General features: G+C 73.2%; 53 protein-coding genes, 2 tRNA genes and 2 pseudogenes (2 of these 57 only partly in view). 42 read left to right on the top strand and 15 right to left on the bottom strand.

Annotated features, from left to right (window positions below; translation table 11 throughout):
- From proB to CP968_RS22180, 5 genes are all read left to right on the top strand, one after another.
- Positions 1-286, top strand: partial view of a glutamate 5-kinase gene (gene proB, locus CP968_RS22160; RefSeq protein WP_150519662.1) — the 3' portion only. Its footprint begins 842 nt before the window's first position; the window shows 286 of its 1128 coding nt (coding positions 843-1128); the start codon falls outside the window, past its left edge; it ends in the stop codon at positions 284-286.
- 34 nt (positions 287-320) lie between these two features.
- Positions 321-788, top strand: coding sequence for a hypothetical protein (locus CP968_RS22165; RefSeq protein WP_167536940.1), 468 nt, complete (start codon positions 321-323; stop codon positions 786-788).
- A gap of 179 nt (positions 789-967) precedes the next feature.
- Entirely contained in the window at positions 968-2251 is a 1284-nt protein-coding gene (locus CP968_RS22170; RefSeq protein WP_150519664.1) for a glutamate-5-semialdehyde dehydrogenase, read from the top strand.
- A 76-nt stretch (positions 2252-2327) separates the two neighbouring features.
- Entirely contained in the window at positions 2328-2879 is a 552-nt protein-coding gene (locus tag CP968_RS22175) for an SCO2584 family spore wall biosynthesis protein (protein ID WP_150519665.1), read from the top strand.
- A gap of 68 nt (positions 2880-2947) precedes the next feature.
- Positions 2948-4099, top strand: coding sequence for an SCO2583 family membrane protein (locus CP968_RS22180; RefSeq protein WP_150519666.1), 1152 nt, complete (start codon positions 2948-2950; stop codon positions 4097-4099).
- Here CP968_RS22180 and CP968_RS22185 read toward each other — a convergent pair.
- Positions 4083-5177, bottom strand: coding sequence for a M48 family metallopeptidase (locus CP968_RS22185; RefSeq protein WP_150519667.1), 1095 nt, complete (start codon positions 5175-5177; stop codon positions 4083-4085). The two genes, CP968_RS22180 and CP968_RS22185, sit on opposite strands and share 17 nt — an antisense overlap.
- Before the next feature lie 139 nt (positions 5178-5316).
- Here CP968_RS22185 and CP968_RS34170 point away from each other — a divergent pair, with 139 nt between their 5' ends.
- From CP968_RS34170 to CP968_RS22250, 14 genes and pseudogenes are all read left to right on the top strand, one after another.
- Positions 5317-5484, top strand: a complete 168-nt coding sequence (locus CP968_RS34170; RefSeq protein ID WP_167536833.1) for a hypothetical protein — start codon at positions 5317-5319, stop codon at positions 5482-5484.
- A gap of 86 nt (positions 5485-5570) precedes the next feature.
- The gene (gene nadD / locus CP968_RS22190; protein WP_150519668.1) at positions 5571-6188 is read left to right on the top strand and encodes a nicotinate-nucleotide adenylyltransferase; all 618 of its coding nucleotides are present in this window, start codon (positions 5571-5573) and stop codon (positions 6186-6188) included.
- Between the two features lie 24 nt (positions 6189-6212).
- On the top strand, positions 6213-7991 hold the full coding sequence (locus tag CP968_RS22195; protein WP_150519669.1) for an LCP family protein: 1779 nt from the start codon (positions 6213-6215) through the stop codon (positions 7989-7991).
- 131 nt (positions 7992-8122) lie between these two features.
- Positions 8123-8569 carry a ribosome silencing factor gene (gene rsfS / locus CP968_RS22200; protein ID WP_150519670.1) on the top strand — a complete coding sequence of 149 codons (447 nt, stop codon included), beginning with the start codon at positions 8123-8125 and terminating at the stop codon, positions 8567-8569.
- A complete protein-coding gene (locus CP968_RS22205; RefSeq protein ID WP_150519671.1) occupies positions 8566-9222 on the top strand; it encodes a histidine phosphatase family protein in 657 nt (218 codons plus the stop codon). Before rsfS ends, CP968_RS22205 begins: the two co-directional genes overlap by 4 nt.
- A 124-nt stretch (positions 9223-9346) precedes the next feature.
- Positions 9347-9419, top strand: a tRNA-Ala gene (locus tag CP968_RS22210).
- Between the two features lie 143 nt (positions 9420-9562).
- Positions 9563-9796 (top strand): hypothetical protein, encoded by a 234-nt coding sequence (locus tag CP968_RS22215; RefSeq protein WP_150519672.1) that lies wholly within the window; start codon positions 9563-9565, stop codon positions 9794-9796.
- Between the two features lie 131 nt (positions 9797-9927).
- Positions 9928-10000 (top strand) — tRNA-Ala (locus CP968_RS22220).
- A gap of 325 nt (positions 10001-10325) precedes the next feature.
- Positions 10326-13199, top strand: a complete 2874-nt coding sequence (gene leuS, locus CP968_RS22225) for a leucine--tRNA ligase (protein WP_150519673.1) — start codon at positions 10326-10328, stop codon at positions 13197-13199.
- Between the two features lie 121 nt (positions 13200-13320).
- A complete protein-coding gene (locus CP968_RS22230; RefSeq protein WP_150519674.1) occupies positions 13321-14106 on the top strand; it encodes a hypothetical protein in 786 nt (261 codons plus the stop codon).
- 285 nt (positions 14107-14391) lie between these two features.
- On the top strand, positions 14392-15237 hold the full coding sequence (locus tag CP968_RS22235; RefSeq protein ID WP_150519675.1) for a DegV family protein: 846 nt from the start codon (positions 14392-14394) through the stop codon (positions 15235-15237).
- A gap of 505 nt (positions 15238-15742) precedes the next feature.
- Positions 15743-16483, top strand: coding sequence for a ComEA family DNA-binding protein (locus tag CP968_RS22240; protein ID WP_306419900.1), 741 nt, complete (start codon positions 15743-15745; stop codon positions 16481-16483).
- Positions 16480-18927: pseudogene (locus tag CP968_RS22245) on the top strand (ComEC/Rec2 family competence protein); the annotation flags it as partial. The gene CP968_RS22240 and the pseudogene CP968_RS22245, both read left to right, overlap by 4 nt.
- A gap of 136 nt (positions 18928-19063) precedes the next feature.
- Positions 19064-19945 carry a YceI family protein gene (locus CP968_RS22250; RefSeq protein ID WP_150519677.1) on the top strand — a complete coding sequence of 294 codons (882 nt, stop codon included), beginning with the start codon at positions 19064-19066 and terminating at the stop codon, positions 19943-19945.
- Positions 19946-20049: 104 nt separating this feature from the next.
- Here the strand turns inward: CP968_RS22250 and CP968_RS22255 are convergent, their stop codons facing one another.
- Entirely contained in the window at positions 20050-20292 is a 243-nt protein-coding gene (locus tag CP968_RS22255; protein ID WP_150519678.1) for a hypothetical protein, read from the bottom strand.
- A 61-nt stretch (positions 20293-20353) separates the two neighbouring features.
- Here CP968_RS22255 and holA point away from each other — a divergent pair, with 61 nt between their 5' ends.
- A complete protein-coding gene (gene holA / locus CP968_RS22260; RefSeq protein WP_189828943.1) occupies positions 20354-21346 on the top strand; it encodes a DNA polymerase III subunit delta in 993 nt (330 codons plus the stop codon).
- A 269-nt stretch (positions 21347-21615) separates the two neighbouring features.
- On the opposite strand, the gene rpsT is transcribed toward holA, so the two are convergent.
- On the bottom strand, positions 21616-21882 hold the full coding sequence (gene rpsT, locus CP968_RS22265; protein WP_150519680.1) for a 30S ribosomal protein S20: 267 nt from the start codon (positions 21880-21882) through the stop codon (positions 21616-21618).
- Positions 21883-22138: 256 nt separating this feature from the next.
- Here rpsT and lepA point away from each other — a divergent pair, with 256 nt between their 5' ends.
- The 3 genes from lepA to hemW all read left to right on the top strand — a co-directional run bounded on the left by lepA (position 22139) and on the right by hemW (position 27457).
- Positions 22139-24004, top strand: coding sequence for a translation elongation factor 4 (gene lepA / locus CP968_RS22270; protein ID WP_150519681.1), 1866 nt, complete (start codon positions 22139-22141; stop codon positions 24002-24004).
- Positions 24005-24229: 225 nt separating this feature from the next.
- Entirely contained in the window at positions 24230-26122 is a 1893-nt protein-coding gene (locus CP968_RS22275; RefSeq protein WP_150519682.1) for an AMP-dependent synthetase/ligase, read from the top strand.
- Between the two features lie 102 nt (positions 26123-26224).
- Positions 26225-27457 carry a radical SAM family heme chaperone HemW gene (gene hemW, locus CP968_RS22280; protein WP_150519683.1) on the top strand — a complete coding sequence of 411 codons (1233 nt, stop codon included), beginning with the start codon at positions 26225-26227 and terminating at the stop codon, positions 27455-27457.
- A 70-nt stretch (positions 27458-27527) separates the two neighbouring features.
- Here the strand turns inward: hemW and CP968_RS22285 are convergent, their stop codons facing one another.
- Both CP968_RS22285 and CP968_RS22290 read right to left on the bottom strand, forming a co-directional pair.
- Positions 27528-28328, bottom strand: coding sequence for a DUF3097 domain-containing protein (locus CP968_RS22285; RefSeq protein WP_150519684.1), 801 nt, complete (start codon positions 28326-28328; stop codon positions 27528-27530).
- Positions 28329-28356: 28 nt separating this feature from the next.
- Positions 28357-29082, bottom strand: a complete 726-nt coding sequence (locus CP968_RS22290; RefSeq protein WP_150519685.1) for an MBL fold metallo-hydrolase — start codon at positions 29080-29082, stop codon at positions 28357-28359.
- A 138-nt stretch (positions 29083-29220) separates the two neighbouring features.
- Here CP968_RS22290 and hrcA point away from each other — a divergent pair, with 138 nt between their 5' ends.
- The 6 genes from hrcA (at position 29221) to CP968_RS22320 (ending at position 34797) form a co-directional block, all read left to right on the top strand.
- Positions 29221-30237 (top strand): heat-inducible transcriptional repressor HrcA, encoded by a 1017-nt coding sequence (hrcA, locus tag CP968_RS22295; protein ID WP_150519686.1) that lies wholly within the window; start codon positions 29221-29223, stop codon positions 30235-30237.
- Positions 30238-31374, top strand: coding sequence for a molecular chaperone DnaJ (dnaJ, locus tag CP968_RS22300; protein ID WP_150519687.1), 1137 nt, complete (start codon positions 30238-30240; stop codon positions 31372-31374).
- A gap of 146 nt (positions 31375-31520) precedes the next feature.
- Complete coding sequence (locus CP968_RS22305) at positions 31521-32615, top strand: nitronate monooxygenase (protein ID WP_150519688.1); 1095 nt, start codon at positions 31521-31523, stop codon at positions 32613-32615.
- On the top strand, positions 32612-33355 hold the full coding sequence (locus CP968_RS22310; protein WP_150519689.1) for a 16S rRNA (uracil(1498)-N(3))-methyltransferase: 744 nt from the start codon (positions 32612-32614) through the stop codon (positions 33353-33355). The genes CP968_RS22305 and CP968_RS22310 overlap by 4 nt, the downstream gene beginning before the upstream one ends.
- 170 nt (positions 33356-33525) lie before the next feature.
- Entirely contained in the window at positions 33526-33885 is a 360-nt protein-coding gene (locus CP968_RS22315; RefSeq protein WP_150519690.1) for a histidine triad nucleotide-binding protein, read from the top strand.
- A gap of 3 nt (positions 33886-33888) precedes the next feature.
- Positions 33889-34797 carry a ribonuclease Z gene (locus tag CP968_RS22320; RefSeq protein ID WP_150519691.1) on the top strand — a complete coding sequence of 303 codons (909 nt, stop codon included), beginning with the start codon at positions 33889-33891 and terminating at the stop codon, positions 34795-34797.
- Positions 34798-34852: 55 nt separating this feature from the next.
- On the opposite strand, the pseudogene CP968_RS34975 reads toward CP968_RS22320, so the two are convergent.
- A pseudogene (locus CP968_RS34975) lies at positions 34853-35408 on the bottom strand (MFS transporter); the annotation flags it as partial.
- A gap of 96 nt (positions 35409-35504) precedes the next feature.
- On the opposite strand from CP968_RS34975, the gene CP968_RS22330 reads away from it, so the two are divergent.
- The 6 genes from CP968_RS22330 to CP968_RS22355 all read left to right on the top strand — a co-directional run bounded on the left by CP968_RS22330 (position 35505) and on the right by CP968_RS22355 (position 40398).
- Entirely contained in the window at positions 35505-36602 is a 1098-nt protein-coding gene (locus CP968_RS22330) for a carbohydrate kinase family protein (RefSeq protein ID WP_229886564.1), read from the top strand.
- A gap of 149 nt (positions 36603-36751) precedes the next feature.
- A complete protein-coding gene (locus CP968_RS22335) occupies positions 36752-37789 on the top strand; it encodes a PhoH family protein (RefSeq protein WP_150519693.1) in 1038 nt (345 codons plus the stop codon).
- Between the two features lie 13 nt (positions 37790-37802).
- A complete protein-coding gene (ybeY, locus tag CP968_RS22340; protein WP_150519694.1) occupies positions 37803-38300 on the top strand; it encodes an rRNA maturation RNase YbeY in 498 nt (165 codons plus the stop codon).
- Positions 38297-39601 (top strand): hemolysin family protein, encoded by a 1305-nt coding sequence (locus CP968_RS22345; RefSeq protein WP_150519695.1) that lies wholly within the window; start codon positions 38297-38299, stop codon positions 39599-39601. The genes ybeY and CP968_RS22345 overlap by 4 nt, the downstream gene beginning before the upstream one ends.
- Positions 39598-39960: an MmcQ/YjbR family DNA-binding protein gene (locus CP968_RS22350; RefSeq protein WP_150519696.1), complete on the top strand. Its 363-nt coding sequence runs from the start codon at positions 39598-39600 to the stop codon at positions 39958-39960. The genes CP968_RS22345 and CP968_RS22350 overlap by 4 nt, the downstream gene beginning before the upstream one ends.
- Before the next feature lie 84 nt (positions 39961-40044).
- Positions 40045-40398 (top strand): cytidine deaminase, encoded by a 354-nt coding sequence (locus tag CP968_RS22355; protein ID WP_150519697.1) that lies wholly within the window; start codon positions 40045-40047, stop codon positions 40396-40398.
- A gap of 36 nt (positions 40399-40434) precedes the next feature.
- Here CP968_RS22355 and CP968_RS22360 read toward each other — a convergent pair whose 3' ends face one another.
- Positions 40435-41739, bottom strand: a complete 1305-nt coding sequence (locus CP968_RS22360) for an MFS transporter (RefSeq protein ID WP_150519698.1) — start codon at positions 41737-41739, stop codon at positions 40435-40437.
- Positions 41740-41809: 70 nt separating this feature from the next.
- On the opposite strand from CP968_RS22360, the gene CP968_RS22365 reads away from it, so the two are divergent.
- Positions 41810-42829: a GlxA family transcriptional regulator gene (locus CP968_RS22365; protein WP_189828942.1), complete on the top strand. Its 1020-nt coding sequence runs from the start codon at positions 41810-41812 to the stop codon at positions 42827-42829.
- A 226-nt stretch (positions 42830-43055) separates the two neighbouring features.
- A complete protein-coding gene (gene era / locus CP968_RS22370) occupies positions 43056-44006 on the top strand; it encodes a GTPase Era (protein ID WP_150519700.1) in 951 nt (316 codons plus the stop codon).
- A 64-nt stretch (positions 44007-44070) separates the two neighbouring features.
- Here the strand turns inward: era and CP968_RS22375 are convergent, their stop codons facing one another.
- The 4 genes from CP968_RS22375 to CP968_RS22390 form a co-directional block, all read right to left on the bottom strand.
- A complete protein-coding gene (locus tag CP968_RS22375; RefSeq protein ID WP_150519701.1) occupies positions 44071-44745 on the bottom strand; it encodes an SAM-dependent methyltransferase in 675 nt (224 codons plus the stop codon).
- Positions 44746-44882: 137 nt separating this feature from the next.
- Positions 44883-45764: a GNAT family N-acetyltransferase gene (locus CP968_RS22380; RefSeq protein WP_229886563.1), complete on the bottom strand. Its 882-nt coding sequence runs from the start codon at positions 45762-45764 to the stop codon at positions 44883-44885.
- 27 nt (positions 45765-45791) lie between these two features.
- A complete protein-coding gene (locus CP968_RS22385) occupies positions 45792-46085 on the bottom strand; it encodes a protealysin inhibitor emfourin (RefSeq protein ID WP_150519702.1) in 294 nt (97 codons plus the stop codon).
- A 10-nt stretch (positions 46086-46095) separates the two neighbouring features.
- Entirely contained in the window at positions 46096-47178 is a 1083-nt protein-coding gene (locus CP968_RS22390; protein ID WP_150519703.1) for a M4 family metallopeptidase, read from the bottom strand.
- Between the two features lie 365 nt (positions 47179-47543).
- On the opposite strand from CP968_RS22390, the gene leuA reads away from it, so the two are divergent.
- The 4 genes from leuA to CP968_RS22420 all read left to right on the top strand — a co-directional run bounded on the left by leuA (position 47544) and on the right by CP968_RS22420 (position 51959).
- Positions 47544-49307, top strand: coding sequence for a 2-isopropylmalate synthase (gene leuA, locus CP968_RS22395; RefSeq protein WP_150519704.1), 1764 nt, complete (start codon positions 47544-47546; stop codon positions 49305-49307).
- Between the two features lie 225 nt (positions 49308-49532).
- Positions 49533-50228: a TerB family tellurite resistance protein gene (locus CP968_RS22405; RefSeq protein ID WP_229886562.1), complete on the top strand. Its 696-nt coding sequence runs from the start codon at positions 49533-49535 to the stop codon at positions 50226-50228.
- A gap of 151 nt (positions 50229-50379) precedes the next feature.
- The gene (recO, locus tag CP968_RS22415; RefSeq protein ID WP_150519705.1) at positions 50380-51126 is read left to right on the top strand and encodes a DNA repair protein RecO; all 747 of its coding nucleotides are present in this window, start codon (positions 50380-50382) and stop codon (positions 51124-51126) included.
- Positions 51127-51137: 11 nt separating this feature from the next.
- A complete protein-coding gene (locus CP968_RS22420) occupies positions 51138-51959 on the top strand; it encodes an isoprenyl transferase (RefSeq protein ID WP_150519706.1) in 822 nt (273 codons plus the stop codon).
- 87 nt (positions 51960-52046) lie between these two features.
- On the opposite strand, the gene CP968_RS22425 is transcribed toward CP968_RS22420, so the two are convergent.
- Genes CP968_RS22425 through CP968_RS22440 form a run of 4 tightly spaced genes read right to left on the bottom strand, consistent with a single transcriptional unit; the run spans position 52047 to position 55204 of the window.
- Complete coding sequence (locus CP968_RS22425) at positions 52047-52475, bottom strand: Fur family transcriptional regulator (RefSeq protein WP_150519707.1); 429 nt, start codon at positions 52473-52475, stop codon at positions 52047-52049.
- 52 nt (positions 52476-52527) lie between these two features.
- Entirely contained in the window at positions 52528-53394 is an 867-nt protein-coding gene (locus CP968_RS22430; protein ID WP_150519708.1) for a metal ABC transporter permease, read from the bottom strand.
- Positions 53394-54185: a metal ABC transporter ATP-binding protein gene (locus CP968_RS22435; protein ID WP_150522058.1), complete on the bottom strand. Its 792-nt coding sequence runs from the start codon at positions 54183-54185 to the stop codon at positions 53394-53396. The genes CP968_RS22430 and CP968_RS22435 overlap by 1 nt, the downstream gene beginning before the upstream one ends.
- Positions 54186-54214: 29 nt before the next feature.
- Positions 54215-55204 carry a metal ABC transporter substrate-binding protein gene (locus CP968_RS22440; protein WP_150519709.1) on the bottom strand — a complete coding sequence of 330 codons (990 nt, stop codon included), beginning with the start codon at positions 55202-55204 and terminating at the stop codon, positions 54215-54217.
- A 154-nt stretch (positions 55205-55358) separates the two neighbouring features.
- Here CP968_RS22440 and CP968_RS22445 point away from each other — a divergent pair, with 154 nt between their 5' ends.
- Positions 55359-56152: the 5' portion of a glycine--tRNA ligase gene (locus tag CP968_RS22445; protein ID WP_150519710.1), read on the top strand. Its footprint extends 583 nt past the window's final position; the window shows 794 of its 1377 coding nt (coding positions 1-794); the start codon lies at positions 55359-55361; its stop codon lies beyond the right edge, outside the window.

Raw genomic sequence — 56152 nt, forward strand, 5'->3', positions numbered from 1 at the left:
GGGACACCTCGTCCTGGACGACGGCGCCGTGCGCGCCGTCACCGAGCGCGGCAGCTCGCTGCTGCCCGCCGGCATCGCCTCGGTCGGCGGCGACTTCGCCGCCGGGGACCCGGTGGAACTGCGCGACACCTCCGGCCGGGCGGTCGCGCGCGGCCTCGTCAACTACGACGCCAAGGAGCTCCCGCAGCTCCTCGGCCGCTCCACTCGCGAGCTCGCGCGGGAACTCGGACCCGCGTACGAACGGGAGGTCGTCCACCGCGACGATCTGGTCCTGCTCCAGGGCTGAGGTTCGGGAAAAGCTCAGCGCGGGCGCCCGGGGACTGGTCAACTGTGAGAGCCGGGTGGACACGCGTAGCGCAGACAGGAGGCGGCTGGTGGGACGAGCGCTGACCAGCGTCGGTACGGGGGACGGTGAAGGCGGCGGACACGGACGGGAGCCCGAGCACGACTCCCGCCTCTGGCACGTCACCTTGAGCGTCTCCGGCAAGCCGGCGCCGTTGTCCGAGGTCCGGCGCGGGCTGGAACAGCTGGCCCACGACCACCCCTTCCTGCTCACCAGCCGGTACGCCGACGACCACGCGGAGATCCGCTACTGGGAGGAGGCCCGCGACCTCCACGACGCGGCGGCCGTCGCCCTGCGGCTGTGGGGCGAGCACCGCTCCTCGGCGCAGCTCCCGCCGTGGGAGATCGTCGGGCTGGAGGTCATCGACCGCGCCACCTACCACCAGCGCGTGGCGGAGGGCTACGGCCCGCCCCCGGCCCACCCGGTGGGCGTGCACCCGTACTAGGGCGGGCACCCGCAGGGAGGGCCCACCCGGACGGGCCCTCCGCGGGTGCGCGCGCCCCGCAGGGAGCGCCCACCCGCAGGGAGGGCCCTCCGCAGGCCCGGCGCCGCCCTGCGGGGGCCGGCCGTCTCGGGGGGTGGAACCGCCTCGGCCGGGGTCCGGCCGGGGACTACCCTGGCCGCATGACCTCGCCCGACGCCGCCACCGCCGCCTCGCCCGTCCTCGCCACCGCGCAGCGGGCCCGCACGGCCGCCGCCGCCCTCGCCCCGCTCCCGCGGTCCGCCAAGGACGCCGCCCTGCTGGCGGTCGCGGACGCGCTGGAGGCCCGTACGCCCGAGATCATCGAGGCCAACGCCGTCGACACGGCCAAGGCCCGCGAGGCCGGCACCAGCGAGACCGTCATCGACCGCCTCACCCTCACCCCCGAGCGCGTCGCCGCCATCGCCTCCGACGTGCGCGACGTCGCCGCCCTCCCCGACCCGGTCGGCGAGGTCGTCCGCGGCGGCACCCTGCCCAACGGCATCGACCTCCGGCAGGTCCGCGTCCCGCTCGGGGTCGTCGGCATCATCTACGAGGCCCGCCCCAACGTCACCGTCGACGCCGCCGCCCTCTGCCTCAAGTCCGGCAACGCGGTCCTGCTGCGCGGCAGTTCCTCCGCCTACGCCTCGAACACCGCCCTCGTCGGCATCCTCCGCGACGCCGTCGAGAGCGCCGGACTGCCCGCCGACGCGGTCCAGCTCGTCCCCGGCGAGTCCCGCGACTCCGTCCGCGAGCTGATGCGCGCCCGCGGCCTCGTCGACGTCCTCATCCCGCGCGGCGGTGCCTCCCTCATCAAGACGGTCGTCGAGGAGTCCACCGTCCCGGTCATCGAGACCGGTACCGGCAACTGCCACGTCTACGTCGACGCCCGGGCCGACCTGGACATTGCGGTGGACATCCTCGTCAACTCCAAGGCCCAGCGGCCGTCCGTCTGCAACTCCGCCGAGACGCTCCTCGTCCACCGCGACATCGCCGGCGCCTTCCTGCCGCGTGCCCTCGACGCCCTCGCCGAGGCCGGCGTGACCGTCCACGGCGACGCCCGCGTCCTCGCCGCCGCCGCGGACTCCAAGGTCACCGCGCTGCCCGCCACAGACGAGGACTGGGCCGCCGAGTACCTGTCCTACGACATCGCCGCCGGAGTCGTGGACAGCCTGGACGACGCCGTCGCCCACATCCGCCGCTGGACCTCCGGCCACACCGAGGCCATCGTCACCACCTCGCAGGCCGCGGCCCGCCGCTTCACCCAGCTGGTCGACTCGACCACCGTCGCCGTGAACGCCTCCACCCGGTTCACGGACGGTGGCCAGTTCGGCTTCGGCGCCGAGATCGGGATCTCCACCCAGAAGCTGCACGCCCGGGGCCCGATGGGCCTTCCCGAGCTCACCTCCACCAAGTACATCGTCACCGGCGACGGTCACGTTCGGTAGTCGCGGCCGGACGCGGCGCGGCCGGATTCCGGCGTACGCCCTGCCCAATCCGTCCCCCCAGGTCTACGCTGGTCCCGTGCCGGACGACGTGGGGGGCAAGCCGTTCCCGGACGACGGGGAGCCCGACGACGACCGCGGAGGCGCGGATCACGACTTCGCCTCCGTGGTGTTCGACGAGGCCTTCGTCCGGAACGCCGAGATTCACGAACCGAGCGCCGCCGAGCGCCAGCGGGCCGCCGACCGGGCCCGCGCCGAGGCCGAGGCGGCCCGCGCCGTCGCGGGCGGCCGCCCCGGCGACGACGACCACGACGCCTACGGCTACGGCCACCCGGACGGGTACGGCCCCGAGGACCACGGCTGGGACCACGACCGCCACGGCTACTCCGACGGCCCGTACGGGGCCTACGGCGGCAGCCTGCGCCCCTACCGCGGCCGCTCGCCCTGGCTGCGCCCCGTCGCCTGGGTCCTCGCCTTCGTCATGGGCCTCGGCATGATCGCGCTCGCGTTCAGCGCCGTCTACCGCAGCGCCGCGGGCGAGGCGGACCCCGCTCCCGCCCCCGCCAGCACCCCGCTGCGGGAAGTCGGCGGCGCCGGCGCGTTTATGGAACCCGTCGGCCGCCAACCCTGAAGGTACGACCCCGCTCGCATCCGCCGGAGCTGGGGGCTTCTCTGAAGCGGGGACAGCGGGGAGAAGCGATGGCCGTTCCAGGAGATCCGCCCAACGGCACCCCCGAAGGCATCGGCGGGGGCGACGACGAGTTCCGGTCGGACGAGTACCGGTCGGTGGTGTTCGACGAGGACTTCGTACGGGCTGCCCGGATCCAGGAGTTCTCCGCGCAGGAACGCATGGGCGAGCACGCCCGGGCCGTACGCTCCCGGTCCGTCTGGTCCGGCGGCGGCGCGGGCCCCCGGGGCGGGCGCCCCGGCCGCGGGGCCCGTCAGGGCAGGTTCCTCGTGCTGTTCATCGCCGTCGCCTTCGCCGCCGCGGTCTACCTGGGACTGCGCAGCCCGTACGCCGCCCCGCCCGAGGCCACCGCCCAGCCGCTCGCCAGCACCGTCGTCCCGCTCGCGCCCGCCGGGGCCGTGCCCGGCGGGCCGCCCGCCGAGCTCTACGCGCAGAGCCCCGCGGCCGACTACCGCGTCGGAGCGGCCGGGATCACCCTGCCGGCCGTGCGCCACACGCCGCACTTCACCGACGGCCAGGTGCTGACCGCCCTGTCGATCGCCAAGGACTACCTGGTGCAGTCCTCGCTCGACCCCGACGTCCTCACCGGTGCCGCCACCCGCCCGGTGCGGGTGCTGCTCGATCCCGACCAGCTGGCCCAGTTCGACCGGAGCATGACCCTGCCCTCCGGCGACGGCCGGCACGCGGCGACCGGCTGGCTGGTCCGCTTCGACCCGGGCACCGCCGTCGTGGCCGACTCCCGGGTCCGGGTCAGCGGGACCCTCGCCTTCGAGGAGACGGCCCCCGGCGTGCTGGAGGTGACCACCGACCACACCTTCGTGTACGCCGTGCGCCCCGCCACCGGAGCCCCGGCCGCCGCCGACGGAGCCTCGCTCTTCACCGTCCGGCGCGAGCTGCGACTGCGCTTCGACCGGGAGGACCTGGGCGCCCGCCGCGCCGAGCTGGCCTCGGCCTACGTCATGGCCGGACCGCAGGACTGCTCCGCCGACCCGGCCGCCGGATTCCGCCCGCTGCTCGCCGGAGCCGGCCCGACGACGGCGGGCCCGGCCGCGAGCGACCCGTACGCCAGCGGCCACCCGAGGCGCGCCGCCGGGCTGTGCGGGGTCCTGGCCACGCCCGAGGCGCCCGGGGAGCAGGCCCCGCCCGTCAGCCCTGTTCCGTAGCCGGACCGCCCTTGCCCTCGGCTCCGGTCCCGGCGCCGCCCGCGCCGGCACCCGCTCCGGCCCCGGTGAACCGGTCGCGGAGCTTGCCGCCCAGGTCCGCCGTACCGCCCGCGATGTCGCCGACCAGCTTCATCAGCGGGTCCTTGCTGGTGCGCACCGCATCCGCGTAGTGCGAGGCCGACTGCCGGAACGAGTCGGTGACGGAGGTGTCCTTGTCCTCGTCGCGCCGCGGGTAGTGGCCGTCCATGATCCGCTGGTGGTCGCGGCTCTCCGCCCACTTCTTCAGCTCGGCCGCGCGCACCGTGGCGAAGGGGTGCGTGCGGGGCAGCATGTTCAGGATCTTCAGGACGGAGTCGCGCAGGTCGCCGCTCGACTCGTACTCCTCGGCCTGGGCCAGGAAGGCGTCCACGTTCATCTCGTGGAGGTGGTTGCCGCCGGCGAGCTTCATCAGCCCCCGCATCGACGCCTGGAGGTCCTGCCCCACCAGCAGCCCGGCCCGGTCCGCCGACAGCTCCGACTTGCGGAACCATTCGCGCAGGGCCGTCACGATCGCCATGATCGCCACGTTGCCCAGCGGGATCCAGGCCACCTTCAGCGCCAGGTTCGTCAGGAACAGCAGGATCGTGCGGTAGACCGCGTGCCCGGACAGGGCGTGGCCCACCTCGTGGCCCACGACCGCCCGCATCTCCTCCTCGTCGAGCAGCTCGACCAGGCCCGTCGTCACCACGATGATCGGCTCGTCGAGGCCGATGCACATGGCGTTGGGCCTGGGGTCCTGCTGGACGTACATCTGCGGGACCTTCTCCAGGTCCAGCACGTAACACGCGTCGCGCAGCATCGCGTACAGGTGGGGGAACTGCGTCTCGCCCACCCGGACGGAGTCCGACAGGAACAGCAGCCGCAGGCTCCGCTCCGGAAGCAGCCCGCTCAAAGCCTTGAACACGGTGTCGAAGCCGCTCAGCCTGCGCAGCGCCACCAGCGCGGAGCGGTCCGCCGGATGCTCGTACGCCCGCGAGGAGATGCCGGGGAACCTCCTGCGGTCCCGCGCCGGCACCTTCTCGAACCCGGTCTCCTTCATTGCGCCCTCCCCTGGATCGGCCTGCCTGGCCCTGCGTCTATCCTCTCCAACGCCTGAGTCGGCGTGAGCGTGCCCCAGGCCCCCGCATACGATGTGAGCGAAGTCTCCGCCCGCTCCCGACTCGATAGGTACCTGCCTGATGAGCCTCTCCTCCACCGCCCACAACCTGGTCGTCCTCGCCTCGGAGGGGGCAGAGCAGCACGTCGACAACCACGAAAGCCTCAGCCCCTACCTGACCGGCGGCGCCGCGTTCGTCATCCTGTGCCTGATGCTGTGGATCACGACGCGTCTGAACCGCGACCGCTAGAGCACGCCGCGCCGTTCCCCGCCCGTGCCGCCCCGGGTCGCGCATGCGGGTCCGCCCGCTCCACCGGGCCAGTAGGCTCTGCGCTCATGGGAGAGCAGGAAGTGCCTACCGGCCCGGTCAAGCGCCGTCTCGGCGTGATGGGCGGGACGTTCGACCCGATCCACCACGGACACCTGGTGGCCGCCAGCGAGGTGGCCGCCCTGTTCCACCTCGACGAGGTGGTGTTCGTACCGACGGGCGAGCCGTGGCAGAAGTCGCAGCGGGCCGTGTCCGCCGCCGAGGACCGCTACCTGATGACGGTCATCGCCACGGCGTCGAACCCCCAGTTCTCGGTCAGCCGCATCGACATCGACCGCGGCGGCCCGACGTACACGATCGACACCCTGCGGGACCTGAAGGCGCGCAACGACGACGCCGACCTCTTCTTCATCACCGGCGCCGACGCCCTCGCCCAGATCCTGACCTGGCGCAACGCCGACGAGCTCTTCGCCCTCGCCCACTTCATCGGCGTCACCCGGCCGGGCCACGTGCTCACCGACGACGGACTGCCCGAGGGCGGGGTCTCCCTGGTCGAGGTGCCCGCCCTGGCGATCTCGTCCACGGACTGCCGCGCGCGGGTCGTCAAGGGCGATCCGGTCTGGTACCTGGTGCCGGACGGCGTGGTGCGCTACATCGACAAGCGTGAGCTGTACCGGGGAGCCTGAGCTTCCGGAGAGAGGGGCCCCGCGGTGAACGACCGACAGGACGCGTACGACCCGTACGCCGCCCAGGAGCAGCAGCTCATCGGCTACGACGCGTACGGGCGGCCGCTGTACGGCCCGGCGCCCGCGCAGCCCGCTCCGCCCGGCCCCCCCTACGAGCAGCCCCGGTACGACCCGCAGCGGCAGCCGTACGAGCAGGCCCCGTACGAGCAGGCCCCGTACGAGCAGGCCCCGTACCAGCAGGCCCCGTACGAGCAGCAGCCGCAGCAGTACGCCCACGACTACGACCAGCAGGCGTACGACCGCCCGCCGCAGCCCCCGCAGCAGTACCACCCGCAGCAGCCGGCCGCCCCCGAGTACGGGCAGGAGTACCCCCGGCCGCCCGCCTACGGGTACGACACGCAGCAGGCCCGGCAGTGGATCCCCCAGCAGGCCGCCCCCCAGGCGCCGCCCCCGGCCGCGCCGCACCCCGACCCGGAGCCGGCCGCGGCGCACGTCCCCGAACCGCGCCGGCCCGACGCCCCCGGCGCGGCCGCCGCCCCCGACTACCGCACCGAACAGTTCGCGTTCATCGACCAGCCGGACGAGGACTCCGAGGACGTCATCGACTGGCTCAAGTTCACCGAGAGCCGGACCGAACGCCGCGAGGAGGCCCGCCGCCGGGGCCGCAACCGGGTGGTGGCGCTGATCGTCGTCCTCGCCCTCTTCGTCGTCGCGGGCCTCGGCTACCTCTGGTACGCGGGCAGGCTGCCGTTCCTCGACGGCCCGGGCAAGGGCGGGAGCGCCGCGGCCGCGGACCCCGCCGCCCAGAAGCGGGACATGATCGTCGTGCACCTGCACAACACCAAGAAGGGCGGCACCTCCTCGGCGCTGCTCGTGGACAACGTCACCGCCGGCCAGGGCGCCACCGTCCTGCTGCCGAACGCCCTCGCCGTCGCCGGCGCGGACGGCACCCCCACGACCCTCGGCGCGTCGGTCGGTGAGGGCGGCCTGGGCACCCGCGAGTCCCTGGACTCGGTGCTCGGCACCCACATCGGCGGCACCTGGCGGCTGGACACCCCCTTCCTGGAGAACCTGGTCGAGCTGGTCGGCGGCATCGAGGCCGACACCGACACGGCGGTCCCGGCCGACGACGCCGCGAAGACCCCCGCCGTCGCCCAGGGCCAGAAGCAGAGCCTGAGCGGCCCGATGGCCGTCGCGTACGCCACGTACCGGGCCCAGGGCGAACCCGAGTCCCGGCAGCAGGAGCGGATGGGCCGGGTGCTCCAGGGCGTCCTGCGCAAGGTGCCGAGCGACCCGAAGGCGGCCGCGGTCACGGTCGAGAGCATCGGCCAGATCCTCGACCCGGCGCTGAACGCGCAGACCCTCGGCGCACTGCTGTCGCGGCTCGGGGCCCACGCCAAGGTGGGCGCGTACCGCACGGACGCCCTCACGGTGAAGCCGGACGGCTCGCTCACGGACGAGGCCAACAAGAAGGTCGTCAAGGAGGTCCTCGGCGGCGCCGCCGAGGCCGCGCAGCCCGGCGCCACCCCCCGGGTGGGCCTGAAGGACGCCAGCGGGGACGAGAAGACCCGGCTCGCGGCGAAGGCGGCCCTGCTGAACGGCGGGTACGCCTTCGTCGACGGCGGCAAGGCGGACAAGACGGCCGCGGCCTCGCAGATCACCTACCAGGACGACGCGCAGCGGGACCGGGCGGTCGAGGTCGCCAAGACGCTGGGGCTGCCCGAGACGGTCGTCAAGAAGGCCGAGAACGCGGTGAACGCCGACGTCGTGGTGGTCCTGGGCAAGGACTACAAGCCGTCCTGACCCGGCCCCGGCACGGGCCCGGGAGGGACTCCGGGGCGGGGCTCCGCCCGTGCGGCACGTTCCGCGCGGGCGGTGTCGGCGGTACATGAGACCCTTGTAAGGATCTGCCCGCCAACCCGAAAGCATGGCCAGTGACCGCCACGGACCGCTCCATCGAGCTCATCACCGCCGCCGCCCAGGCCGCGGCCGACCGGCTCGCGCACGACATCATCGCGTACGACGTCAGCGACGTGCTGTCGATCACCGACGCCTTCCTGCTCGCCTCGGCGCCCAACGACCGCCAGGTCAAGTCGATCGTCGACGAGATCGAGGAGCGCCTGCTCAAGGAGCTCGGCGCCAAGCCGGTGCGCCGCGAGGGCGACCGCGACGCCCGCTGGATCCTGCTCGACTACGTCGACATCGTCGTCCACGTCCAGCACAGCGAGGAGCGCGTCTTCTACGCGCTGGAGCGGCTCTGGAAGGACTGCCCCGAGATCGAGCTGCCCGCGGACGCCAAGCTCACCATCGGCAAGGCCGAGGAGCACGCCAAGCTGCGGGAGGCGGCGGGCGACGACGAGCTGGACGGTGATCTGTTCTGAGCACCACCGCCTCGGGCACCTCCGGTAGGAAGATCGTCCTCTGGCGGCACGGCCAGACCGCGTGGAACCTGGAGCGCCGCTTCCAGGGCTCCACGGACATCGAGCTGACCGATGCGGGCGTGGCGCAGGCGCGCCGCGCCGCACGGCTGCTCGCCTCGTTGAAGCCCGACGCCATCGTCGCCTCCGACCTGCGGCGGGCCGCCGCCACGGCTGCCGAGCTGGCCGCCGTCACGGGCCTGTCCGTCGAGCACACCGCGGCGCTGCGCGAGACGTACGCCGGCGAGTGGCAGGGCCTGACGCACGAGGAGATCCTCGACAAGTACGGCGAGCAGTACGCGGCGTGGAAGCGCGGCGAGCCGGTGCGCCGGGGCGGCGGTGAGCTGGAGACCGAGGTCGCCGAGCGGGCCGCGCCGGTGGTGCTGGACCACGCCGACCGGCTGCCGCGCGGCGGGACCCTCGTCGTGGTCAGCCACGGCGGCACCATCCGTACGACCATCGGCCGCCTGCTGGGTCTGGACTCGTACCACTGGGAAGGCTTCGGCGGGCTCTCCAACTGCTGTTGGTCCGTGCTCGGCGAGGGCGCCCGCGGCTGGCGCCTGATGGAGCACAACGCCGGCACGCTGCCCGAGCCGGTCCTCGGCGACGACGACTGAGCGGCTCCTCGCGGCCCTCCGGCCGGGGCGGCCCTCCGGATTTCACTTTCCGGCTGGTCGCAAGCTAGAGTTCTTCTTGTTCGCAGCGCGGAACACCGGAGACGGGGGGAGCGCGGCGGAGAGCGGGGCTATAGCTCAGTTGGTAGAGCGCCTGCATGGCATGCAGGAGGTCAGGAGTTCAATTCTCCTTAGCTCCACAATCGGAATCCCGTCCCCAACTGGGGGCGGGATTCCTGCATTTGTACCCTTTGCACTTGCTGACCCGCCCCGTACCGGCATGGCAGAATCGGACGGCCGGAGGGGGACACGACGGCCCGACGCGGGAGGGAGTCGCTGACGGATGGGTGCACACCGGCGGCGGTGCGACTGGTGCAACAACGGCACGCCGATCGTGCGGGACATGGACCCGGTCAACCCCGACTACCAGTACTGGTGCGAGGAATGCGCGCGGGCGCTGATCATAAAAGGCGACGCGATCGAGACGTACCGCGAGCTGGAAGGGGAGCCGATCTACGGACGGCTGCTCGACGAGCACTGCACGCTCAAGCGGTTCTACCAGTTCGCCCGAGCCTGACCCAATCACATCAAAGCGGACATGGCCCGTGATCGGCGGAAACCGATTTTTGGACCAGGGCCATGACCGTGTAATGTTTGGGACGTCGCCAAGGGGAACCGGCAAGGGAAACCGAGCGGCAGGCAGTACGAGGGGCTATAGCTCAGTTGGTAGAGCGCCTGCATGGCATGCAGGAGGTCAGGAGTTCAATTCTCCTTAGCTCCACAGTGAGGAAGCGGGTCACCCGGATCGGGTGGCCCGCTTCCGTCGTTCCGGCCCGTGTGCGCGGTGCGTGTGCCCGGCCCGTGCGCGCGGCCCGTGTGCGCGGTGCGTCCCTGGCGTCCGACGGGCGGGCGGTCCGAGCGGGCGCCGGGGCCGCTGCGGTACCCTGGCGCCATGCGTGCCGTACGCCTTCTGCTTACCGAGCCGCGCTGATCAGTACCGACCCCCTACGACGGTCGGCATCGGCGCGGCGTCCCCTCCTGTGCGAGGGGTTTTTTCGTTTGGGCGGGCAGGGACGGCAGAGACGATCGATGGAGCTTCAGAAATCATGAGCGAGACGAACACCCCGGCCCCCGAGGCGGCCGAGGCGCACCGCTACACGGCTGCCATGGCCGCCGACATCGAGGCACGCTGGCAGGACGTATGGGACGAGCGGGGCACGTACGAGGCCCCGAACCCGACCGGTGACCTGGCCGGGGACCCCGCGGTCGTCGCCAGGCCCAAGAAGTTCATCATGGACATGTTCCCGTACCCGTCCGGCGCGGGGCTGCACGTCGGCCACCCGCTCGGGTACATCGCCACCGACGTCTTCGCCCGCCACCAGCGGATGACCGGCCACAACGTCCTGCACACCCTGGGCTTCGACGCCTTCGGCCTGCCGGCCGAGCAGTACGCCGTGCAGACCGGTACGCACCCGCGGGTGTCGACCGAGGCGAACATCGAGAACATGAAGGTCCAGCTGCGCCGGCTGGGCCTGGGCCACGACAAGCGCCGGTCCTTCGCGACGATCGACCCGGACTACTACAAGTGGACCCAGTGGATCTTCCTGCAGATCTACAACTCCTGGTACGACGCCGAGGCCGACCGGGCCCGCCCGATCGACGAGCTCGTCGCCGCCTTCGAGGACGGCACCCGCGAGGTCCCCGGCGGCCGCGCGTGGGCCGGGCTGACCGCGGCCGAGCGGGCCGACGTCCTGAACGGCTTCCGCCTCGCGTACGCCTCGGACGCGCCCGTGAACTGGTGCCCGGGGCTGGGCACCGTACTGGCCAACGAGGAGGTCACCGCGGACGGCCGCTCCGAGCGCGGCAACTTCCCGGTCTTCAAGGCCAAGCTGAGCCAGTGGAACATGCGGATCACCGCCTACGCCGACCGGCTGCTGGACGACCTGGACGCGCTGGACTGGCCCGAGGCCATCAAGCTCCAGCAGCGGAACTGGATCGGCCGCAGCGAGGGCGCGCGCGTGGACTTCGCGGTGGACGGCGCCGGCGCCATCACCGTCTTCACCACCCGCCAGGACACCCTGTTCGGCGCCACCTACATGGTGCTGGCCCCCGAGCACGAGCTGGTCTCCACGATCGTCCCGGCCGCCTGGCCCGAGGGCACCCACCCGGTGTGGACCGGCGGGCACGCCACCCCGGCCGAGGCCGTGAACGCGTACCGCAAGCAGGCCGCGTCCAAGTCCGACGTCGAGCGGCAGGCGGACGCCAAGGAGAAGACCGGCGTCTTCACCGGCGCGTACGCGACCAACCCGGTCAGCGGCGAGCAGGTCCCGGTCTTCATCGCCGACTACGTGCTGATGGGCTACGGCACCGGCGCGATCATGGCCGTCCCGGCGCACGACAGCCGTGACTTCGCCTTCGCGCGCGCCTTCGAGCTGCCCATGCGCTGCGTGGTGCAGCCCTCCGACGGCCGCGGCACCGACCCCGCCGACTGGGACGACGCGTTCGCCTCCTACGACGCGAAGCTGGTCAACTCGGCCGGCGTGGGCATCTCCCTGGACGGCCTGGGCGTCGTCGAGGCCAAGGCGCTGATCACCGACTGGCTGGCCGAGCGCGGCATCGGCGAGGGCACCGTCAACTTCCGGCTGCGCGACTGGCTGTTCAGCCGCCAGCGCTACTGGGGCGAGCCCTTCCCGATCGTGTACGACGAGGACGGCGTCGCGCACCCGCTGCCCGAGTCGATGCTGCCGCTGGAGCTGCCCGAGGTCGAGGACTACTCGCCGCGCACCTTCGAGCCGGACGACGCGCTGTCGCAGCCCGAGACCCCGCTGTCGCGGAAGGCGGACTGGGTCGAGGTCGAGCTGGACCTGGGCCGCGGCGAGGGCGTCCGGCGCTACCGGCGCGAGACCAACACCATGCCCAACTGGGCCGGCTCCTGCTGGTACGAGCTGCGCTACCTGGACCCGCACAACTCCGAGGCGCTGGTCGACCCGGAGATCGAGAAGTACTGGATGGGCCCGCGCGAGGGCCAGCCGCACGGCGGCGTCGACCTGTACGTCGGCGGCGCCGAGCACGCGGTGCTGCACCTGCTGTACGCCCGCTTCTGGTCGAAGGTGCTGTTCGACCTGGGCCACGTCTCCTCGGTGGAGCCGTTCCACAAGCTGTACAACCAGGGCATGATCCAGGCGTTCGTCTACCGCGACGAGCGCGGCTTCCCGGTCGCGGCGACCGAGGTCGAGGAGCGCGACGGGCGCTTCTACTTCGAGGGCGAGCCCGTCAAGCGCGAGCTGGGCAAGATGGGCAAGTCCCTGAAGAACGCCGTCACGCCGGACGAGATCTGCGAGGAGTACGGCGCGGACACCCTGCGCCTGTACGAGATGGCGATGGGCCCGCTGGACGTGTCGCGCCCGTGGGACACCCGCGCGGTCGTCGGCCAGTACCGGCTGCTGCAGCGCCTGTGGCGCAACGTCGTCGACGAGGAGACGGGCGCGGTCACGGTCGTCGACGCGGAGCCCGCCGAGGAGACCCTGCGCGCCCTGCACAAGGCCATCGACGGGGCCGGCGCCGACATGGCGGCGCTGCGCTTCAACACGGCCATCGCGAAGATCACCGAGCTGAACAACGCCCTGACGAAGGCCGGCCGGCCGCTGGAGCGCCCGGTCGCCGAGCAGCTGGTGCTGCTGGTGGCCCCGCTGGCCCCGCACATCGCGGAGGAGCTGTGGCACCGGCTGGGCCACGCCGACTCGGTCGTCCACCAGGACTTCCCGGTCGCGGACCCGGCGTACGTGGTCGACGAGACCGTGACGTGCGTGGTGCAGGTCAAGGGCAAGGTCAAGGCCCGTCTGGAGGTGCCGCCGACGATCTCGGACGCGGACCTGGAGCGGCTGGCGGTCACCGACGCCGGTGTCGTCGCGGCGCTGGGCGGCGCGGAGATCCGCAAGGTGATCGTCCGGGCGCCGAAGCTGGTGAACATCGTCGTCTGACCGGGCCGCACTCCGTCTAGGGGTATTCCCGTACGGGCAGGTTGGGGGTTCGATTGGAACCCCTGGCCTGCCCGTGGCGTTTACCGTGGAAGGGACGGACTAGGCAGGGGAGAGGAACCTCATGGAGCCAGCGTTGATCATCTTCGCGCTGATGGTGCTTTTCGCCTTCCTGGGCCTGGGCGTGTACGTCACCGTCAAGGCGGTCGGAGCGGCGAAGCGCGGTGTGGACCGGACGATCACACAGGCCCGGCGGACCGTCGAGGACACCACCCTGCGGGCCAGGAGCCTGGGACAGGGCGGCGTGAGCGGTTCGCTGGCCCAGCTGCGGCTGGAGCTGCGGACGTCGATGCGGTCCACGCAGCAGGCGCTCTACGAGGGGGTGCAGCGGGACGCCTCGCTGCGGGAGTCCATCGGCCTGTTCGAGCGGCTGAGCGTGCACGGGCACGAGCTGGACGACGAGCTGAAGCGGCTGGAGCAGGACCCGAACCGCAAGCGCATCGCCGACAGCCTGCCCGACCTGCGGGAACGCGCGGCGAGCATCACGCAGGCCGCGGACTCGCTGCGGTGGGCGGCGCGGGAGCGGGCGCGGAAGTTCGCGGCCGACGACCTGACGGTGCTGTCGGCGGAGATCGAAGTGGAGTCGGTGGCGCTGCGCGAATGGTCGCGGGAGTCCGTGGACCACCTCGCGGCGGCGGCCGACGCCTGGGACGCGGCGCAGGCATCGCCTTCGGCGCAGACGACGGCCTCGGGGCAGGGCGGAGCGGCCCGGGGTACCGGGCGCGGGCCCGGTCCGGACGCGGACGCGGCCCGGGCGGGGACCACTGCGCGGCAGGCGGCCCTGAATCCGGGCGCGCCGGCGACGCCGTACCCGTGGGAGAAGAGGCGGCGGCCGGAGAGCACTACCTGATCTGGCCTGACCCGACCTGACCCGGCCTGGCCTGACCCGGCCCGGCCCGGCCCGGCCTGGCCTGAAGCGGGCGCGGGGCGGGGTCGAGGCATGGCCTGAGGGGCATGGCCTGAGGCTCCGGGGATCGTTGCTGGTTGCTGGTTGCTGGTTGCTGGTTGCGGGCTGCCGGTTGATGTCTGCTGCTCGGGGATCGCCGGGTCGGGGTAGGGGCGGCGGAGGTGTCGGGCGGTGGAGAAACGGGGGCCAGGCTGCCGTCCCGGGTCCGCTGGCGGTAACCTCCGGCTCATGTCCCGCCATGTCGCCATCGTCACCGATTCCACGGCCTACCTGCCCCAACCGGCCATGGCGCGGCACGGAATCATCTCCGTCCCGCTGACCGTGGTGCTCGGCGACGAGGCGCTGGAGGAGGGCACCGAGATCTCCGCCCGAAGCCTCGCCCTCGCGCTGCAGAAGCGCCGCTCTGTCACCACCTCGCGCCCCGGTCCGCAGGAGTTCGCACGGGCCTATCGGGCGGCCGCGGACGCCGGTGCGAGCGGCATCGTGAGCCTGCACCTGTCCGCCGAGTTCTCCGGCACCTACGACTCCGCCGTCGTCGCCGCCCGTACCGCGCCGGTGCCCGTGCGCGTCGTGGACACCGGCATGGTGGCGATGGCCCTCGGCTTCTGCGCGCTCGCCGCCGCCGAGGTGTCCGAGGCGGGCGGCACGGTGGACGAGGCCGTCGCCGCCGCGGAGAAGCGGGCGGCGGACATGTCCGCCTACTTCTACGTGGACACCCTGGAGTACCTCCGCCGCGGCGGCCGGATCGGGGCGGCGCAGGCCCTGCTGGGATCGGCCTTGGCCGTGAAGCCCCTGCTCACGCTGGACGGCGGGCGCATCGAGATGCTGGAGAAGGTGCGCACCGCCTCCAAGGCCATCGCACGGCTGGAGGAGCTGGCCGTCGATCGCGCGGGCTCGGCCGCCGTCGATGTGGCCGTGCACCACCTGGCGGCCCCGGAGCGGGCCGAGAAGCTCGCGGAGCGGTTGCGCGAGCGGATTCCGGGCCTGGTCGAGCTGCACGTCAGCGAGGTCGGTGCGGTGATCGGCGCGCACACCGGGCCGGGGCTGCTGGCGGCGGTGGTCTCGCCGCGCTGAGGTGGTGGGGATGCGGGTGCGGGTGCCGTTGCGGCTGGGGCTGGGGCTGGGTGGGTCCGTGCGGGGGAGAGGGACCAGGGTCACCGGAACGAGTGACGCGGGTATCCACAACGAGACGGTTTTCCACCGGAATTGAGGGCTCCGAACGGGGATCGGGAGCGGCCCCTACGGTCGTTCCATGACTCTCCGAACGCGACCGCGTACCCCGTCTCCGTCCGGTGCCACGAGTGGCCCGGGCCGCCCCCGACCCTCCGACGGCCGCACCCGGTACCGGGCCGGCGGCCACCGCGCCGAACGCCCCGATCCACTGGTAGTGCGGCGGCGGATCGAAGTCCTGCTGGGCGCGGGCGGCCCGCCCGCTGCACCGCCGCCCGGGCCGCCGCCTGTGGCCGCCCGGCCGACGGCCCCTCCCGGATCTGCGGGCGGGGCGTTCTCGGGGCCTGCCGCCGTGGGTGGTCCCGGGGCGGCCCCGGCCTCTGCCTCTGCTTCGGGGCCGGAGGGGGCGGTGGCTCGGGCTCCGGACGGGGACGGGGAGGAAGCGGGGGCGGGGCTGTCCGCGCGGGAGGTGCGGAGGCTGGCGGTGCGGGAGCGGCTGCCGCTCTGGCTCCAGGCGCGCTGCGGTCTGGAGCCGCGCACGGTGGGCGCGGTGGCGGTGGTGCTGGTCCTGGGGGTCGGCTTCGCCGCGCAGCAGTACTGGTCCGCCCGGCCGCAGTCGGTCACGGCCCCGGCGGTGGTCGAGCCCGGGCCGGCCACGGCCACCGCCCCGGTGGCCGTTGCGGCTCCGGTACCGGCCGGTGTCGGGGGGCCGGCCCCGCCCACCGGCGCGGGCGCCGTGGGGGTCGTCGTCGACGTCAGCGGCAAGGTACGGGATCCGGGTGTGCGGCGGCTTCCGGCGGGCGCGCGGGTCGAGGACGCCCTCGCCGCGGCCGGGGGTGTGCGGCCGGGCACGGACACCTCGGGGCTCAACCTCGCGCGGGTGCTGGTGGACGGTGAGCAGGTACGGGTGGGGGGACCCGCGCCGCCGGAGGGCGGCCCCGGCCCGAGCCCCGCTCCCGGTCCGCTCAGTCTCGGCTCGGCCACGGTGGAGCAGTTGGACGGGCTGCCGGGGGTCGGCCCGGTGCTGGCACGGCACATCGTGGACTTCCGCACCGCCCGGGGCGGCTTCCGGTCCGTGGAGGAGCTCCGGCAGGTCAACGGCATCGGCGAGCGGCGCTTCGCCGACCTGCGCACGCTGGTCCGGCCGTGAACCGCGCCGAGCGCCGCGAGGAGGGCCGGGCGCAGAGCCGGGCCGGCGGTCGCGCCGGGGATCATTCCGAGAGCCGGGCGCGGGAGGCGTCGGGGGTGGTGGACCTGCGGTTGGCGGTTCCCGCCGGGGCCGCCTGGGGAGCGGCTGCCCTCGCCCTGGGCGTCCCGGGCGCGTGGAGCCTGGGCGGAGCCGGGCTGGGGGTCCTCGCTGCCGGACTGCTGATGCTGGCCGCCCGCCGGCTCCGAGGGGCGCGGTGGAGGATGCTCGGTGCGGCCGCGGGCGCCGCCCTGCTGGGTGCGGCCGCCGGAGCCGGGGTGGCGGGACTGCACCGGGCGGAGGCGCGGGCCGGACCGGTGGTGGCCCTGGCCGGGGAACGCGCCCGTGTCCTGGCCGAGTTCACGGTCGGCTCCGATCCGCAGCCCTCCCGCGGGGGGAACGGCCCGCCGCTGGTGCTCCTGGACGCGACGGTGATCCGGGTGACCGGGCCCGACGGGGCGCAGACCCGGGTGCAGACCCCGGTACGGGTCCTGGCCGGGCATCCCGAGTGGCTCCGGCTGCTGCCTTCGACGCGGGTCCGGGTGGTCGCCCGGCTGGCCCCCGCCCGGGCGGGGGAGCGGGCCGCGGCGCTGCTCCGTCCGGCCGGCGACACCCCGCCGACGGTGACGGGCGGCCCGGACGCGGTCCAGCGGCTCGCGGGGCGGTTGCGGGCGGGGCTGCGCGAGGCCACCGAGGGGCTCGCGCCCGATGCCCGTGCGCTGCTGCCGGGGCTGGTCGTCGGGGACACCTCCAGGGTGCCGCCCGATCTGGGCGAGGCGTTCGAGGCCACCGACCTGCTGCACCTGCTGGCCGTCTCCGGTTCCAACCTGACCGTGGTGCTGTTCCTGCTCATCGGGCCGCCGTCCCGGGCGCAGCGGGCCGAGCGGCGCGGGCTCGCGCCCCTCCTCGGGCTCTCGCTGCGGTCGACCGCACTGTGCGGGGCCGCGCTGACGCTGGCCTTCGTCGTGGTGTGCCGGCCGGAGCCGAGCGTGCTGCGCGCCGCCGCCTGCGGAGCGGTCACCCTCCTCGCCCTCGCGACCGGGCGCCGCCGCTCGCTGCTGCCGGCGCTGGCCGCCGCCGTGCTGCTGCTGGTGCTCTACGACCCCTGGCTCGCCCGCAGCTACGGCTTCCTCCTCTCGGTCCTGGCCACCGGGGCCCTGCTGACCCTGGCACCCCGGTGGGGCGAGGCGCTGCGCGGGCGCGGGGTGCCGCCCCGGCCCGCCGAGGCGCTGGCCGCCGCCGCGGCCGCCCAGGCGGTGTGCGCCCCCGTGGTCGCCGTGCTCGCCGCCCGGGTCAGCCTCGTCGCGGTGCCGTGCAACCTGCTGGCCGAGCTCGCGGCGGGTCCGGCGACCGTGCTCGGCTTCGCGGCGCTCGCGGCGGCCCCGCTGTCGATGCCGGCCGCGGAGGTGCTGGCCGGGTGTGCGGGGGTGCCGGCCGGGTGGATCGCCGCGGTGGCGCGGAGCGGGGCGCGGCTGCCGGGCGCCGAGTTGGCCTGGCCGGGCGGGTTCGTCGGGGGCCTGCTGCTGGCCGCCGCCACCCTGGGCGTCGTGGTCCTCGGCTCCCGGGGCCGCCGTACGCGCTGGGTCTGCCCCGCGCTGGCCGTGGTGGTGCTGCTGGCCGTCCTGCGGCCGCCCCCGTTGACCCGTGTGCTCACCGGCTGGCCCCCGCCCGGCTGGACCCACGTCCAGTGCGCCGTGGGGCAGGGGGACGCCGCCGTGCTCGCCCTCGGCCCCGGTGAGGCCGTGGTGGTCGACACCGGGCCGGACCCGCGCCCGGTGGACGAGTGCCTGCGCGCCCTGGGCGTGCGCCGGGTGCCGCTGCTGCTGCTGACGCACTTCCACGCCGACCACGTGGGCGGCCTGACGGGGGTGCTCCGCGGCCGGTCCGTGGGTGTGATCCAGGCCACCTCCTTCGAGGAGCCGGCCGAGCAGGCCCGGTCCGTGCACCGGGCCGCCGCGGCCGCCGGCGTGCCCGTCCGGCCCGTGGTCGCGGGGGAGCGCAGGCGGGCCGGGCCGCTGGAGTGGCGGGTGCTGTGGCCGCCCGTCGGGCAGGCCCCCCTCGGCCCCAACGACGCGAGTGTCGCCCTGCTCGTACGGGGTGCGGGCCTCACCCTGCTGTTCCTCGGTGACCTCGAACCCCCGGCACAGCAGGCCCTCTTGAGGGAGCATCCGGAGCTGGGGCCCGTGGACGTGCTGAAGGTGGCCCACCACGGCTCGGCGCACCAGGATCCGGGGCTGCTCGCCCGCGTCCGGCCACGCCTCGCGATCGTTCCGGTCGGGGCCGGAAACCGCTACGGGCACCCCGCACCGGGTACGCTCACGCAGCTGCGGGCGATGGGAACGACCGTACTGCGCACCGACACCGACGGCTCGATCGCCGTCACCGGGGCGGGGCCGCGCCTGCGGGCCTTCACGGCCGGCCGGCGAAGGAACCGGCCCGGGCATAACGGGCACGACCCTTCTGTTTGCCCACAACCGGACAGCATGATCGAATGCGTCTTCGCCAGAGCGGTACGAGTCCACACAGCACGGGGGTGCGTCAGCCATGTTCGGTCGCCGACGGGGGATGGAGTCGGCCGGAGGTTCCAGCCCGCACACATCCGCGACACTGACGCTGCCGCCGACGGCACGTCTGCTCAGCTGCCGGGTCCTCGACACGGTCCACCAGCCGGTCCGGCAGGCCACGTTCGAGGTGACCGACCCGATCGGCCGGCGCATCGTCAGCGGAGAGACCGACCCGTACGGCGGGTTCACGGCGGCCGTGCCGGAGGGGCAGTACCGGCTCTCGGTGACGGCCGAGGGGTACGCGCCGTTCCACGGGGCGACGCTGGTCGGGGACCCGGCGCAGCCGGGCACGGCGGAGATCGTCCTCGACGCGGTGGAACCGCCGCTGCTGCCCCAGCCCGGCCACTGGGAGATCGACCCGGCGCACTCGTCGATCGGTTTCTCGGTCCGCCACATCGGCTTCGCCCGGATCCGCGGCCGGTTCAACACCTTCGCCGGAGGGGTGCGGATCGCCGAGCGCATGGAGGACTCCTCCATGCACGTGATCATCGACGCGGCGAGCATCGACACGGGACTGCGGCTGCGGGACGACCACCTGCGGTCCGCCGACTTCCTCGATGCCGCCCGGTACCCCACGGTGGAGTTCTACAGCGAGCGGTTCATCCACCGCAGCGGCAGCCGCTGGGCCGTCGCCGGAGCGCTCACCCTGCACGGGGCCGGCCGCTCGGTCACCCTGGACACCCACTACCTGGGCCTGGGCACCGGCCTGGACGGGGAGCCGCGGGCCGCCTGCCGGGCCGAGGCCGAGCTGCACCGCGAGGACTTCGCCCTGAACTGGCAGTCGGTGCTGGCGCACGGGGTCGCGGCGATCGGCCCGAGCGTGGACGTGACCCTGGACGTCCAGATCGTCCACAAGGCCTGAGCCGGCCGTCCCCTTCCCGGCCGGCGCCCCGGCCCCGCTCGTTCCCGCGCCCGCTCCGCGCCGGCGCCTGCATGGAGCGGGCGGAGCGGGCTCGGTCGGACGGGCTACGGGGCTTCGAGCCAGCCCTCGTACTCGGCCGCGAGGGCGTCCAGCACGGCGGCTTCGAGCCGCGCGCGCGGGTCCTCGACGACCACCAGCCACTGGGCGTCCTCGGCGTCGTCCTCGCCGGCCAGGGCGTCGCGCACGAGCTGCGGCTCCTCGGGGAGGCCGAAGCGGTCGACGGCCTCCCGCGCCACCTCCTCGGCGGCGTCGCGGTCGGGCAGGACGAGTACATGTCGCACGTTCACGCGACCATTCTGAGGCACGCGGGGCGGGGGCCTGTCGGTGCGGCGTGGGATGCTGGAGCCGATGGCCACCAGGAAGAACCCCACCGACGATCCGCTCGCCCCGCTCACCCTCGCGGTGGGGCAGGAGGACCTGCTGCTCGACCGCGCCGTGCGGGAGGTGGTGGTGGCCGCGCGGGCCGCCGACACCGACACCGACGTCCGCGACCTCACCTCCGACCAGCTCCAGCCCGGCACCCTGGCCGAGTTGACCAGTCCCTCGCTCTTCTCCGAGCGCAAGGTCCTGATCGTGCGCAACGCGCAGGACCTGTCGGCGGACGCGGCCAAGGAGGTCAAGGCGTACCTCGCCGCGCCCTTCGAGGAGATCAGCGTCGTCCTGCTGCACGCCGGCGGGGTCAAGGGCAAGGGCCTGCTCGACGCGGCGCGCAAGGCGGGCGCCCGCGAGATCGCCTGCCCGAAGATGACCAAGGCGGCGGACCGGCTGTCCTTCGTACGGGGCGAATTCCGTGCACTGGGCCGGTCGGCGACGCCCGAGGCCTGCCAGAACCTGGTGGACGCGATCGGCAGCGACCTGCGGGAGCTCGCGAGCGCCGCGGCGCAGCTGTGCGCGGACGTCGAGGGCACCATCGACGAGGCGGTCGTCGGCCGCTACTACACGGGCCGGGCCGAGGCCTCCAGCTTCACCGTCGCCGACCGGGCCGTCGAGGGCCGGGCCGCGGACGCGCTCGAAGCGCTGCGCTGGTCGCTGTCCACGGGGGTGGCACCGGTGCTGATCACCAGCGCCCTGGCCCAGGCGGTACGGGCGATCGGCAAGCTGGCCTCCGCCCCGCGCGGCGCCCGGCCGGGCGACCTCGCCCGCGACCTGGGCATGCCGCCGTGGAAGATCGACCGGGTGCGCCAGCAGATGCGCGGCTGGTCGGCCGACGGCGTCGCCGACGCCCTGCGGGCGGTGGCCGCGGCCGACGCCGGGGTCAAGGGCGGTGGCGACGACCCCGAGTACGCGCTGGAGAAGGCGGTCGTGGCGGTGGCCCGCGCCGCACGCCCCCAGCGCCGCTGAGCCGCCCGAGCGCCCGGTCGGGCGCTCGTCGCGATCAGCGCGCCCCCGTCAGGCCCGGCTCCGGCTCCGGCCCCCGTCCCCGCCGCACGGCCCGTGGCAGCACGAAGGCCCCGGTACCGCCCTGGGGAAGGGCGGAGGCCGGAGCCTTCGTCGTACTGCTCGTGTGCGCCGCACCCGCGTGGCGAACGCTTCGTGTGCGGCGCGGAGTGCCGGTCGGGAGCGGGAGAGAGGGCCCGCTGGATCCCTGCCCGGCGATCACATCAGGGAGTTCAGCCCTGCAGGGAGGCAACCTTGGTGGCCAGCGCCGACTTCTTGTTGGCGGCGGCGTTCTTGTGGATGACACCCTTCGAGACAGCCTTGTCGAGCGCACGCGCGGCGGCGCGGGAAGCCACGGTGGCCTTCTCGGCGTCACCGGCGACGACGGCCTCGCGGGCCTTGCGGATCGCGGTCTTGAGCGAGGACTTGACGGCCTTGTTGCGCAGGCGCGCCTTCTCGTTCGTCTTGTTCCGCTTGATCTGGGACTTGATGTTCGCCACGAAAGAGCCTTTTCAGGTTCAGAGTTTTGTTCTTCGGATGGTGCCTCGACAGCTGAGAGGGCATACGAGGCACAGCTGCCCAGGCTACCAGGCACGCTCCGGGCGGCCCAAACCGAGCGCACTGCCCCGTCCATGGGACCATGGGAGTCCGCGTACAGATCCGCATCGCGCCGCCGAGAGCGACGGGAGCCGGACTTTCGCTCAGACCGACGCTCCGCAAACGCTTCCGACTGCGACCCGAGAATCAGGACACTGCGTGCCCGCGATCCCCAGCCACGTGCCCGAGCCGAGCCGTACCGACTCGGCGCTGATCCGCAACTTCTGCATCATCGCGCACATCGACCACGGCAAGTCGACCCTTGCCGACCGGATGCTCCAGATCACCGGTGTGGTCGACCAGCGGCAGATGCGCGCCCAGTACCTCGACCGCATGGACATCGAGCGTGAGCGCGGCATCACGATCAAGTCCCAGGCGGTCCGTCTCCCCTGGGCGCCCACCACGGGCGAGGGTCAGGGCAACACCCACATCCTCAACATGATCGACACCCCCGGGCACGTCGACTTCACCTACGAGGTCTCGCGCTCCCTCGCCGCCTGCGAGGGCACCGTCCTCCTGGTGGACGCCGCGCAGGGCATCGAGGCCCAGACCCTCGCCAACCTGTACCTGGCGATGGAGAACGACCTCGCGATCGTCCCCGTCCTGAACAAGATCGACCTGCCGGCCGCCCAGCCGGAGAAGTTCGCCGAGGAGCTCGCGAACCTCATCGGCTGCCAGCCCGAGGACGTGCTGCGCGTCTCGGCCAAGACCGGCGTGGGCGTCGAGGCGCTCCTGGACAAGGTCGTCGCCACGGTCCCGGCCCCGGTCGGCGTCAAGGACGCCCCGGCCCGCGCCATGATCTTCGACTCGGTCTACGACTCGTACCGCGGCGTGGTCACCTACGTCCGTGTCGTCGACGGCCAGCTGAACAAGCGCGAGCGCATCCGGATGATGTCGACCGGCGCCACCCACGAGCTGCTGGAGATCGGCGTCTCCTCGCCGGAGATGACCCCGTCCGACGGCATCGGCGTCGGCGAGGTGGGCTACATCATCACCGGTGTGAAGGACGTCAGGCAGTCCAAGGTCGGTGACACCATCACCAGCCTGCACAACGGCGCCACCGAGGCCCTCGGCGGCTACAAGGACCCGCGGCCGATGGTCTTCTCGGGCCTGTACCCGCTCGACGGCTCCGACTACCCGGACCTGCGCGAGGCCCTGGACAAGCTCCAGCTCAACGACGCCGCGCTGGTCTACGAGCCCGAGACCTCGGCGGCGCTGGGGTTCGGCTTCCGCGTCGGCTTCCTCGGCCTGCTCCACCTGGACGTGGTCCGCGAGCGCCTGGAGCGCGAGTTCGGCCTCGACCTGATCGCCACCGCGCCCAACGTGGTCTACCGGGTGGTCCTGGAGGACGGCAAGGAAGTCACCGTCACCAACCCGAGCGAGTTCCCCGAGGGCAAGATCTCGGACGTGTACGAGCCGGTCGTCAAGGCCACCGTCCTCGCGCCCACCGAGTTCATCGGCGCGATCATGGAGCTCTGCCAGACCCGCCGCGGCACCCTCCTCGGCATGGACTACCTCTCCGAGGACCGGGTCGAGATCCGCTACACGCTCCCCCTCGCCGAGATCGTCTTCGACTTCTTCGACCAGCTGAAGTCCAAGACCCGCGGCTACGCCTCCCTCGACTACGAGCCCACCGGCGAGCAGTCCGGCAGCCTGGTCAAGGTCGACATCCTGCTGCACGGCGACAAGGTCGACGCCTTCTCCGCCGTCACGCACAAGGACGCCGCCTACGCCTACGGCGTGCGCCTGGTCGCCAAGCTGCGCGAGCTCATCCCGCGGCAGGCCTTCGAGGTGCCGATCCAGGCCGCCGTCGGCTCCCGCGTCATCGCCCGCGAGACCATCCGCGCCATCCGCAAGGACGTCCTCGCCAAGTGCTACGGCGGTGACATCTCCCGCAAGCGGAAGCTGCTGGAGAAGCAGAAGGAGGGCAAGAAGCGGATGAAGATGGTCGGCTCCGTGGAGGTCCCGCAGGAGGCCTTCATCGCCGTCCTGTCCAGCGACGAGTCCGGCGGCAAGAAGAAGTAGGCACCGGAACGGAACGGGGCCCCCACGCTCAGGCGCGGGGGCCCCTTTCGTTATGAAGCGGCCGCTCGCGGGCTCTTACGCACCGGCCTGACGCGCTCTAGTCTGATCACTGCTCGATGGTTACTCGCCAGTCACTAACCGGCACGTCTCAAAACCCGCCCGTCCCAAGCGCCCCCCAGCGCCCCAGGCCCGCGCACTGCCGCGCGGACCGGTCCGGAGGATGTCGTGAGCGACACACAGACCCTGATCGAGAACCGTCCGCCCACCGTGGCGGCCCTCTTCCTTGAGCGTGTCGCCGCCACGCCCCACGCGGAGGCGTACCGGTTCCCGGTCCCCGCGGCCGGCGGCCCGGGCGCTCCCGACGACTGGAAGTCGCTGAGCTGGGGCCAGGCGGCCGAGCGGGTCTTCGCCATCGCCGCCGGACTGATCGGACTGGGTCTGCGGGCCGAGGACCGGGTCGCCCTCGCCTCCAACACCCGGGTCGAGTGGATCCTCGCCGACCTCGGGGTGATGTGCGCGGGCGCCGCGACCACCACCGTCTACCCGAGCACCAACGCCGAGGAGTCGGCCTACATCCTGGCGGACTCGGCGAGCCGGGTGCTGATCGCCGAGGACGCGAAGCAGCTGGCCAAGGCCCGCGCGCACCGCGCCGACCTGCCCGAGCTCGCGCACGTCGTGGTCCTGGACGCCGCCGACGCGCTCGCCGCGGACGGGGACCCCGAGGGGTGGGTGATCTCCCTCGCCGAGCTGGAGAAGCGCGGCGCGGAGCACCTCGCCAAGAACCCCGAGGCCGTGAAGGAGCGGATCGCCGCCATCACGGCCGACCAGCTCGCCACCCTCATCTACACCTCCGGCACCACCGGCCGGCCCAAGGGCGTACGACTGCCGCACGACAACTGGTCGTACATGGCCAAGGCGACGGTGGCGACGGGCCTGATCACCAAGGACGACGTCCAGTACCTCTGGCTGCCGCTGGCGCACGTCTTCGGCAAGGTGCTCACCTCCGGCCAGATCGAGGTCGGGCACGTCACCGCCGTCGACGGCCGCATCGACAAGATCATCGAGAACCTGCCGATCGTCCAGCCGACCTACATGGCGGCCGTCCCGCGCATCTTCGAGAAGGTCTACAACGGCGTCGCCGCCAAGGCCCGGGCCGGCGGCGCGGCCAAGTACAAGATCTTCCAGTGGGCCGCGGGCGTCGCCCGCGAGTACGCCAAGGTCACCCAGGACAACTTCCGGCGCACCGGCAACGCCACCGCCCCCTTCGGTCTCACCACCAAGCACAAGGTCGCCGACGCGCTCGTCTACTCCAAGCTCCGCGAGGCCTTCGGCGGCAAGCTGCGCGCCGCCGTCTCCGGCTCCGCCGCGCTCGCCCCCGACATCGGCTACTTCTTCGCCGGAGCCGGCATCCACATCCTGGAGGGCTACGGCCTGACGGAGTCCAGCGCCGCCTCCTTCGTGAACCCCGGCGAGGCCTACCGCACCGGAACCGTCGGCAAGCCGCTGCCCGGCACCGAGGTCCGCATCGCCGACGACGGCGAGGTGCTGCTGCGCGGCCCCGGCATCATGCAGGGCTACCACGGGCTGCCCGAGAAGACCGCCGAGGTGCTGGAGGCGGACGGCTGGCTGCACACCGGGGACATCGGCGAGCTGTCGCCCGACGGCTACCTGCGGATCACCGACCGCAAGAAGGACCTGATCAAGACCTCCGGCGGCAAGTACGTGGCCCCGGCCGAGGTCGAGGGCCGTTTCAAGGGCATCTGCCCCTACGTCTCCAGCATCGTGGTCCACGGCGCGGACCGGAACTTCTGCTCCGCGCTGATCGCACTCGACGGCCCGGCGATCCTCGGCTGGGCCGCCGAGAACGGCCTCGCGGGCCGGACGTACGCCGAGGTCGTGGCGGCGCCGGAGACGGTCCGGCTGATCGAGACCTACGTACAGACCCTGAACGAGGGGCTGCAGCGCTGGCAGACGGTCAAGAAGTTCCGGCTGCTGCCGCGCGACCTGGACGTCGAGCACGGCGACCTCACCCCGAGCCTGAAGCTGAAGCGGCCGGTGGTCGAGCGGGAGTTCAAGCACCTGATCGACGAGATGTACGAGGGGTCCCGCGAGGCCTGACCCCGCGCCTGACCCCGCGCGGCCGGCCCGCGCCGACCCCGCCCGCCCCGCCCCGCCGCGGAGGCGGGCGGGGGCCGGTGGCGGGTGCGGGACAATGGGGGCATGCCTTCCGCACTGCCCGACGGTGAACCCATGCCCGAAGACGGCTCCCTGCCGTCGCACGCCCTGGCGGGCGCCGGCGAGCGGCCGCTCGGCTTCTACCTGCACGTCCCGTACTGCGCCACCCGCTGCGGGTACTGCGACTTCAACACGTACACCGCCACCGAGCTGCGCGGCACCGGCGGCGTCCTCGCCTCCCGCGAGAACTACGCCGACACGCTGATCGACGAGGTCCGCCTCGCCCGCAAGGTCCTCGGCGACGACCCGCGCTCCGTGCGCACCGTCTTCGTCGGCGGCGGCACGCCCACCCTGCTGCCCGCCGCCGACCTCGTCCGGATGCTCGCGGCGATCCGGGACGAGTTCGGCCTGGCCGAGGACGCCGAGATCACCACCGAGGCCAATCCGGAGTCGGTCGATCCGCGCTACCTGGCCGAGCTGCGCGCCGGCGGGTTCAACCGGGTCTCCTTCGGCATGCAGAGCGCCAAGCAGCACGTCCTGAAGGTCCTGGACCGCACGCACACCCCCGGCCGCCCCGAGGCCTGCGTCGCCGAAGCCCGCGCGGCCGGCTTCGAGCACGTCAACCTCGACCTGATCTACGGGACGCCGGGGGAGTCCGACGCGGACTGGCGGGCCACCCTGGACGCCGCCCTGGGGGCCGGCCCCGACCACATCAGCGCCTACGCCCTGATCGTCGAGGAGGGCACGCAGCTCGCCCGGCGCATCCGCCGCGGCGAGGTCCCGATGACCGACGACGACGTGCACGCCGACCGCTACCTCATCGCCGACGAGGTCATGGACCGGGCCGGCTACCACTGGTACGAGGTGTCGAACTGGGCCACCTCGCCGGCCGGCCGCTGCCTCCACAACGAGCTGTACTGGCGCGGCGCCGACTGGTGGGGCGCCGGTCCCGGCGCCCACTCCCACGTGGGCGGCGTCCGCTGGTGGAACGTGAAGCACCCCGGCGCCTACGCCGCCGCACTGGCCGGGGGCCGCTCCCCGGGCGCCGGGCGCGAGCTGCTGACGCCCGAGGACCGCCGGGTCGAGCGCATCCTGCTGGAGCTGCGCCTGCGCGACGGCTGCCCGCTGTCCCTGCTGGCCCCGGCCGGCCGGGCGGCCGCCGGGAAGGCGCTGGCGGGCGGACTGCTGGAACCGGAGCCGTACGCGGCCGGGCGGGCCGTCCTGACCCTGCGGGGCCGGCTGCTGGCCGACGCGGTGGTCCGGGACCTGGTGGACTGACCGCAGGCCGTCCGGGCCCGCCGCCGGGTGGCCGGGGAGGACGGGGAGGGCGGAGCGACGGCCGCGGGCGCTACGGCGCCGTCACGAAGTCGATCAGCTCCTCGACCCGCCCCAGCAGCGTCGGCTCCAGGTCCTTGTACGAGCCCACCCGCGACAGGATGTGCTGCCAGGCGGCCCCGGTGTTCTCCGGCCAGCCCAGGGCCCGGCAGATGCCCGTCTTCCAGTCCTGCCCGCGCGCCACCACCGGCCAGGCGGCGATGCCCAGCGCCGACGGCTTCACCGCCTGCCACACGTCCACGTACGGGTGACCCGCGACCAGCACGTGCGGGGAGGTCACCGACGCCGCGATGCGGGACTCCTTCGACCCCGGAACCAGGTGGTCCACCAGCACGCCCAGCCGGGCGTCCGCCGCCGGACCGAACTCCGCCACCACCGCCGGGAGGTCGTCGATCCCCTCCAGGTACTCCACCACCACGCCCTCGATGCGCAGGTCGTCGCCCCAGACCCGCTCCACCAGCTCGGCGTCGTGCCGGCCCTCCACGTAGATCCGGCCCGCCCGCGCCACCCGCGCCCGCGCCCCCGGCACCGCGATCGAGCCCGACGCCGTACGGGAGGGCGCCGCGGGGCCCCGGGGCGGGCGCACCAGGGTGACCACGGCGCCGTCCAGCAGGAACGCCCGCGGCTCCATCGGGAACACCCGGCGCTTGCCGAAGCGGTCCTCCAGGGTCACCGTGCCCGCCTCGCAGGCCACCACCGCGCCGCAGAAGTCCGTACCGGCCACCTCGACCACCAGGTCGGGCTCCGCCGCCACCTCCGGCACGGCCTTCGGGCGCTTCCACTGCGGGGTCAGGTCGGGGGAGTACTCGCGCATCCGGCCGACAGTAGGAGAGCGGCGCCGCTCACGCCTCCGACACGCCGAAACGGGCGGCCAGTGTGGCGCGTTGCGCACGCACGAAGTCCGCCGTGACCACCGCTCCGTGACCCGGCACGTACAGCGCGTCGTCCCCGCCCAGCGACAGCAGCCGGTCCAGGGCCGCCGGCCAGCGCGCCGGCACCGCGTCACCGCCCGCCTGCGGCTCGCCCGACTCCTCCACGAGGTCCCCGCAGAACACCGTCTCCCGGCCGCCCGGCACGAAGACGGCCAGGTCGTGCCCGGTGTGCCCGGGCCCCACGTTCGCCAGCAGCACCTGTACCCCGCCCAGCTCCAGCGTCCACTCGCCCGACACGTGGTGCCGGGGCAGGACCAGCAGCTCCACGGCCCGCGCCGCCTCCTCCTCCGCCAGCCCGTGCTCCACCGCGGAGCGCCGCAGCGACTCCCGGCCGGACGCCAGGACGCGGTCCAGCCCGACCGCCGCGTACACCTCGGCCCCGGAGAAGGCCGCCCCGCCCAGCACGTGATCGAAATGGCCGTGGGTGAATGCGATATGGGTCACGCGCCGACCCGTCAACCGCTCGGCCTCGGCCCGCAGCAGCGCACCCTCCCGCAGGCTGGAACCCGGATCGACCAGCAGTACGGCGTCGTCCCCCACCACCAGCCCCACCGTGCAATCCCACACCGGGAGCCGCTTGCGGCCGGTCCGTCCGGTCAGCCGTTCCCAGCCGGCCTCTTCCCATCGCACGTCCATGCCGCGACGCTACCCTGACGGGCCGCCCTTGCCAGGCTCTCACCACCCGGCCGTACACTGAGCGGGGGTTCTCTGGCACTCGGACGTCCGGAGTGCCAAACGACCGGGGCAACGGACCACAGCTGGAGGTGTGCGCGAATGCTCAGTGAACGCAGACTCGAAGTGCTGCGCGCCATCGTCCAGGACTACGTCGGGACGGAGGAGCCCGTCGGCTCCAAGGCGCTGACCGAGCGCCACCGGCTCGGCGTCTCGCCCGCCACCGTGCGCAACGACATGGCCGTGCTGGAGGAGGAGGGCTACATCGCCCAGCCCCACACCAGCGCCGGCCGCATCCCCACCGACAAGGGCTACCGCCTCTTCGTCGACAAGCTGGCGGGGGTCAAACCGCTGTCGACGCCCGAGCGGCGGGCCATCCAGAACTTCCTCGACGGCGCCGTCGACCTCGACGACGTCGTCGGCCGCACGGTCCGGCTGCTCGCGCAGCTCACCCGGCAGGTCGCCGTCGTCCAGTACCCCTCCCTGACGCGCTCCACGGTGCGCCACGTCGAGCTGCTGTCGCTGGCCCCGGCCCGGCTGATGCTCGTACTGATCACCGACACCGGACGCGTCGAGCAGCGGCTCATCGACTGCCAGGCCCCCTTCGGGGAGACCTCGCTCGCCGACCTGCGCGCCCGGCTCAACAGCCGCGTCGTGGGCCGTCGTTTCACCGACGTGCCCCCGCTCGTCCAGGACCTCCCCGAGTCCTTCGACGCCGAGGACCGCGCCACCGTCTCCACGGTGCTCGCGACCCTCCTCGAAACCCTGGTCGAGGAAGCCGAAGAACGACTGATGATCGGCGGAACCGCCAATCTCACCCGCTTCGGACACGATTTTCCCCTGACGATCAGGCCGGTGCTCGAAGCGCTGGAGGAGCAGGTCGTGCTCCTCAAGCTGCTGGGCGAGGCCAGTGAATCGGGCATGGCCGTACGGATCGGGCACGAGAACGCCTACGAGGGACTCAACTCCACGTCGGTCGTCTCGGTCGGTTACGGTTCGGGCGGCGAAGCAGTCGCCAAACTCGGCGTGGTCGGCCCGACCCGCATGGACTACCCCGGAACGATGGGAGCGGTACGCGCAGTGGCACGTTACGTCGGACAGATCCTGGCGGAGTCGTAAGTGGCCACGGACTACTACGCCGTTCTCGGCGTGCGCCGCGACGCTTCCCAGGACGAGATCAAGAAGGCATTCCGGCGGCTTGCGCGCGAGCTGCACCCGGATGTGAACCCCGATCCCAAGACGCAAGAGCGTTTCAAGGAGATCAACGCGGCGTACGAGGTGCTCTCGGACCCGCAGAAGAAGCAGGTCTACGACCTCGGCGGCGACCCGCTGTCCTCCTCGGGCGGCGGCGGTGCCGGCGGCTTCGGAGCGGGCGGCTTCGGCAACTTCTCCGACATCATGGACGCCTTCTTCGGCCAGAGCCAGCAGCGCGGACCGCGCTCGCGGACCCGCCGGGGCCAGGACGCCATGATCCGCCTGGACCTGGAACTGGACGAGGCGGCCTTCGGGACCACCAAGGACATCCAGGTCGACACGGCCGTCGTCTGCACCACCTGCTCCGGCGAGGGCGCCGCCCCCGGCACCTCCGCGCAGACCTGTGACATGTGCCGCGGACGCGGCGAGGTCTCCCAGGTCACCCGGTCCTTCCTCGGCCAGGTCATGACCTCGCGCCCCTGCCCGCAGTGCCAGGGCTTCGGCACCGTCGTCCCGACCCCGTGCCCCGAGTGCGCGGGCGACGGCCGGGTCCGCTCCCGCCGCAGCCTCACCGTCAAGATCCCGGCGGGCGTCGAGAACGGCACCCGCATCCAGCTCGCGGGCGAGGGCGAGGTCGGCCCCGGCGGCGGCCCCGCCGGCGACCTGTACGTGGAGATCCACGAGCTGCCGCACCCCACCTTCCAGCGCCGCGGCGACGACCTGCACTGCACGGTCACCATCCCCATGACCGCGGCGTCACTGGGCACCAAGTGCCCGCTGGAGACGCTGGACGGGCTGGAGGAGATCGACATCAGGCCCGGCACCCAGTCCGGCCAGGCCATCCCGCTGCACGGGCGCGGCGTCACGCACCTGCGCGGCGGCGGCCGCGGCGACCTCATCGTGCACGTCGAGGTCACCACGCCGAGCAAGCTGGACGCCCAGCAGGAGGAGCTGCTGCGCCAGCTGGCGAAGCTGCGCGGCGAGGAGCGGCCCACCGGGCAGTTCGCGCCCGGGCAGCAGGGCCTGTTCAGCCGCCTGAAGGACGCCTTCAACGGCCGCTGAGCGGCCCGCGACCACGCGTACGAGCCCGGCCCGGAACACCCCCGGTCCGGGCTCCGCGCATCCCGCCCGGCCCCGCCGGGGAACGGGCCGGGCCGGGCGGACGCCGTGATTCGGCGCCCCGAGCGCGGCATGGCACGATGCAGTCCATGTCCTCCGCACCGAACGGTCTTCTTTTTCCGTACCCGATCGTGCAGGCTCCCATGGCGGGCGGTGCCTCGTGCCCGCCGCTCGCCGCCGCCGTGTGCGAGGCGGGCGGACTGGGCTTCCTGGCCGGCGGCTACAAGACCGCCGACGGCATGTACCAGGAGATCAAACAGGTACGGGCGCTCACCCGGCGCCCCTTCGGCGTCAACCTCTTCATGCCCCAGACCGGATACGTGGACCCGGCCGCCGTCGAGGCCTACCGGGGGCAGCTGGCCGGCGAGGCCAGCTGGTACGCGGTCTCCCTCGCCGACGAGGACATCATCGGCACCAGCGACGACGGCTACGAGGCCAAGCTCGCCATCCTCCTCGAAGACCCGGTGCCCGTCGTCTCCTTCACCTTCGGCTGCCCCGCCGCCGCGGCCCTCGCCGCCCTGCGCGCGGCCGGCACGTACACCGTCGTCACGGTGACCTCCGTCGAGGAGGCCCGCGCCGTGCAGGAGGCGGGCGCCGACGCGGTCTGCGTCCAGGGCGTGGAGGCCGGCGGCCACCAGGGCACCCACTGGGACGACCCGCAGGCCGACGGCACCGCCGCGGTCGGCCTGCTCGCGCTCGTGGCCCTGGTGCGGGAGGCCGTCGCCCTGCCGATCATCGCCGCCGGCGGGGTGATGCGGGGCTCGCAGATCGCGGCGCTGCTGGCCGTCGGCGTGGAGGCGGCCCAGCTCGGGACCGCCTTCCTGGTGTGCCCGGAGTCGGGGGCCGACCCGCAGCACAAGAAGGCCCTGACGGATCCGCTGTTCGTCAGGACCGAGCTGACGCGCGCCTTCTCCGGCCGGCCGGCGCGGGGACTGGTCAACCGGTTCGTACGGGAGCACGGGCCGTACGCCCCGGCCGCGTACCCGCAGGTCCACCAGCTGACCTCGGGGCTGCGCAAGGCGGCCGCCGCGGCCGGCGACCCGCAGGGCATGGCCCTGTGGGCCGGCCAGGGGCACCGGATGGCGCGCACGCTGCCGGCCGGCGAGCTGGTGGAGGTGCTGGCGGCCGAGACGGCCACGGCGCAGAGCACGTTGAAGACACTGCAGACGAGGAGCACGTCATGACCGCCCCGGTGTTCGTGGTCGAAGAGGTCCCGCCGGGCCCGGAGTTCGTCCTGGACGGCCCCGAGGGCCGGCACGCGGTCTCGGTGAAGCGGCTCAATCCGGGCGAGGCCGTGGTCCTCGCGGACGGACGCGGCCGGTGGGCCGAAGCCGTGGTGAAGGCCGCCGAGGGCAAGGACCGGCTCGTCGTGACCGTGTCCGGGGTCTTCGAGGAGGCCGAGCCCGCGGTGCGGATCACCGTGGTCCAGGCCCTGCCCAAGGGGGACCGCGGCGAGCTCGCGGTGGAGACCATGACCGAGACCGGCGTCGACGCGGTCGTGCCGTGGCAGGCCTCGCGCTGCATCACGCAGTGGCGCGGCGAGCGGGGCGCCAAGGCGCTGGCCAAGTGGCGGGCCACCGCCCGCGAGGCCGGCAAGCAGTCCCGCCGCGTCCGCTTCCCGGAGGTGGCCGAGGCACTCTCCACCCGGCAGGTCGCGGCGCTGCTGGCCGGGGCCGACCTGGCCGTGGTGCTGCACGAGGACCGCGACACCCCCTCGCAGGCGCTGGCCACGGCGGAACTTCCGGCGGCCGGGTCCGTCGTCCTGGTCGTCGGCCCCGAGGGCGGCGTCTCGCCGGATGAGCTGGCCGTCTTCGCCGACGCGGGAGCCCGCCCGTACCGGCTGGGCCGCTCGGTCCTGCGGACCTCCACCGCCGGCACGGCGGCGACGGCGGTGCTGCTGGCGCGGACGGGACGCTGGAACTGACGGGACGCCGGAACGGACGGGACGCCGGAACGGCCAGGGCGGCGGGCCGGTCGGGTCCGAGGGCCCGGCGGGCCGGTGCGGGCGGGTGTCCACGGGCTGCCCGGCGCGGGCCGGGCCGGGCCGGGCTGGATACGATGCCCGGACCGATCACCGTCACGGGAGGCGCACCAATGGCCGGGGAACCGCAGGCCGACTGCCTGTTCTGCAAGATCGTCAACGGAGAGGTCCCGGCCACGGTGGTCCGGGAGACCGAGACGACCGTCGCCTTCCGGGACATCAACCCGAAGGCACCCACGCACGTGCTCGTCATCCCCAAGGTCCACTACCCCGACGCCGCGTCCCTCGCCGCCGCCGAACCGGGCGTCGCGGCCGACGTGCTGCGCGAGGCCGGACAGGTGGCCGCCGACGAGAAGGTCGACGGCGAGGGCTACCGGGTCGTCTTCAACACCGGCGCGGGCGCCGGCCAGACCGTCTTCCACGCCCACGCGCACGTCCTGGGCGGCCGCGGCCTCCAGTGGCCCCCCGGATAGACCGTGTCCGTACGCGAGTTCGTGGTGCTGGGCACCGCCAGCCAGGTGCCCACCCGCCACCGCAACCACAACGGCTACCTGCTGCGCTGGGACGGCGAGGGCATCCTCTTCGACCCGGGCGAGGGCACCCAGCGCCAGATGCTGCGGGCCGGGGTGGCCGCGCACGACATCAACCGGATCTGCGTCACCCACTTCCACGGTGACCACAGCCTCGGACTGGCCGGGGTGATCCAGCGGATCAACCTCGACCGGGTTCCGCACCCCGTCACGGCGCACTACCCCGCGTCGGGGCAGCAGTTCTTCGACCGGCTGCGGTACGCCACGGCGTACCGCGAGACGGTGGCGCTCCGCGAGGAACCGGTCGCGCGGGACGGGGTCCTCGCGCGCGGGCCCTCGTACGTCCTGGAGGCGCGGCTGCTCTCGCACCCGGTGGAGTCCTTCGGGTACCGGCTGACCGAACCGGACGGTCGGCGCATGGTGCCGGAGCTGCTGGCGCGGCACGGGATCACGGGGCCGGACGTGGGCCGGCTCCAGCGCGAGGGACGGCTGGGCGGGGTGACCCTGGACGAGGTGAGCGAGGCCCGGCCCGGGCAGCGGTTCGGGTTCGTCATGGACACCCGGCTGTGCGACGGGGTGACGGAGCTGGCGCGGGGCTGCGACATGCTGGTGATCGAGTCGACGTTCCTCGACGAGGACGAGCGGCTGGCCACCGACCACGGGCACCTCACCGCCGGGCAGGCGGCCGGGGTGGCGCGGGAGGCGGGCGTACGGCACCTGGTCCTGACCCACTTCTCGCAGCGGTACGCGGAACCGGCGGAGTTCGAACGGCAGGCGCGGACCGCGGGGTTCGAGGGCGAGCTGACGGTGGCGGCGGACCTGGTCCGGGTCCCCCTGCCGAAACGCAGCGCCTGACCGCCCGCCCGTCGCCTCGCCGACGTGTGATCGCGCCCGGCTCTTCCGCGGCGGGGAGCGACCACAGCATGAGGGCGCCCGCCAGGACCATCCCGGAGCCACCCCGCGGGCAGCCGCCCCCCGCGGGGGGCGGGGCCGGAGGGCCGAGCCGGCGGGTGGCCGGCCAGACCGCCGCGGCGACCAGTGCGATGGCGGCGAACGGCAGCCCGTGCCCGCCCCCGAGCCGCGGCAGCGTCAGGTACAGCGCGCCCGCGGTCGCCGAGACCGACAACAGCCCGAGCGCGGAGGTGCGGTGGGGGTCGCGCTGCCCGGCGATGCCCGAGGCGGCCACGGCCGTGGCGGTCCCCGAGCCGAAGCCGCCGGCCACCGCGCCCGCGACGACCAGCGGCAGCAGCGTCGTCGCGGCCGCCGTGCCGTAGCCGGCCAGCGCCGAGCAGCAGCCCGAGGCGGGCCAGGGGCCATGCGGCGGGCGCCGGCGGTGGCGGCGCGGGGCTGCGGTGCACGGGTCGTCCAGTCGGTGCGTGGGAGGCGCCGCAGAGTGAGCGGGGATCCTGTTTACCAAGCGGCCCGAGTTGCGGAGAAGAGCCATCTCCTGGTGATGTGCGCCACACTGGGTTTTGCTCCGGCCTCCAGCGGGCATGGCTGGCAGCTTTCCACTGAACACCCGCATGCAGAAACGACCCTTCACGAACAACGGGGAGCACACCGTGACCAGTCGGGACAGCTTCGACAGCCTCTCAGCACCCGTGGACCCGCTCGGTCCGCTGCGCGACCCCCAGGAACCCGGCTGCGACGTCTTCCTGACCGGAACGGTCTTCCTCGACATCATCTTCACCGGCCTCGACTCCGCCCCGGTGCGCGGTACGGAATCCTGGGCGCGCGGCATGGGCTCCAGTCCCGGCGGCGTCGCCAACATGGCCACCGCCCTGGCCCGGCTCGGCCTGCGCACCTCTCTGGCCGCCGCCTTCGGGGACGACCACTACGGCGAGTACTGCTGGGACGCCCTCGAACAGGGCGAGGGCATCGACCTGTCGATGTCGCGCACCGTTCCCGGCTGGCACAGCCCGGTGACCGTCTCGATGGCGTACGAGGGCGAGCGCACGATGGTCTCGCACGGCCACGAGGCTCCGCCGCCGTCCGGCCCCGGCCCCTTCCCGCAGTGCCCGCCGCGCGCCCGGGCCGCCGTGGCCTCCCTGGGGCCGGGCCGGGGCGAGCCGTGGATCGGCGAGGCCGCGCGGCGCGGTTCGCGGGTCTTCGCGGACGTGGGGTGGGACGAGAGCGGCCGCTGGGACCTGGGCGCCCTGGCCGACCTGGAGCACTGCGAGGCCTTCCTGCCGAACGCGGGCGAGGCGATGCGGTACACGCGGACGGACTGCCCGCGCGCGGCGGCCCGGGCCCTGGCCGAGAAGGTGCCGATCGCGGTGGTGACCATGGGCGCGGAGGGCTCGTACGCGGTGGACGGGCTCACCGGGGAGACCGCGCACGTCCCGGGGATCACGGTGGACGCGCTGGACCCGACGGGGGCCGGCGACGTGTACGTGGCGGGCTTCCTCACCGGGACCCTGGCCGGCTGGCCGCTCGCGGACCGGCTGGCCTTCGCCGGTCTGACGGCGGCGCTGTCCGTCCAGGAGTTCGGCGGCTCGCTCTCGGCGCCCGGCTGGCCCGAGGTCGCCCACTGGTGGCACGCGGCGCCGCTGGAGCTGCGCGGCCGGTTCGCGTTCCTGGACGACCTGATGCCGCCGGGCACGACCCCGGCCGCCCGGCGACGCGCGGTGCCGACGATCGGCTTCCGCCACTCCGCGTGAGCCCCCGCCCGGGCCGCCGGTGACGCGCGCCGGAACAGGGCGTAAAACCTCTCGGGGAAGCAGCCGGGGAGACGTAGGCTTGGTAGTCCGAGGTCGTCGATCGGCGCGGCCCCTCAGCAGGAGGTATGTGCAGGCCACAGTGCCGGCCCATGACGCAGACACCGACATCCCACACCCCGGCGCCCGGGCAGGCGCGAGCCCACTTCACCGTTCCGGCCACGCACCCGATGGTCACGGTGCTCGGCTCGGGCGACGTGCTCCTGCGCGTGATCGAGAGGGCCTTCCCGAAGGCCGACATCCATGTTCGGGGAAACCAGGTCAGCGCGGTCGGCGAGGCGGCGGAAGTCGCCCTCATCCAGCGCCTGTTCGACGAGATGATGCTGGTGCTCCGCACCGGTCAGCCGATGACGGAGGACGCAGTGGAACGCTCGATCGCCATGCTCAAGGCGAGCGGCAATGGCAACGGGCCCGATGAGACGCCCGCCGAGGTGCTCACCCAGAACATCCTCTCCAGCCGCGGCCGCACCATCCGCCCCATGACCCTCAACCAGAAGCGGTACGTCGACGCGATCGACAAGAACACGATCGTCTTCGGCATCGGGCCGGCCGGTACCGGCAAGACCTACCTCGCCATGGCCAAGGCCGTCCAGGCCCTCCAGTCCAAGCAGGTCAGCCGCATCATCCTGACCCGGCCGGCCGTCGAGGCGGGGGAGCGGCTCGGCTTCCTGCCGGGCACCCTCTTCGACAAGATCGACCCGTACCTGCGCCCGCTCTACGACGCGCTGCACGACATGATCGACCCGGACTCCATCCCGCGGCTGATGGCGGCCGGCACCATCGAGGTGGCGCCGCTGGCCTACATGCGGGGCCGGACGCTCAACGAGGCGTTCGTCGTCCTCGACGAGGCGCAGAACACCACCACCGAGCAGATGAAGATGTTCCTGACCCGCCTCGGCTTCGACTCGAAGATCGTCGTCACCGGCGACGTGACCCAGGTCGACCTCCCCGGCGGTGCCAAGAGCGGACTGCGGCAGGTGCAGGACATCCTGGACGGGGTGCCGGACATCCACTTCTCGCGGCTCACGTCCGAGGATGTCGTCCGCCACAAGCTGGTCGGCCGTATCGTCGACGCGTACGAGAAGTACGACGAGAGCCGGCCGGCCCCGGGCGGCCATCAGCGGAAGTAGACCCCAGCGCACCATGTCGATCGACGTCAACAACGAGTCCGGAACCGAGGTCGACGAGCAGGCGATCCTCGACATCGCCCGCTACGCGCTCACCCGGATGCGGATCCACCCGCTCTCCGAGCTCTCCGTCATCGTGATCGACGAGGGGGCGATGGAGCAGCTCCACATCCAGTGGATGGACCTGCCCGGACCCACCGACGTCATGTCCTTCCCGATGGACGAGCTGCGTCCGCCGGCCAAGGACGAGGAGGAGCCCCCGCAGGGGCTCCTCGGTGACATCGTGCTCTGCCCCGAGGTAGCGAAGAAGCAGGGCGAGGAGGCCCCGACGCGGCACTCCATGGACGAGGAGCTCCAGCTCCTCACCGTCCACGGGGTGCTGCACCTGCTGGGGTACGACCACGAGGAGCCGGACGAGAAGGCCGAGATGTTCGGGCTCCAGGCGGCCATCGTCGACGGCTGGCGCGGCGAGCGCGGAATGACCGGGGCGTCTCCCGCCCCGACCGTCTCGTGAACGCCGCGCAGCTGATCACCGGCGCCGTCCTGCTGGTCGTGGTGGCGTGGTTCGCGGCGTGCGCCGAGTCCGGGATCGCCCGGATCTCCGGCTTCCGTGCCGAGCAGGCCGTGCGCGAGGGGCGGCGCGGCAGCGCCAAGCTGGCCCAGGTGGCCTCCGACCCGACCCGCTACCTGAACGTGGCGCTGCTGGTCCGGGTGACCTGCGAGATGGCGGCGGGCGTGCTCGTCACGTACGTCTGCCTGGACGAGTTCGGCGAGAACTGGACCGCGCTGCTGGTCGCGATCGCCGTGATGGTCCTGGTCTCCTTCGTCGCGGTCGGGGTCTCGCCCCGCACGATCGGCCGCCAGCACCCGCTGAACACCGCGACGGCGGCCGCCTACGTACTGGTGCCGCTGGCCAGGGTCATGGGGCCGATCCCGCAGCTGCTGATCCTCATCGGCAACGCGCTCACGCCCGGGAAGGGCTTCCGCAAGGGGCCGTTCGCCTCCGAGGCCGAGCTGCGCGCGATGGTGGACCTCGCGGAGAAGGAATCGCTGATCGAGGACGACGAGCGCCGCATGGTGCACCAGGTCTTCGAGCTGGGCGACACCCTGGTGCGCGAGGTGATGGTGCCGCGCACCGACCTGGTCTGCATCGAGCGGTACAAGACGATCCGCCAGGCGACCACGCTCGCGCTGCGGTCCGGTTTCTCGCGCATCCCGGTGACCGGGGAGAACGAGGACGACATCGTCGGGATCGTGTACCTGAAGGACCTGGTCCGCAAGACCCACATCAGCCGGGAGGCCGAGTCCGACCTGGTCTCGACGGTGATGCGGCCGGCGGTCTTCGTGCCCGACACCAAGAACGCGGGCGACCTGCTGCGCGAGATGCAGCTCGTGCGCAACCACGTGGCCGTCGTCATCGACGAGTACGGCGGCACGGCGGGCATCGTCACGATCGAGGACATCCTGGAGGAGATCGTCGGCGAGATCACCGACGAGTACGACCGCGAGCTGCCGCCGGTCGAGGAGCTGGGCGGGGACCGCTACCGGGTCACCGCGCGGCTGGACATCACGGACCTCGGGGAGCTGTTCAAGGTCGAGGCCTTCGACGACGAGGACGTGGAGACCGTGGGCGGGCTGCTGGCCAAGGCCCTGGGCCGGGTGCCGATCGCGGGCGCCTCGGCGCTGGTGGAGCTGCCGGACGGGCGCCCGCTGCGGCTGACCGCCGAATCGACGGCGGGGCGCCGCAACAAGATCGTGACGGTGCTGGTCGAGCCGGTGGTCCCGGCGGCCGGCGAAGGCGAGGAGGGCGAATGACCCCGGAGGCGCTGCGGGAGCTGTGCCTGTCCTTCAACGCGGCGGTGGAGGAGTTCCCCTTCACGCCGGAGACCTCGGTGTTCAAGGTGCTGGGCAAGATGTTCGCCCTGACGGCCCTGGACGCGGAGCCGCTGAAGGTCAACCTCAAGTGCGAGCCGGAGCAGGCGGTGCGGCTGCGCGAGGAGCACGAGGCGGTCGCGCCGGGCTACCACATGAACAAGCGGCACTGGAACACGGTGACCGCGGGCGGGCCCGGCGGACTGCCGGACGCGCTGCTGCGGGAGCTGGTCGAGGACTCGTACGACCTCGTCGTGGCGGGTCTGCCCAGGGCGGAGCGGCTGCGGCTCGACCGCCCGTGACGCTGCCGCCCGGCCGGTCCCGCGGGGCCGGCCGGGCGGGGGCCGTCGTGCGGGCCCGGCCGGGGGCTCCCTATGCTTTCGGCCATGACCGACAGCACCGGGATCGACCCCGAGGACAGCAAGATCATCACGCTGGCGCGCAGCGCCCGGGCCCGCAACGGCGTGCCCGAGGGGGCCGCGGTGCGCGACGAGACGGGCCGCACCTACGTCGCCGGGACCGTGGACCTCGCCTCCCTCAAGCTCAGCGCTCTGCAGACCGCCGTCGCGATGGCGGTGGCGAGCGGGGCGCGGTCGCTGGAGGCCGCGGCCGTGGTCAGTGCCGCCGACGCCCCGGCCGACGCCGACCGCGCGGCCGTCCGCGACCTCGGCGGCCCGGACACCCCGGTCCTGCTGGCCGGCCCGGACGGCACCCTGCGGTCCACCACCCCGGCCGGCTGACCGGGTCCGCCGCCGGCCCGGCCCCCGGTCCGGGGGTCAGGCCGCCGCCGTCGAGGGGGCGCCGGGGGAGCGGCGGCGGATCACCATGGCCATCAGCGCGGCCACCGCGCACAGCGCCCCCGACGCGTACCAGACCACGTCGTACGAGCCGAAGGCGTCCCGCGCCACGCCGCCCAGGAACGCCACCACCGCCGCGCCGACCTGGTGGGAGGCGAGGACCCAGCCGAAGACGATCGCCCCGTCGTCCCCGTACTGCTCCCGGCACAGCGCGATGGTCGGCGGCACGGTCGCGACCCAGTCCAGGCCGTAGAAGACGATGAAGAAGACCAGCGGCGGGCGCACGGACGGGGCCAGCAGCATCGGCAGGAACAGCAGCGACACCCCGCGCAGCGCGTAGTAGACGGCCAGCAGGCGCCGGGCCTCGAAACGGTCGGTGAACCAGCCCGAGGCCACCGTGCCGACCACGTCGAACACGCCGATCACCGCCAGCAGCCCCGCCGCCGCCGTCACCGGCATGCCGTGGTCGTGGGCCGCCGGGACGAAGTGGGTGCGCACCAGGCCGTTCGTCGAGGCCCCGCAGATCGCGAAGGTGCCCGCCAGCAGCCAGAACGGCCCCGTGCGCGCGGCCCCGGCCAGCACCCGCACGGCCCGGCGCGCGGCCCCCGGCACGGGAGCGGGCCGGGGCGCGTACGCGCCTCCGTACGGGGCGAGGCCCACGTCCGCCGGGTGGTCGCGCAGCAGCAGCCAGACCAGCGGGACGACCGCCACCGCCGCCAGGGCGACGGTCACCGCCGCCGGCCGCCAGCCGTGCCGCTCCACCAGCCAGGCCAGCAGCGGCAGGAAGACCAGCTGCCCGGAGGCGCCGGCCGCGGTCAGGATGCCGGTGACCAGCCCGCGCCGGGCGGTGAACCAGCGGTTCGTCACCGTCGCCGCGAAGGCCAGGGCCATCGCGCCGCTGCCGAGGCCCACCACCACGCCCCACAGCAGCACCAGTTGCCAGGCCGCGGTCATCCACACGGTGGCCAGCGCCCCGCCCGCTATGACGAGCAGGGCCACCGAGACGACCCGGCGGATGCCGAAGCGGTCCATCAGCGCCGCCGCGAAGGGCGCGGTGAGCCCGTACAGCGCGAGGTTGACCGAGACGGCCAGCCCGATCGTGCCGCGCGACCAGTCGAACTCGGCGTGCAGCGGTTCGATGAGCAGGCCCGGCAGGGAGGCGAAGCCGGCGGCGCCGATGATCGTCACGAAGGCGGCGGCCGCGACGAACCACGCGCGGTGGACGCGCCCCGCCGGCCGAGGAGCGGGCCGGAGGGGCGTGGAGGCGGGTGCGGTGTGGGTCACCGGCCCAGCTTCCGGCCCGGGACCCCGGCCGGACAGTGGCCTGACCGTCATGGTTCGCTACGATCGGGCCATGGAGCCGCAGCGCACACCGCACCGGGTCGTCGTCCTCGCCCTGGCCGGGCTGCTCCCCTTCGAACTCGGCATCCCGCACCGGATCTTCGGCTACGCCAAGGACCGCACCGGGCGGCGCTTCTACGAGACCCTCACCTGCGGGCTGGCCCCCGGCCCGGTGGCCACCGACGCCGACTTCGCCGTCCGGGTCGAGCACGGCCCGGAACTGCTGGCGACCGCCGACACCGTGGTGGTGCCCGCCTCCTACGAGCTGGGGCCCGTCCACGAGCACGGCCGGCTGACCGAGGAGCTCGCCGCCGCCCTCGCCCACATCCGTCCCGGCACCCGGCTCGTCTCGATCTGCACCGGCGGATACGTGCTCGCCGCCGCCGGGTACCTCGACGGCCGCCCGGCCACCACCCACTGGGCCTCCGCCGAGCACTTCCAGCGGCTCTTCCCGGCGGTGCGCGTGGACCCCGGCGTCCTCTACACCGACGACGGGGACGTGCTCACCTCCGCCGGGGTGGCCTCCGGCATCGACCTGTGCCTGCACATCGTGCGCCGCGACCACGGTGCGGCCGTCGCCAACGACGTGGCCCGGCGGACCGTCGTACCGCCGCACCGGGAGGGCGGTCAGGCGCAGTTCGTCGAGCGGCCGGTGCCGCACGCGCGGCAGGCCGGCACCGCCACCGCCCGCGCCTGGGTGCTGGACCGGCTGCACGAGCCGCTGCGCCTGACGGACCTGGCCCGGCGGGAGGCCGTGTCCGTACGGACCTTCACGCGCCGCTTCCGGGAGGAGTCCGGGGTCAGCCCCGGCCAGTGGCTGACCGGGCAGCGGGTGGAGCGGGCCAGGGAGCTGCTGGAGCGGACGGACCTGCCGATGGAGCACGTGGCGCGGGAGAGCGGCTTCGGGACGGCGCAGTCGCTGCGCAAGCACGTGCGGGCGGCGCTGGGGGTCAGCCCCACCGCGTACCGCAGGACCTTCCGGGCGGGCGGGGGAGGGGGCGCGCCGAAGGCCGGGTCGAGGGCCGGGGCGTGAGCGGCCCTCCCCGCGCCGCCGGGCCGGGCGCACGCGGCCCGCGGGCCGCCGGGAGGATCCGTCCACCGCGCGGCGCCCGCACCGCCCGTACGGGTCGGGGCCGACGGAAACCACAGCTCAGGGCCGTGCCGCCGGCGCCGCGCACCCGGCGGCGGCGGCACCCCGCAGCCCCGCCGCCGCCCGCCGGGCCGCGGCCTGGTCGGCGCTGGGAGCCGCATCGGGGAGAATGGCCCGTATGAGCGATCGTTCCCCCGAGTCCACAGCCCCGCACCGTGCGGGCTTCGCCTGCTTCGTCGGCCGCCCCAACGCGGGGAAGTCGACCCTCACCAACGCACTCGTGGGCACCAAGGTCGCGATCACCTCCAACCGGCCGCAGACCACCCGCCACACCGTCCGCGGCATCGTGCACCGCCCCGACGCCCAGCTCGTCCTCGTCGACACGCCGGGCCTGCACAAGCCGCGCACGCTCCTCGGCGAGCGGCTCAACGACGTGGTCCGGGCCACCTGGTCCGAAGTCGACGTCATCGGCTTCTGCCTGCCCGCCGACCAGAAGCTCGGCCCCGGCGACAAGTTCATCGCGAAGGAACTCGCGGGGATCAAGAAGACCCCCAAGATCGCCATCGTGACCAAGACCGACCTCGTCGAGTCCAAGCAGCTGGCCGAACAGCTCCTCGCCATCCACCAGCTCGGCGCCGAGCTGGGCTTCGAGTGGGCCGAGATCGTCCCCGTCTCGGCGGTCGGCGGCGACCAGGTCCAACTGCTCGCCGACCTGATCGCACCGCTGCTGCCCGAGAGCCCGCCGCTGTACCCCGAGGGCGACCTCACCGACGAGCCCGAGATGGTGATGGTCGCGGAGCTGATCCGCGAAGCCGCGCTGGAGGGCGTGCGCGACGAGCTCCCGCACTCGATCGCGGTGGTCGTCGAGGAGATGATCCCGCGCGAGAACCGTCCGGCCGACCGGCCGCTGCTCGACATCCACGCCAACGTCTACATCGAGCGGCCGAGCCAGAAGGGCATCATCATCGGCCCCAAGGGCTCGCGCCTGAAGGAGGTCGGGATGAAGTCGCGCAAGCACATCGAAGCGCTGCTCGGGACCCCGGTCTTCCTCGACCTGCACGTGAAGGTGGCCAAGGACTGGCAGCGGGACCCCAAGCAGCTCCGCAAGCTCGGCTTCTGACCGCCCGCCGACCGGCTCCCCGCGCGGGAAGCCGGTCGGCCGGCGCGTCCCCCGGCCGCGCCGGCTAGCGCAGCCGGCGCACCTTCACCACGTTGTCCGGACGGGTCCCGGGCCGGCCGTCGGGCTGGTCCTGGACCTTGACGTGCTCCTCCACGAGCAGCACCTCCCAGGCGCCCTCGGCGAGCTCCAGCCGGGCCAGCACCTCCTCGGCGGTGGGGAACTCCACGCCCGGGTGCGGCGGCTCCTCGACCCACGACGGCCAGCCCGCGTGGCCCACGACGAGCAGCGTCCCGCCGGGCGCCACCGCGGCGGCCGCGGAGCGCAGGACGGCCTCGCGGGGGAACTCCCCGTACGAGTGCAGGAAGCACGCGGAGACCAGGTCGAACTCCCCCTCGGGGAAGGACTCCGCGAAGTCGTGCCGCCGCAGCACCACCCGCTCCGCCACCCCGGCCTCGGCGGCGTGCTCGGCCGCCCTCCCGAGGGCCACCTCGGAGACGTCGCTCCCGGTGACCGTCCAGCCGCCGCGGGCCAGCCAGACCGCGTCCGCGCCCTCGCCGCAGCCGAGGTCCAGGGCGCTGCCCGGGGTCAGCCCGGCGACCTCCCGGACCAGGATCTCGTTGGGCCGGCCGCTCCAGATGCGGTCGCTCTCGCGGTAGCGCTCGTCCCAGTACTCCGCCCGGGACACCCCGGGCCCGGGGGCGGGCGCGGGGGAGGTGCGGGTGTGCTCGTGCTCGGGCATGGGTGCCTCTTCCGTGACGGGTGCCGGCGGGGTGCCGCTGCGGCCGATGCTGCGCCGCCCCCGTGCAGCGGGGCAAACATTGTTGCCGTTCCGGCAACACGACCCCGGCCGACCCGCGCGGGCCGCCGCGGCCGGGCTCAGCAGGCCGGCGGTTCCGCGATCAGCGCCGTCCCCACCCGGTGGAAGCCGATCCGGCCGTAGATCCGGGCCACGTCCTCGTCCCCGGCCGAGAGGAAGACCGTACGGGCGCCGCGCGCGCGGGCGTCGGCGGCCAGCGCCGCCGTCACCCCGAGGGCCAGCCCCTGTCGGCGGGCGGACGGCAGGGTGCCCACGGCGACCACCTCCGCGACCCCGTCCACCGGGTTGTACTGGCCCGCGCACAGCACCGTGCCGTCTCGGACCGCCCCCGCCAGCACCGTACGGCCCGACCGGATCATCCCGGCGACCCGGGCGCTGCGGGCCAGGACCGACGGCTCCGTCGCCGCGGCCGCGAGTTCCGCCGTCCCGGCGGTCCCCACGGCCGTGCCCGGCTCCGCGAAGGCCAGCGCCTGGACGGCCACCGCCTGTGTCAGCAGCGGGTCGTCGGCGCCGAGCAGCCGGACCCCGGGGTGGGCGGGGGGCGGCGGCGCGGTCGGGTCGAGCACCATCAGCGGGTGCGCGTGGACGTGCAGTCCCGCCGCCCGCGCCGCGGCGAGCAGCCCGGGGCTGTTCCCCGCCACCCACTCGAAGGCCTCGGGCACGCCCAGCTCCCGCTGCCGGGCCCGCACCCGCTCCACGTCGGCCGCGGTCGGCGCGGGGCCGCCCGGCGCCGGCCGGGCGTAGTACGGCCAGCCGGCGCCCTCCTGGACGAAGAGGGTCAGCGGCCCGAAGTCCTCCGCCCGGGCCCCGCCCACCCGCGGCACGGCGTCGTAGTACCGCTCCAGCCCGGGCAGGGGCGCGTCGGTCGTCCGCTCGGCCCGCTGCGCGCTCGTCGGCCCGGTCACGTGATCGGTCATCCGGTCGGTCATCCGGTCGGTCATCCGGTCATCCAAGCAAAGCGGCCGCGCTCAGGCACCTTCTTTCAGGAGCCGCGAGACCAGCGCCCGCTGGGCCTCCGAGAGGTGCGGATCGCGGCAGGACACGGTCCGCCCGTCCACGCGGATCGTGTACGAGAAGCCGTCCCGCACCCCGCCCGCCGGATCGCCGGCCCGGTCGCCCGCCCCCGCGTCCCGAGGGTCGGGCCGCAGGGCGAGCCGGACCAGTTCCGTCCACTCGTCCTCGTCGGGAAGGCCCGAGGTGTCCACCTCGGCCCGCCGCTCGATCCCCGCGAAACCGCCCGTCCGCACCACCGAAATCCGCATGCCCCTGCTCCTACCCCAGGCCGACCGCCGACCACGCCTTCTGCAGGGCCCGGTGTTCCGCGCCGCCGTCCCCGTACCGGGCGACGGCCGCGGCGACCGTCAGCCGGGCGAAGTCGGCGAAGTCGGCGTCCGCCGCCAGCTCCCCGCCCGTCAGGGTGTCGTACCAGATCAGACCGGCCCGCTCCCAGGCCTTGCCGCCCAGCTCCGTCGCCGCGATGTAGAAGGCGTGGTTCGGGATGCCGGAGTTGATGTGCACACCGCCGTTGTCGCGGGAGGTCCGGACGTAGTCGTCCATGGTCGCGGGCTGCGGGTCCTTGCCGAGCTCGTCGTCCTCGTACGCCGTGCCCGGGGCCTTCATCGACCGCAGCGCCTGCCCGCTGTCGACGGCCGGGCCCAGCAGGCCGGCGCCGATCAGCCAGTCCGCCTGGTCGGCCGTCTGGTCCAGCGCGTACTGCTTGATGAGCGAGCCGAAGACGTCCGACACGGACTCGTTGAGCGCGCCCGACTGGCCGTGGTACTCCAGGTTCGCCGTGTACTGGGTGACGCCGTGCGTGAGCTCGTGGCCGATGACGTCCACCGGCACCGTGAAGTCGAGGAAGAGCTGGCCGTCCCCGTCGCCGAAGACCATCCGCGTCCCGTCCCAGAAGGCGTTCGAGTACTCCTCGTCGTAGTGGACGGTCGCGTCCAGGGCGAGCCCCTCGCCGTCGATCGAGCGCCGCCCGAAGCCCCGGAAGAACAGCTCGTACGTCGCCCCGAGCCCGGCGTACGCGCGGTTGACGGTGGCGTCGGCGCTCGGCGGCGCGCCCTCTCCGCGGGCCTTCGCCCCCGGCAGCCGGGTCAGCCGCCCGGCGTCGTACACGGTCCGCTCCGGTCCGTCGGCGGCGGGGGCGTCCGGAGCGGGGGCGTCCGGGGCGGGGGCGACGCCCCGGACGGCGCTGACCCGGCGCCGGGTGCGCAGCAGGGCGTCGCGTTCCAGCGTGCGCTGGGCGAGATCGGCGCGCCGCGGGTCCCCGGACCGGGCGATCCGGTCGAGGAGGTGCGGGGGCACGACGGTGCAGAAGACGGGGTGGCGGCGGGGCGAAGAGGCGTCCATGGTCCGCAATGTGGCACTGGGTCACGAGACTGTCACTACCTGCCACCATGATTCATTCGGTCGTCTGAACCCGGCGCCACCGGGTTGACGGACCGGCCGCTTGCGAACGGATCAAAGCGGCTTGGCTCACATTTGATGTAAATCGGACTGGTGGGTCTTGCATACTGAAACAGGACCCCCGCGCACCGCGCGGCTCGGCTAGGCTCGGCCCATCATGCGTTTCGGGCTGCTTCTCCTTAGCTGCCGCGGCGAGGGTCTGTAGTCGTAGGCCGGCCCCCTCCCCGCGGAGTTTGGTGTTGCGGTTTTGCGACCGCCCGCCGGCCGTCCCAGCGAACTACACGCGGACACGCGAGGAGCCCAACGCCATGAGCCAGCAGCCTTTTGTCGGTCGCCCCACGCCCATCACCAACGCGACCCACAGCCAGAAGCCCTCCGGGATGCCCATCCACAAGTACGGCTTCTACGAGCAGGTCGAGATCCCCGACCGCACCTGGCCGAACGCCCGCGTCACCCGGGCTCCCCGCTGGCTGTCGACCGACCTGCGCGACGGCAACCAGTCGCTGATCGACCCGATGACCCCCGCCCGCAAGCGCGAGATGTTCGACCTGCTGGTGCGCATGGGCTACAAGGAGATCGAGGTCGGCTTCCCCTCCTCCGGCGAGACCGACTTCGCCTTCGTGCGCTCCATCATCGAAGAGGGCGCGATCCCGGACGACGTCACCATCTCCGTACTGACCCAGGCCCGCGAGGACCTGATCGAGCGGACCGTGGAATCCCTGGTCGGAGCCAAGCGCGCCACCGTCCACCTGTACAACGCGACCGCCCCCACCTTCCGCCGGGTCGTCTTCCGCGGCTCCAAGGAGCAGATCAAGCAGATCGCCGTCGACGGCACCCGCCTGGTCATGGAGTACGCCGAGAAGCTGCTGGGCCCCGAGACCACCTTCGGCTACCAGTACAGCCCGGAGATCTTCACCGACACCGAGCTGGACTTCGCCCTGGAGGTCTGCGAGGCCGTCTGCGACGTCTGGCAGCCGGGCGAGGGCCGCGAGATCATCCTGAACCTGCCCGCGACCGTGGAGCGCTCCACGCCGTCCACCCACGCGGACCGCTTCGAGTGGATGGCCCGCAACCTGACCCGCCGCGAGCACATCTGCATCTCCGTCCACCCGCACAACGACCGCGGCACCGCCGTCGCCGCCGCCGAGCTGGCCCTGATGGCCGGCGCCGACCGCATCGAGGGCTGCCTGTTCGGCCAGGGCGAGCGCACCGGCAACGTCGACCTGATCACCCTGGGCATGAACCTGTTCTCCCAGGGCGTCGACCCGCAGATCGACTTCTCGCAGATCGACGAGATCCGCCGCACCAGCGAGTACTGCAACCAGATGGAGGTCCACCCGCGCCACCCCTACGCGGGCGACCTGGTCTACACCGCCTTCTCCGGCTCCCACCAGGACGCCATCAAGAAGGGCTTCGACGCCATGGAGGCCGACGCGGCCGCCGCGGGCAAGACCGTGGACGACATCGAGTGGGCGGTCCCGTACCTGCCCATCGACCCCAAGGACGTCGGCCGCTCCTACGAGGCCGTCATCCGGGTCAACTCGCAGTCCGGCAAGGGCGGCATCGCGTACGTCCTGAAGAACGACCACAAGCTGGACCTGCCGCGCCGCATGCAGATCGAGTTCTCCCGGATCATCCAGGCCAAGACCGACGCCGAGGGCGGCGAGGTCACGCCCAAGGCGATCTGGTCCGTCTTCCGGGACGAGTACCTGCCCAACCCCGAGAACCCGTGGGGCCGCATCCAGCTGCGCTCCGGCCAGACCACCACCGACAAGGACGGCACCGACACGCTGACCGTCGAGGCGGTCGTGGACGGCGTGGACGCCGTGCTGGACGGCACCGGCAACGGTCCGATCTCGGCCTTCTTCGACGCCCTGGCCGGCATCGGGATCGACGCCCGCCTGCTGGACTACACCGAGCACACCATGAGCGAGGGCGCCTCCGCCGTCGCCGCCTCGTACATCGAGTGCGCGATCGACGGCCGCGTCCTGTGGGGCATCGGCATCGACGCCAACACCACCCGCGCCTCCCTGAAGGCGGTCATCTCCGCCGTCAACCGCGCGGGCCGCTGAACCACCCGCGCCGCGGCCCCGCCCCTCCCCCGCCCCGGGAGGGGCGGGGCCGCGGCGTCGGGGGCCCGCCGCGGGCCCGTTCCGGGGGGCGCGCGGCGGGGGCGCAGACCGGCCAAGTAGCCCTCCCGCGACATCTTGTCCTGCCGCACGGCTGACGCATCCTCATCGATGTGGCTAACATCACGCCCACCCGGCGATGTTGCCGGAAGGTTACGGAGGTGCGACGTGCTGCCAGTTCGGGGTGGGGACGGCCGGAAGCTGACGGCCTGGGGCATCCGTACCACCTGGAGCACCGTGGGCGACGGGGAGTTCTTCTGCCCGGCCTGCGGTGGCGACCGGAACTACCGCCGGCGCACCGGGCGCCGCCGCTTCGCCGTCCTCGGCGTCCCGCTGCTGCCGCGCGGCTCCGCGGGGCCGGTCGTCGAGTGCCAGGGCTGCCACGAGCGCTACGACACCGAGGTGCTGGACCACCCGACCACCACCCGCTTCACCGCGATGCTGCGCGACGCCGTGCACACCGTGGCCCTCGCCGTGCTGGCGGCGGGCGGTACGGCCTCGCGCAGCGCGCTGGAGGCCGGCGTGAGCACCGTACGGGCCGCGGGGTTCCAGGACTGCACGCAGGAGCAGCTGGAGTCCCTCGTGGAGGCGCTGGGCCGGGACGAGGGCCGGCTCGGGCTGTACGACGGCCCCGAGTGCTGCGGGGCGGCGCTCTCGATCGAGCTGCACGAGGCCCTGGAGCCGCTGGCCGTGCACCTGGCCGGCCCGGGCCGCGAGTCGATCCTGCGGCAGGGCGCCCGGATCGCGCTGGCCGACGGGCCGTACATCCCCGCCGAGCGGGAGGTGCTGGCCACCGTGGGCGCCGCCCTGCGCATGGACACCGACGAGGTGGCGCGGCTGCTGTCGGCGGTCCGGGCGCCGTAGGGGCCGCCGTGCGCGCCGCCGGCCCCGCGACCCCGGCCCCCGCCCGGCTGCCCGCCAGGGCCTTCGGGCGGTCGTGCGGCCGCTCCCGCCGGCCGCCCCGGTACCGGCGCGGGCGGTCCGGCGGGGCCGGACCGCGGGGGACAATGGGCGCATGAGCCTGTTCCGCGACGACGGCATCGTGCTGCGCACCCAGAAGCTGGGTGAGGCGGACCGCATCATCACGCTGCTCACCCGCGGCCACGGCCGGGTCCGGGCCGTCGCCCGCGGGGTCCGGCGCACGAAGTCCAAGTTCGGGGCCCGGCTGGAACCTTTCTCCCACGCCGACGTGCAGTTCTTCGCCCGCGGCAGCGAGCTGATCGGCCGCAGCCTGCCGCTGTGCACCCAGACCGAGATCATCGCCCCGTACGGCAACGGCATCGTCACCGACTACGCCCGCTACACCGCCGGCACCGCCATGCTGGAGACCGCCGAGCGGTTCACCGAGAACGAGGGCGAGCCCGCCGTGCAGCAGTACCTGCTGCTCGTCGGCGCCCTGCGCACCCTCGCGCGCGGCGAACACGAACCCCACCTCATCCTCGACGCCTTCCTGCTGCGCTCCCTCGCCGTCAACGGCTACGCGCCCAGCTTCGAGGACTGCGCGAAGTGCGGCATCCACGGCCCCAACCGGCACTTCTCCGTGGCCGCGGGCGGGGTGATATGCGGGGACTGCCGGGTGCCCGGCAGCGTCGTACCCTCGTCGGAGGCCATCGCCCTGCTCAGCGCCCTGCTGACGGGCGACTGGACCCATGCCGACGCGTGCGAGGCGCGTCACGTGCGGGAGGGCAGCGGGCTGGTCTCCGCCTATCTGCACTGGCATCTGGAGCGCGGGCTGCGTTCCCTGCGATACGTCGAGAAATAGGAGCTGGGCACATGGCACGACGCGGGATTCTGGGACGCTCTCGCCGCGAGTACAAGGTTCCCGAGCCGCATCCGTCCGGTGAGCGCCCGCCGAAGATCCCCGGAGAGCTCGTCCCGAACCACGTCGCGGTCGTCATGGACGGCAACGGCCGCTGGGCCAAGGAGCGCGGGCTGCCGCGCACCGAGGGGCACAAGGTCGGCGAGGGCGTCGTCCTGGACGTGCTCAAGGGCTGCCTGGAGATGGGCGTCAAGAACCTGTCGCTGTACGCCTTCTCGACGGAGAACTGGAAGCGCTCGCCCGACGAGGTCCGCTTCCTGATGAACTTCAACCGCGACGTCATCCGCCGTCGGCGCGACGAGATGGACGAGCTGGGCATCCGCATCCGCTGGGTCGGCCGCATGCCGAAGATGTGGAAGTCGGTCGTCCAGGAGCTCCAGGTCGCGCAGGAACAGACCGTCGACAACGACGCCATGACCCTGTACTTCTGCGTGAACTACGGCGGGCGCGCGGAGATCGCGGACGCGGCGCAGGCCATCGCGCGCGACGTCGCGGCGGGCCGGCTCGACCCGGCGAAGGTCAACGAGAAGACCTTCGCGAAGTACATGTACTACCCGGACATGCCGGACGTGGACCTGTTCCTGCGGCCCAGCGGTGAGCAGCGCACCTCCAACTACCTGCTCTGGCAGAGCGCGTACGCGGAGATGGTCTTCCAGGACGTGCTGTGGCCCGACTTCGACCGCCGCAACCTGTGGGCGGCGTGCCTGGAGTACGCCCAGCGCGACCGCCGCTTCGGCGGTGCGGTCCCGAACCAGTCCGAGGGCCCCACGGGCTGACCCCGCCGGCCGTCCCCCGCCCCGCCCGCGCGACCGCGGGCGGGACACGGGCACCGCTCGCCGGTCGGCCGGCAGCTCGTCGGCCGGTCAGCCGGCGGCGGCGCAGTCGGCGCAGGTGCCGAAGATCTCCACGGTGTGGGCGACGTTCACGTAGCCGTGCTCGGCCGCGATCGACTCGGCCCACTTCTCCACGGCCGGGCCCTCGACCTCGACGGCCTTGCCGCACTTGCGGCACACCAGGTGGTGGTGGTGGTCCCCGGTCGAGCAGCGGCGGTAGACGGACTCGCCGTCGCTGGTGCGCAGGACGTCGACCTCGCCGGCGTCCGCGAGCGACTGGAGGGTGCGGTAGACGGTGGTCAGGCCCACGGAATCACCGCGGTGCTTGAGCATGTCGTGGAGTTCCTGGGCGCTGCGGAACTCGTCCACCTCGTCCAGCGCCGCCGCCACGGCGGCCCGCTGCCGGGTGGACCGTCCTCGTACTGGCGCGGTATTCGTCTCGCCAGGCGCAGTCGCCACCGGTTCCTCCTCGTATCGGGCCTCGGCCCATTGTGCCAGGCGACCGGCTCTCCTAGACCTTCACATCGTCTCGGGTACAGACCTCTTCGGCGCCGCGGGCGGCTTTCGCCCGGCGCGCGGCCAGCGGGGTGGAGACCGCCGTCATCACCACGAAGACGGCGATGGCGAGCAGCACGATGGTGCCGCCGGACGGCGCGTCGAGGTAGTAGGTCGTGGCCGTGCCGGTCAGCGAGACCAGCACGCCGATCACCATCGCCACCGAGAGGGTCGCGGTGAACCCGCGGGTCACGCGCTGGGCGGCCGCCACCGGGATCACCATCATGGCGCTGACCAGCAGCAGGCCCACGATGCGCATCGCGACGGTGACGGTGACGGCGGCGGTGACCGCCATCAGCAGGTTCAGCGCGCGCACCGGCAGTCCGGTGACCCGGGCGAACTCCTCGTCCTGGCAGACGGCGAACAGCTGGCGCCGCAGCCCGAGCGTCACGGCGAGCACGAACACGGCGAGGACCACCACGGCGGTGATGTCCTCGGCGGAGACGGTGGTGATGGAGCCGAAGAGGTAGCTGGTCAGATTGGCGGTGGAGCCGCCCGGCGCCAGGTTGATGATCATGACGCCGCCGGCCAGGCCGCCGTAGAAGAGCATGGCGAGCGCGATGTCGCCGCTGGTCCTGCCGCGGGACCGGATCAGCTCCATGCCGACCGCGCCCACCACCGCGACCAGGGTGGCCGTCCAGATCGGGCTGGTGTTGAGCAGGAAGCCGAGGGCGACGCCGGTCATGGCCACGTGCCCGATGCCGTCGCCCATGACCGCCTGGCGGCGCTGCACCAGGTAGGTCCCGATCGCCGGGGCGGTCAGACCGACCAGGACGGCCGCGAGCAGGGCCCGCTGCATGAACGCGTAGTCGAGGATCTCCATCAGCTCAGCAGTCCCGTCCGCAGGGGCTCGGCGTCGTGCGCCGCGTGGGGGTGTACGTGGTCGTGGCCGGGCAGGGCGTGCTGGCCCACGGCCTCGGGGGGCGGGCCGTCGTGGACGACGCAGCCGTCGCGCAGGACGACGGCCCGGTCGATCAGCGGTTCCAGCGGCCCCAGCTCGTGCAGGACGAGGAGCACGGTGGTGCCGGCGGCGACCTGCTCGCGCAGGGCGCGGGCCAGGACCTCCTGGTTGGCCAGGTCCACCCCGGCCATCGGCTCGTCCATGATCAGGAGCTCGGGTTCGACGGCGAGCGCCCGGGCTATGAGCACGCGCTGGTGCTGGCCGCCGGAGAGGGCGTTCACCGAGGCGTCGGCGTACGCGTCCATGTCGACCAGGGCCAGGGCGCGCGCGACGGCGGCCTTGTCGGCCTTGCGCAGGACGCCGAAGCGGGAGCGGGCCAGCCGGCCGGAGGAGACGACCTCGCGGACGGTGGCCGGGACGCCGCTCGCGGCGGTGGTGCGCTGCGGGACGTAGCCGATGCGCGACCAGTCCCGGAAGCGCTTGAAGTCCGTGCCGAAGAGGGAAAGCCCGCCGTCGGCCAGCGGGACCTGGCCGACCACGGCGCGGACGGCCGTGGACTTGCCGGAGCCGTTGGCGCCGAGCAGGGCGACGACCTCGCCGCGGTGGACGGTGAGGTCGATCCCGCGCAGCACGGGGCGCGAGCCGAGCGAGGCGGTGGCCCCGCGCAGGGATATGACGGGCTGGTCCGCTGCCCGCCCCGGCGTGGACTGCATGGCGCGCGCCTCCGTTGCTGCTGCTGTCATCATTTGGCTCCGAGGGCCTTCTGGAGGTTGTTCAGGTTCGACCGCATGACCTCGAAGTAGTCAGCGCCCTGGGACTTGTCGGTGATTCCCTCAAGGGGATCGAGGACGTCGGTCCGCAGCCCGGTGTCCTTCGCGAGGGTCGTGGCCGTCTTGTCGCTGGCCAGCGTCTCGAAGAACACGGTGGAGACATTGTCCTTCTTCGCGACGGCCTGCAGTTCCTTCATCCGGGCCGGGCTGGGCTCGGACTCGGGGTCGACCCCGGAGATGCCCTCCTGGTCCAGGCCGTAGCGCTCGGCGAGGTAGCCGAACGCGGAGTGCGTGGTGATGAAGGTCTTGGACGCGGTGGTGCCCAGGCCGGTCTTGAACTCGGCGTCCAGGGCGGTGAGCTTGGCCACCAGCTCGTCGGTGTTCTTGCGGTAGTCGGCCGCGTGGTCGGGGTCGGCCTTCTCCAGGGCCGCGCCGACGCCCTTGGCGACCTGCGCGTACTTGACGGGGTCGAGCCACACATGGGGGTCCCGGCCGGTTCCGCCGTGGTCGTGGCCGTCCCCCTCCGCCGCGTGGTCGTGGTCCTCGCCGGCGTGGTCGTGGCCGGAGGCGCCGTGGACTTCGAGGGGGGTGAGGGCGGCGGCGTCGACGACGTTCTTCACGCCGGACTGGGCGACGGCCTCGTCGACGGCGGGCTGCAGGCTCTTGAGGTAGAGGACCACGTCGGATTCGCCGAGCTGGGCGGTCTGCTTGGGGGTGATCTCCAGGTCGTGCGGCTCGACGCCCGGCTTGGTGAGCGTGCCGACCTTCACGTGGTCCTTGCCGATCTGCTCGCCGAGGAACTGCATCGGGTAGAACGACGCCGTCACGGCGAGCCTGCCGTCCCCGTCCCCGCTCCCGCCTCCGCCGGCCGCCGTGGCTCCGGAGCATGCGGTGAGGGCCGTGGCGCCGAGGGCGACGGCTCCGGCGAGGGCGGCGGTGGGTATGAGGCGTCGTACGTTCATGACATCCATTTTCATCAAAGATGGAAACGATTGTCAACAATGCCTCGGGGCGGCCTCCGCCGGGGCCGGGGAACGGGAACCGATTTGAAAGGGGGGGTGCGGGCGCCGGTAACCTAAAGACTTCGCCGTTCGTCCTCGTAATGAAGAGAGCACCGTGGCCGCCGACAAGATCGAAACCATCGTCAGCCTGAGCAAGCGCCGTGGCTTCGTTTTCCCTTGCAGTGACATCTACGGCGGTTCCCGGGCTGCCTGGGACTACGGTCCGCTGGGTGTCGAGCTCAAGGAGAACATCAAGCGCCAGTGGTGGAAGGCGATGGTCACCGGACGTGAGGACATCGTCGGCCTCGACTCGTCCGTGATCCTGGCCCCCGAGGTCTGGGTGGCCTCCGGTCACGTCGCGACCTTCTCGGACCCGCTGACCGAGTGCACCGCCTGTCACAAGCGCCACCGTGCGGACCACCTGGAAGAGGCGTACGAGGCCAAGCACGGCCGGCTGCCCGCCAACGGCCTCGCCGACATCAACTGCCCCCACTGCGGCGTGAAGGGCCAGTTCACCGAGCCCAAGCAGTTCTCCGGCATGCTGGAGACGCACCTCGGCCCGACCCAGGACTCGAAGGCGTACCTGCGCCCCGAGACCGCCCAGGGCATCTTCACCAACTTCGCCCACGTGCAGACCACTTCGCGCAAGAAGCCGCCCTTCGGCATCGCGCAGATGGGCAAGTCCTTCCGGAACGAGATCACTCCGGGCAACTTCATCTTCCGCACCCGCGAGTTCGAGCAGATGGAGATGGAGTTCTTCGTCAAGCCGGGCGAGGACGAGCAGTGGCAGGAGTACTGGATGGCCGAGCGGTGGAACTGGTACCGCGGCCTCGGCATCCGCGAGGAGAACATCCGCTGGTACGAGCACCCGAAGGAGAAGCTGTCCCACTACTCGAAGCGCACCGCCGA

It is taken from the genome of Streptomyces subrutilus (genome assembly GCF_008704535.1).
Classification (GTDB): Bacteria; Actinomycetota; Actinomycetes; order Streptomycetales; family Streptomycetaceae; genus Streptomyces; species Streptomyces subrutilus.

Excerpts from the sequence above, each read along its gene's own strand:
- CP968_RS22375 (WP_150519701.1), bottom strand. The coding sequence starts at position 44,745 with ATGCCCGAGCACGAGCACACCCGCACCTCCCCCGCGCCCGCCCCCGGG.
- CP968_RS22430 (WP_150519708.1), bottom strand. The coding sequence starts at position 53,394 with ATGGAGATCCTCGACTACGCGTTCATGCAGCGGGCCCTGCTCGCGGCC.
- hemW (WP_150519683.1), top strand. The coding sequence starts at position 26,225 with ATGCCTTCCGCACTGCCCGACGGTGAACCCATGCCCGAAGACGGCTCC.
- CP968_RS22215 (WP_150519672.1), top strand. The coding sequence starts at position 9,563 with ATGGGTGCACACCGGCGGCGGTGCGACTGGTGCAACAACGGCACGCCG.
- CP968_RS22180 (WP_150519666.1), top strand. The coding sequence starts at position 2,948 with ATGGCCGTTCCAGGAGATCCGCCCAACGGCACCCCCGAAGGCATCGGC.
- CP968_RS22350 (WP_150519696.1), top strand. The coding sequence starts at position 39,598 with ATGACCCCGGAGGCGCTGCGGGAGCTGTGCCTGTCCTTCAACGCGGCG.
- CP968_RS22285 (WP_150519684.1), bottom strand. The coding sequence starts at position 28,328 with ATGCGCGAGTACTCCCCCGACCTGACCCCGCAGTGGAAGCGCCCGAAG.
- era (WP_150519700.1), top strand. The coding sequence starts at position 43,056 with ATGGCCCGTATGAGCGATCGTTCCCCCGAGTCCACAGCCCCGCACCGT.
- recO (WP_150519705.1), top strand. The coding sequence starts at position 50,380 with ATGAGCCTGTTCCGCGACGACGGCATCGTGCTGCGCACCCAGAAGCTG.
- hrcA (WP_150519686.1), top strand. The coding sequence starts at position 29,221 with ATGCTCAGTGAACGCAGACTCGAAGTGCTGCGCGCCATCGTCCAGGAC.
- CP968_RS22335 (WP_150519693.1), top strand. The coding sequence starts at position 36,752 with ATGACGCAGACACCGACATCCCACACCCCGGCGCCCGGGCAGGCGCGA.
- CP968_RS22230 (WP_150519674.1), top strand. The coding sequence starts at position 13,321 with ATGGAGCCAGCGTTGATCATCTTCGCGCTGATGGTGCTTTTCGCCTTC.
- CP968_RS22305 (WP_150519688.1), top strand. The coding sequence starts at position 31,521 with ATGTCCTCCGCACCGAACGGTCTTCTTTTTCCGTACCCGATCGTGCAG.
- CP968_RS22440 (WP_150519709.1), bottom strand. The coding sequence starts at position 55,204 with ATGAACGTACGACGCCTCATACCCACCGCCGCCCTCGCCGGAGCCGTC.
- CP968_RS22385 (WP_150519702.1), bottom strand. The coding sequence starts at position 46,085 with ATGCGGATTTCGGTGGTGCGGACGGGCGGTTTCGCGGGGATCGAGCGG.
- CP968_RS22435 (WP_150522058.1), bottom strand. The coding sequence starts at position 54,185 with ATGCAGTCCACGCCGGGGCGGGCAGCGGACCAGCCCGTCATATCCCTG.
- CP968_RS22365 (WP_189828942.1), top strand. The coding sequence starts at position 41,810 with ATGGAGCCGCAGCGCACACCGCACCGGGTCGTCGTCCTCGCCCTGGCC.
- CP968_RS22310 (WP_150519689.1), top strand. The coding sequence starts at position 32,612 with ATGACCGCCCCGGTGTTCGTGGTCGAAGAGGTCCCGCCGGGCCCGGAG.
- CP968_RS22420 (WP_150519706.1), top strand. The coding sequence starts at position 51,138 with ATGGCACGACGCGGGATTCTGGGACGCTCTCGCCGCGAGTACAAGGTT.
- CP968_RS22185 (WP_150519667.1), bottom strand. The coding sequence starts at position 5,177 with ATGAAGGAGACCGGGTTCGAGAAGGTGCCGGCGCGGGACCGCAGGAGG.
- ybeY (WP_150519694.1), top strand. The coding sequence starts at position 37,803 with ATGTCGATCGACGTCAACAACGAGTCCGGAACCGAGGTCGACGAGCAG.
- CP968_RS22390 (WP_150519703.1), bottom strand. The coding sequence starts at position 47,178 with ATGGACGCCTCTTCGCCCCGCCGCCACCCCGTCTTCTGCACCGTCGTG.
- CP968_RS22235 (WP_150519675.1), top strand. The coding sequence starts at position 14,392 with ATGTCCCGCCATGTCGCCATCGTCACCGATTCCACGGCCTACCTGCCC.
- CP968_RS22250 (WP_150519677.1), top strand. The coding sequence starts at position 19,064 with ATGTTCGGTCGCCGACGGGGGATGGAGTCGGCCGGAGGTTCCAGCCCG.
- holA (WP_189828943.1), top strand. The coding sequence starts at position 20,354 with ATGGCCACCAGGAAGAACCCCACCGACGATCCGCTCGCCCCGCTCACC.
- CP968_RS34170 (WP_167536833.1), top strand. The coding sequence starts at position 5,317 with ATGAGCCTCTCCTCCACCGCCCACAACCTGGTCGTCCTCGCCTCGGAG.
- leuA (WP_150519704.1), top strand. The coding sequence starts at position 47,544 with ATGAGCCAGCAGCCTTTTGTCGGTCGCCCCACGCCCATCACCAACGCG.
- CP968_RS22355 (WP_150519697.1), top strand. The coding sequence starts at position 40,045 with ATGACCGACAGCACCGGGATCGACCCCGAGGACAGCAAGATCATCACG.
- CP968_RS22290 (WP_150519685.1), bottom strand. The coding sequence starts at position 29,082 with ATGGACGTGCGATGGGAAGAGGCCGGCTGGGAACGGCTGACCGGACGG.
- leuS (WP_150519673.1), top strand. The coding sequence starts at position 10,326 with ATGAGCGAGACGAACACCCCGGCCCCCGAGGCGGCCGAGGCGCACCGC.
- nadD (WP_150519668.1), top strand. The coding sequence starts at position 5,571 with ATGGGAGAGCAGGAAGTGCCTACCGGCCCGGTCAAGCGCCGTCTCGGC.
- CP968_RS22380 (WP_229886563.1), bottom strand. The coding sequence starts at position 45,764 with ATGACCGACCGGATGACCGACCGGATGACCGATCACGTGACCGGGCCG.
- CP968_RS22315 (WP_150519690.1), top strand. The coding sequence starts at position 33,526 with ATGGCCGGGGAACCGCAGGCCGACTGCCTGTTCTGCAAGATCGTCAAC.
- CP968_RS22170 (WP_150519664.1), top strand. The coding sequence starts at position 968 with ATGACCTCGCCCGACGCCGCCACCGCCGCCTCGCCCGTCCTCGCCACC.